At 73.0% G+C, this 55,715-nt stretch carries 55 protein-coding genes (2 of these 55 running past the window's edge); 25 read left to right on the top strand and 30 right to left on the bottom strand.

The genetic code is table 11. The features are described 5' to 3' along the window. A protein-coding gene (locus PYR91_RS11190; protein ID WP_279779498.1) for a DMT family transporter crosses the window boundary here: on the bottom strand, positions 1-527 show its 5' portion. Its footprint begins 442 nt before the window's first position; only the first 527 of its 969 coding nucleotides appear in the window; its start codon is at positions 525-527; its stop codon lies off the left edge, out of view. 265 nt (positions 528-792) lie between these two features. Between PYR91_RS11190 and PYR91_RS11185 the strand changes: the two genes are divergently transcribed. From PYR91_RS11185 to PYR91_RS11175, 3 genes are read left to right on the top strand one after another with little or no spacing between them, the layout of a single operon-like run. Further along, positions 793-1,665 (top strand): class I SAM-dependent methyltransferase, encoded by an 873-nt coding sequence (locus PYR91_RS11185; RefSeq protein WP_279779497.1) that lies wholly within the window; start codon positions 793-795, stop codon positions 1,663-1,665. Further along, a complete protein-coding gene (locus tag PYR91_RS11180; RefSeq protein WP_279779495.1) occupies positions 1,665-2,336 on the top strand; it encodes a helix-turn-helix domain containing protein in 672 nt (223 codons plus the stop codon). Before PYR91_RS11185 ends, PYR91_RS11180 begins: the two co-directional genes overlap by 1 nt. Next, positions 2,333-3,031, top strand: a complete 699-nt coding sequence (locus tag PYR91_RS11175) for a class I SAM-dependent methyltransferase (protein WP_279779493.1) — start codon at positions 2,333-2,335, stop codon at positions 3,029-3,031. Before PYR91_RS11180 ends, PYR91_RS11175 begins: the two co-directional genes overlap by 4 nt. Here the strand turns inward: PYR91_RS11175 and PYR91_RS11170 are convergent. The 3 genes from PYR91_RS11170 to PYR91_RS11160 are packed head-to-tail and all read right to left on the bottom strand — an operon-like array spanning position 3,003 to position 4,191. Then, on the bottom strand, positions 3,003-3,365 hold the full coding sequence (locus tag PYR91_RS11170; protein WP_279779492.1) for a CrcB family protein: 363 nt from the start codon (positions 3,363-3,365) through the stop codon (positions 3,003-3,005). The two genes, PYR91_RS11175 and PYR91_RS11170, sit on opposite strands and share 29 nt — an antisense overlap. Next, a complete protein-coding gene (locus tag PYR91_RS11165; protein ID WP_279779490.1) occupies positions 3,362-3,706 on the bottom strand; it encodes a DUF190 domain-containing protein in 345 nt (114 codons plus the stop codon). The genes PYR91_RS11170 and PYR91_RS11165 overlap by 4 nt, the downstream gene beginning before the upstream one ends. Further along, a complete protein-coding gene (locus tag PYR91_RS11160; protein WP_279779488.1) occupies positions 3,703-4,191 on the bottom strand; it encodes a CrcB family protein in 489 nt (162 codons plus the stop codon). Before PYR91_RS11160 ends, PYR91_RS11165 begins: the two co-directional genes overlap by 4 nt. 265 nt (positions 4,192-4,456) lie before the next feature. On the opposite strand from PYR91_RS11160, the gene PYR91_RS11155 reads away from it, so the two are divergent. Further along, entirely contained in the window at positions 4,457-5,671 is a 1,215-nt protein-coding gene (locus tag PYR91_RS11155; RefSeq protein ID WP_279779487.1) for an ice-binding family protein, read from the top strand. Positions 5,672-5,687: 16 nt separating this feature from the next. Here PYR91_RS11155 and PYR91_RS11150 read toward each other — a convergent pair whose 3' ends face one another. Both PYR91_RS11150 and PYR91_RS11145 read right to left on the bottom strand, forming a co-directional pair. Further along, on the bottom strand, positions 5,688-6,344 hold the full coding sequence (locus tag PYR91_RS11150; protein WP_279779486.1) for a response regulator transcription factor: 657 nt from the start codon (positions 6,342-6,344) through the stop codon (positions 5,688-5,690). Beyond that, a complete protein-coding gene (locus tag PYR91_RS11145) occupies positions 6,341-7,480 on the bottom strand; it encodes a histidine kinase (RefSeq protein WP_279779485.1) in 1,140 nt (379 codons plus the stop codon). Before PYR91_RS11145 ends, PYR91_RS11150 begins: the two co-directional genes overlap by 4 nt. Positions 7,481-7,599: 119 nt before the next feature. Here PYR91_RS11145 and PYR91_RS11140 point away from each other — a divergent pair, with 119 nt between their 5' ends. Then, positions 7,600-8,712, top strand: a complete 1,113-nt coding sequence (locus PYR91_RS11140; protein ID WP_279779483.1) for a DUF418 domain-containing protein — start codon at positions 7,600-7,602, stop codon at positions 8,710-8,712. Positions 8,713-8,806: 94 nt separating this feature from the next. Here the strand turns inward: PYR91_RS11140 and PYR91_RS11135 are convergent, their stop codons facing one another. Further along, entirely contained in the window at positions 8,807-10,069 is a 1,263-nt protein-coding gene (locus PYR91_RS11135) for a SpoIIE family protein phosphatase (protein WP_279779481.1), read from the bottom strand. A 5-nt stretch (positions 10,070-10,074) separates the two neighbouring features. Next, positions 10,075-10,845: an alpha/beta hydrolase gene (locus PYR91_RS11130; protein WP_279779480.1), complete on the bottom strand. Its 771-nt coding sequence runs from the start codon at positions 10,843-10,845 to the stop codon at positions 10,075-10,077. Between the two features lie 220 nt (positions 10,846-11,065). Here PYR91_RS11130 and PYR91_RS11125 point away from each other — a divergent pair, with 220 nt between their 5' ends. From PYR91_RS11125 to PYR91_RS11110, 4 genes are read left to right on the top strand one after another with little or no spacing between them, the layout of a single operon-like run. Further along, a complete protein-coding gene (locus tag PYR91_RS11125; protein ID WP_279779479.1) occupies positions 11,066-12,637 on the top strand; it encodes a carboxylesterase family protein in 1,572 nt (523 codons plus the stop codon). A gap of 14 nt (positions 12,638-12,651) precedes the next feature. Continuing rightward, a complete protein-coding gene (locus PYR91_RS11120; protein WP_279779478.1) occupies positions 12,652-13,353 on the top strand; it encodes a hypothetical protein in 702 nt (233 codons plus the stop codon). Continuing rightward, positions 13,344-13,886, top strand: a complete 543-nt coding sequence (locus tag PYR91_RS11115) for an SRPBCC family protein (protein ID WP_279779477.1) — start codon at positions 13,344-13,346, stop codon at positions 13,884-13,886. Before PYR91_RS11120 ends, PYR91_RS11115 begins: the two co-directional genes overlap by 10 nt. Then, the gene (locus tag PYR91_RS11110) at positions 13,883-15,058 is read left to right on the top strand and encodes a glutathione-dependent formaldehyde dehydrogenase (protein ID WP_279779476.1); all 1,176 of its coding nucleotides are present in this window, start codon (positions 13,883-13,885) and stop codon (positions 15,056-15,058) included. The genes PYR91_RS11115 and PYR91_RS11110 overlap by 4 nt, the downstream gene beginning before the upstream one ends. 117 nt (positions 15,059-15,175) lie before the next feature. Here PYR91_RS11110 and PYR91_RS11105 read toward each other — a convergent pair whose 3' ends face one another. From PYR91_RS11105 to PYR91_RS11095, 3 genes are all read right to left on the bottom strand, one after another. Further along, the gene (locus tag PYR91_RS11105) at positions 15,176-16,285 is read right to left on the bottom strand and encodes a hypothetical protein (protein WP_279779475.1); all 1,110 of its coding nucleotides are present in this window, start codon (positions 16,283-16,285) and stop codon (positions 15,176-15,178) included. A 105-nt stretch (positions 16,286-16,390) separates the two neighbouring features. Further along, positions 16,391-17,362, bottom strand: a complete 972-nt coding sequence (bla, locus tag PYR91_RS11100) for a class A beta-lactamase (protein ID WP_279779474.1) — start codon at positions 17,360-17,362, stop codon at positions 16,391-16,393. A 184-nt stretch (positions 17,363-17,546) separates the two neighbouring features. Then, a complete protein-coding gene (locus tag PYR91_RS11095; RefSeq protein WP_279779473.1) occupies positions 17,547-18,590 on the bottom strand; it encodes a LacI family DNA-binding transcriptional regulator in 1,044 nt (347 codons plus the stop codon). Positions 18,591-18,758: 168 nt separating this feature from the next. On the opposite strand from PYR91_RS11095, the gene PYR91_RS11090 reads away from it, so the two are divergent. The 3 genes from PYR91_RS11090 (at position 18,759) to PYR91_RS11080 (ending at position 22,952) form a co-directional block, all read left to right on the top strand. Further along, positions 18,759-21,002, top strand: a complete 2,244-nt coding sequence (locus PYR91_RS11090) for a glycoside hydrolase family 9 protein (RefSeq protein WP_279779472.1) — start codon at positions 18,759-18,761, stop codon at positions 21,000-21,002. A 157-nt stretch (positions 21,003-21,159) separates the two neighbouring features. After that, positions 21,160-22,068, top strand: a complete 909-nt coding sequence (locus tag PYR91_RS11085; RefSeq protein ID WP_279779470.1) for a LysR family transcriptional regulator — start codon at positions 21,160-21,162, stop codon at positions 22,066-22,068. After that, positions 22,050-22,952 carry a class A beta-lactamase-related serine hydrolase gene (locus PYR91_RS11080; RefSeq protein WP_279779919.1) on the top strand — a complete coding sequence of 301 codons (903 nt, stop codon included), beginning with the start codon at positions 22,050-22,052 and terminating at the stop codon, positions 22,950-22,952. Before PYR91_RS11085 ends, PYR91_RS11080 begins: the two co-directional genes overlap by 19 nt. Positions 22,953-22,964: 12 nt before the next feature. On the opposite strand, the gene PYR91_RS11075 is transcribed toward PYR91_RS11080, so the two are convergent. The 3 genes from PYR91_RS11075 to PYR91_RS11065 all read right to left on the bottom strand — a co-directional run bounded on the left by PYR91_RS11075 (position 22,965) and on the right by PYR91_RS11065 (position 25,755). After that, positions 22,965-23,819 (bottom strand): helix-turn-helix domain-containing protein, encoded by an 855-nt coding sequence (locus tag PYR91_RS11075; protein ID WP_279779469.1) that lies wholly within the window; start codon positions 23,817-23,819, stop codon positions 22,965-22,967. A gap of 113 nt (positions 23,820-23,932) precedes the next feature. After that, on the bottom strand, positions 23,933-24,616 hold the full coding sequence (locus tag PYR91_RS11070; protein ID WP_279779467.1) for a response regulator transcription factor: 684 nt from the start codon (positions 24,614-24,616) through the stop codon (positions 23,933-23,935). After that, on the bottom strand, positions 24,613-25,755 hold the full coding sequence (locus PYR91_RS11065) for a histidine kinase (protein WP_279779465.1): 1,143 nt from the start codon (positions 25,753-25,755) through the stop codon (positions 24,613-24,615). Before PYR91_RS11065 ends, PYR91_RS11070 begins: the two co-directional genes overlap by 4 nt. Before the next feature lie 176 nt (positions 25,756-25,931). Here PYR91_RS11065 and PYR91_RS11060 point away from each other — a divergent pair, with 176 nt between their 5' ends. Next, the gene (locus PYR91_RS11060) at positions 25,932-26,165 is read left to right on the top strand and encodes a hypothetical protein (protein WP_279779464.1); all 234 of its coding nucleotides are present in this window, start codon (positions 25,932-25,934) and stop codon (positions 26,163-26,165) included. A gap of 51 nt (positions 26,166-26,216) precedes the next feature. On the opposite strand, the gene PYR91_RS11055 is transcribed toward PYR91_RS11060, so the two are convergent. From PYR91_RS11055 to PYR91_RS11035, 5 genes are all read right to left on the bottom strand, one after another. Then, the gene (locus tag PYR91_RS11055; RefSeq protein ID WP_279779918.1) at positions 26,217-26,576 is read right to left on the bottom strand and encodes a YciI family protein; all 360 of its coding nucleotides are present in this window, start codon (positions 26,574-26,576) and stop codon (positions 26,217-26,219) included. A 122-nt stretch (positions 26,577-26,698) separates the two neighbouring features. Next, a complete protein-coding gene (locus tag PYR91_RS11050; protein WP_279779462.1) occupies positions 26,699-27,448 on the bottom strand; it encodes an ABC transporter permease in 750 nt (249 codons plus the stop codon). Positions 27,449-27,463: 15 nt separating this feature from the next. Next, the gene (locus PYR91_RS11045) at positions 27,464-28,429 is read right to left on the bottom strand and encodes an ATP-binding cassette domain-containing protein (RefSeq protein ID WP_279779461.1); all 966 of its coding nucleotides are present in this window, start codon (positions 28,427-28,429) and stop codon (positions 27,464-27,466) included. Beyond that, positions 28,429-29,316, bottom strand: coding sequence for a siderophore-interacting protein (locus PYR91_RS11040; RefSeq protein WP_279779459.1), 888 nt, complete (start codon positions 29,314-29,316; stop codon positions 28,429-28,431). Before PYR91_RS11040 ends, PYR91_RS11045 begins: the two co-directional genes overlap by 1 nt. A 42-nt stretch (positions 29,317-29,358) precedes the next feature. Next, a complete protein-coding gene (locus tag PYR91_RS11035) occupies positions 29,359-31,659 on the bottom strand; it encodes an excinuclease ABC subunit UvrA (protein ID WP_279779457.1) in 2,301 nt (766 codons plus the stop codon). A 73-nt stretch (positions 31,660-31,732) separates the two neighbouring features. Here PYR91_RS11035 and PYR91_RS11030 point away from each other — a divergent pair, with 73 nt between their 5' ends. From PYR91_RS11030 to PYR91_RS11010, 5 genes are all read left to right on the top strand, one after another. Then, positions 31,733-32,572 (top strand): TetR/AcrR family transcriptional regulator, encoded by an 840-nt coding sequence (locus tag PYR91_RS11030; RefSeq protein ID WP_279779456.1) that lies wholly within the window; start codon positions 31,733-31,735, stop codon positions 32,570-32,572. A gap of 58 nt (positions 32,573-32,630) precedes the next feature. Beyond that, on the top strand, positions 32,631-33,359 hold the full coding sequence (locus PYR91_RS11025) for a class I SAM-dependent methyltransferase (RefSeq protein ID WP_279779454.1): 729 nt from the start codon (positions 32,631-32,633) through the stop codon (positions 33,357-33,359). Positions 33,360-33,403: 44 nt separating this feature from the next. Beyond that, the gene (locus PYR91_RS11020; RefSeq protein ID WP_279779453.1) at positions 33,404-33,892 is read left to right on the top strand and encodes a pyridoxamine 5'-phosphate oxidase family protein; all 489 of its coding nucleotides are present in this window, start codon (positions 33,404-33,406) and stop codon (positions 33,890-33,892) included. Positions 33,893-33,977: 85 nt separating this feature from the next. Beyond that, on the top strand, positions 33,978-34,352 hold the full coding sequence (locus PYR91_RS11015; protein WP_279779452.1) for a DUF4180 domain-containing protein: 375 nt from the start codon (positions 33,978-33,980) through the stop codon (positions 34,350-34,352). A 154-nt stretch (positions 34,353-34,506) separates the two neighbouring features. Continuing rightward, on the top strand, positions 34,507-35,115 hold the full coding sequence (locus tag PYR91_RS11010) for a cadmium resistance transporter (protein ID WP_279779451.1): 609 nt from the start codon (positions 34,507-34,509) through the stop codon (positions 35,113-35,115). Between the two features lie 5 nt (positions 35,116-35,120). Here the strand turns inward: PYR91_RS11010 and PYR91_RS11005 are convergent, their stop codons facing one another. Continuing rightward, the gene (locus PYR91_RS11005; RefSeq protein WP_279779450.1) at positions 35,121-37,358 is read right to left on the bottom strand and encodes a BTAD domain-containing putative transcriptional regulator; all 2,238 of its coding nucleotides are present in this window, start codon (positions 37,356-37,358) and stop codon (positions 35,121-35,123) included. 528 nt (positions 37,359-37,886) lie between these two features. Between PYR91_RS11005 and PYR91_RS11000 the strand changes: the two genes are divergently transcribed. The 4 genes from PYR91_RS11000 (at position 37,887) to PYR91_RS10985 (ending at position 41,103) form a co-directional block, all read left to right on the top strand. After that, entirely contained in the window at positions 37,887-38,672 is a 786-nt protein-coding gene (locus PYR91_RS11000; protein WP_279779449.1) for a MerR family DNA-binding transcriptional regulator, read from the top strand. Between the two features lie 135 nt (positions 38,673-38,807). Then, entirely contained in the window at positions 38,808-39,101 is a 294-nt protein-coding gene (locus tag PYR91_RS10995; RefSeq protein WP_279779448.1) for a hypothetical protein, read from the top strand. Further along, positions 39,098-39,895 (top strand): alpha/beta hydrolase, encoded by a 798-nt coding sequence (locus PYR91_RS10990; RefSeq protein ID WP_279779447.1) that lies wholly within the window; start codon positions 39,098-39,100, stop codon positions 39,893-39,895. Before PYR91_RS10995 ends, PYR91_RS10990 begins: the two co-directional genes overlap by 4 nt. 329 nt (positions 39,896-40,224) lie before the next feature. Further along, on the top strand, positions 40,225-41,103 hold the full coding sequence (locus tag PYR91_RS10985; protein ID WP_279779446.1) for an alpha/beta hydrolase: 879 nt from the start codon (positions 40,225-40,227) through the stop codon (positions 41,101-41,103). Positions 41,104-41,549: 446 nt separating this feature from the next. On the opposite strand, the gene PYR91_RS10980 is transcribed toward PYR91_RS10985, so the two are convergent. The 4 genes from PYR91_RS10980 to PYR91_RS10965 all read right to left on the bottom strand — a co-directional run bounded on the left by PYR91_RS10980 (position 41,550) and on the right by PYR91_RS10965 (position 46,949). Continuing rightward, complete coding sequence (locus PYR91_RS10980) at positions 41,550-43,055, bottom strand: helix-turn-helix domain-containing protein (RefSeq protein ID WP_279779445.1); 1,506 nt, start codon at positions 43,053-43,055, stop codon at positions 41,550-41,552. Between the two features lie 73 nt (positions 43,056-43,128). Next, positions 43,129-44,481, bottom strand: coding sequence for a serine hydrolase (locus PYR91_RS10975; RefSeq protein ID WP_279779444.1), 1,353 nt, complete (start codon positions 44,479-44,481; stop codon positions 43,129-43,131). A gap of 341 nt (positions 44,482-44,822) precedes the next feature. Beyond that, positions 44,823-45,923, bottom strand: coding sequence for a M20 family metallopeptidase (locus PYR91_RS10970; protein ID WP_279779443.1), 1,101 nt, complete (start codon positions 45,921-45,923; stop codon positions 44,823-44,825). A gap of 411 nt (positions 45,924-46,334) precedes the next feature. After that, complete coding sequence (locus PYR91_RS10965) at positions 46,335-46,949, bottom strand: DUF5335 family protein (RefSeq protein ID WP_279779441.1); 615 nt, start codon at positions 46,947-46,949, stop codon at positions 46,335-46,337. Positions 46,950-47,191: 242 nt separating this feature from the next. Here PYR91_RS10965 and PYR91_RS10960 point away from each other — a divergent pair, with 242 nt between their 5' ends. Both PYR91_RS10960 and PYR91_RS10955 read left to right on the top strand, forming a co-directional pair. Further along, positions 47,192-49,405, top strand: a complete 2,214-nt coding sequence (locus tag PYR91_RS10960) for an ATP-dependent RecD-like DNA helicase (protein WP_279779440.1) — start codon at positions 47,192-47,194, stop codon at positions 49,403-49,405. 234 nt (positions 49,406-49,639) lie between these two features. Next, positions 49,640-50,848 (top strand): Ig-like domain-containing protein, encoded by a 1,209-nt coding sequence (locus PYR91_RS10955; protein WP_279779439.1) that lies wholly within the window; start codon positions 49,640-49,642, stop codon positions 50,846-50,848. Between the two features lie 142 nt (positions 50,849-50,990). On the opposite strand, the gene PYR91_RS10950 is transcribed toward PYR91_RS10955, so the two are convergent. The 4 genes from PYR91_RS10950 to PYR91_RS10935 form a co-directional block, all read right to left on the bottom strand. Then, the gene (locus PYR91_RS10950) at positions 50,991-51,935 is read right to left on the bottom strand and encodes a hypothetical protein (protein ID WP_279779437.1); all 945 of its coding nucleotides are present in this window, start codon (positions 51,933-51,935) and stop codon (positions 50,991-50,993) included. Next, positions 51,932-52,285, bottom strand: a complete 354-nt coding sequence (locus tag PYR91_RS10945) for a hypothetical protein (RefSeq protein ID WP_279779435.1) — start codon at positions 52,283-52,285, stop codon at positions 51,932-51,934. Before PYR91_RS10945 ends, PYR91_RS10950 begins: the two co-directional genes overlap by 4 nt. A 152-nt stretch (positions 52,286-52,437) precedes the next feature. Continuing rightward, entirely contained in the window at positions 52,438-52,818 is a 381-nt protein-coding gene (locus PYR91_RS10940; RefSeq protein ID WP_279779434.1) for a DUF427 domain-containing protein, read from the bottom strand. A 145-nt stretch (positions 52,819-52,963) separates the two neighbouring features. Further along, a complete protein-coding gene (locus tag PYR91_RS10935; RefSeq protein ID WP_279779433.1) occupies positions 52,964-53,590 on the bottom strand; it encodes a helix-turn-helix domain containing protein in 627 nt (208 codons plus the stop codon). Between the two features lie 38 nt (positions 53,591-53,628). On the opposite strand from PYR91_RS10935, the gene PYR91_RS10930 reads away from it, so the two are divergent. After that, positions 53,629-54,333, top strand: coding sequence for a hypothetical protein (locus PYR91_RS10930; RefSeq protein WP_279779432.1), 705 nt, complete (start codon positions 53,629-53,631; stop codon positions 54,331-54,333). A gap of 53 nt (positions 54,334-54,386) precedes the next feature. Here the strand turns inward: PYR91_RS10930 and PYR91_RS10925 are convergent, their stop codons facing one another. Together PYR91_RS10925 and PYR91_RS10920 are read right to left on the bottom strand one after the other, a co-directional pair. Next, a complete protein-coding gene (locus PYR91_RS10925; protein WP_279779431.1) occupies positions 54,387-54,989 on the bottom strand; it encodes a response regulator transcription factor in 603 nt (200 codons plus the stop codon). A 55-nt stretch (positions 54,990-55,044) separates the two neighbouring features. Beyond that, positions 55,045-55,715 carry the 3' portion of a histidine kinase gene (locus tag PYR91_RS10920; protein WP_279779430.1) on the bottom strand. The gene runs 472 nt beyond the window's last position, so 671 of the gene's 1,143 nt are visible here — the last part of the coding sequence; the start codon falls outside the window, past its right edge; the stop codon is at positions 55,045-55,047.

The raw sequence follows: 55,715 nt of genomic DNA, 5'->3' as shown, positions 1-55,715 counted from the left end.
GCGTGCCGCAGCGCGGGCTTCTGGGCGACGACGCCGATCGAGTAGGACACCGCGGCCAGCAGGCACAGCAGCACGCCCAGTACGGAGGCGCCACCGGAGTCCGACATGGAGAGGCCCACGACGACCGCGCCGGCGAAGGACACGGCCATGCCCGCCACCAGCGGGCGCGGCAGGCCCTCTCCCAGCAGCCTGGCGCTCAGCAGCGCGATGATGATCGGCCCGACGTTGACGACCATCGCCGCCGTGCCCGCGTCGACCTGCTGCTCGCCCCAGTTGAGCGCCACCATGTACAGGCCGAACCACAGGACGCCGGAGCACACGATGCCGGGCCAGGCGGCGCGGGGCGGCCATCCCTCGCGGCGGACCAGCGTGATCGCCCCCAGGACGACGCTGGCGGCGAGCAGCCGCCCCAGGGCCAGGGCGCCCGGCGAGTAGGCCGTCCCGGCGCTGCGGATGGCGACGAAGGCCGAGGTCCACAGCACGACGGTCACGCCCACCGCCGCGAGGGCGGGCCAGTCTCTCTTCAAGCCAGTATCCGGCGGGATTTGCACAAAAGCGACAATAGGCCCAGGTGTCCGGCGACTCCATCCGGTTTTCGGACAGGGAACAACCGCTTCCAGCCGCCGGAGGCGCCTCACCACCCGGCTCCGATCGGCTTCCCGATCCCTTGGGGGCGGGGACGTCGACGTGTGGGGCGAGCACGCGGGCTTGCGGAGCCGGTCCATTGACGCCGGCGCCGGCGGGCATCATCATGAACGTATGCTCATGAATGACCGTTCATAAGGAGCTTCGATGGTGCTTGTCAGGAACAGCGAGCAGTTCAACGCCTGGAACGGGGCCGAAGGCAGCGTCTGGGCCGGTCGCCCGTCGGCCGAGCACGACGTCGACGTCCTGCTCGCCGGCCGCCTGCTGGAGGCCGCCGGCATCGGTGCGCGCGATCGCGTGCTCGACATCGGGTGCGGCACCGGGCAGACCACCCGCATGGCCGCTCGGCTCACCTCGGAGGGCCACGTGGCCGGGGTCGACCTGTCGGAGCCGATGCTCGAACAGGCGCGCCTGGACGCGCTGGCCGCGGGCCTCGGCGACATCGTCTTCGAGCAGGCCGACGCCCAGGTCCACCGGTTCGCGGAAGGAAGCTTCGACGTGGCCGTCAGCAGGTACGGCGTGATGTTCTTCGCGGAGCCGGTGGCCGCGTTCGCCAACATCGGGCGCGCCCTGCGGCCGGGCGGGCGGCTGGCCTTCGTCTGCCCCCAGCCGCCCGAGGACTGCGCGTGGTACGTCGTCCCCGTCGCCGCGCTCCTGGGCCTGCCGCCGCGGGACGCGGTGAGCGCCTACCCCGGGCCGGCTCCCGCGATGTTCTCCCTGTCGGACCCCGCTCACGCCGATGAGGTGCTCACACGGGCCGGTTTCACGGACGTGTCCGTGGAACCGGCGCACCTGGCGCACCACTTCGGGTGGACCGCGGCCGAGGCGGCCGACACCTTCCTCGCCAGCGGGCCCTCCCGGTACATCGTCGAGCAGGACGGCGAGCTGTCGTGGGAAGAGGCACGTACCCGGCTCACGACCGCGCTGGAGCCGTACGCGGGGCCCGCCGGAGTGCTGCTGCCCGGTGCTCAATGGCTGGTCAGCGCGGTGTGGCCGGCCGGCGCCGCCCGGGAGGGGTGATGTCGCCAAGGAAGGCCGCCGCCCTGCGGCACGCCGGGGAGCTGAGCCTGCGCGACCATCTCATCGCCGCGGCCGAGCGCCTCATCGCCGAGCGGGGCGTCGCCGGCCTCACCGTCCGGCACATCGCCCGGGAGGCCCGAGTCGCCGACGGCGTGCTCTACAACCACTTCACCGACAAGGAGGAGCTCCTGGCGCACGCCCTGCGAGCCCACGTCCGGACCGTCGAACGCACGCTCCCGGACCTGCCCCGGGCCGGAAGCGGGACCGTCGAGGCCAACCTGCGCGCCTACGTCCTGCACGGGCTCACCCTGCACGCCGCGATCCTGCCCGCTTTCGCCGGACTGCTCTCGCAGCCCGACGTGTTCACCCGGTTCAACGCCCTGACCCGCCCTGACGGTCGTCCCGGACTGACCCGGGCACTGGCCGACCACCTGCGAGCCGAGCAGGGCCTGGGCCGCGTCGCGCGGCACGTCAACGCCGACGCCGCCGCCACGATGATCGTCGGCTCCTGCCACGAGCTGGTGCTGCCGCACATGTTCCACCAGTCCCCGGCCGGTCCCCTCCAGGTCCCCGCCGGTTTCGTCGACGACCTCGTCGGCACGCTGCTGAACGGCATCCGCCCGCCCGGGCACGGTCACCCGGACGGCGACACACCCGAGGAGGCCCGATGACGAGCACGGAACGCTGGCTGACCGCGCTGTGGCCGTTCGTCCACGCGCACCTGCCGCCGTCACCCGGCCGTGTCCTTGAGATCGGCTGCGGCCCGGCGGGCGGTTTCGTGCCGGCCCTGCGATCGGCGGGGTACGACGCCACGGGCGTCGACCCCGACGCGCCCGACGAACCGGGCTACCGGCGAACCACCTTCGAGGACCGTCCGGCGGACACCCCGTTCGACGCCATCGTGGCCTGCACATCGCTGCACCACGTCGCCGATCTGGACACCGTCCTCGACCGGATGGCCGAGGCCCTGGCCCCCGGCGGGACCGCGGTCGTCGTGGAGTGGTCGCACGAGAGGTTCGACGAGCGGACGGCCGCCTGGTGTTTCGACCGCCTGGGCGGCACCGGCGAGCCGGGGTGGCTGCACCGGCACCGAGACCGGTGGAGAGCGTCCGGCGAGCCCTGGGACGCCTATCGCGCGAGCTGGGCGGGCGAGGAGAGCCTGCACCGCGGCGAGGAGATCGTTCACGCACTCCGCGGTCGCTTCCTCACCCGGTCGTCGGACGAGGGGCCGTACTTCTTCTCCGATCTCGACGGTGTCACCGCGGCCGACGAGCAGGCGGCCATCGACAGCGGGCGCATCCAGGCCACCGGCATCCGCTACGTGGGGGTTCGGGGCGTTACGCCGAAAGGGCCTGGGCCAGGCTGAGGCCTGCCAGGCAGGCGGCGAGGCCGGCCACGATTCCGGTGGCGACGTTGGCCAGGGCGAGGAGGCGGGCTCCGTCGCGGGCCAGCGCCAGCGTCTCGTAGCCGAAGGTGGAGTAGGTGGTCAGCGCGCCGCAGAACCCGGTGCCGGCCACGGCCATCAGCGTGTGGCCGGCGGGCAGGCCGAGCAGGAAGCCCAGGACGGCCGAGCCGGTCACGTTGACGGCGAGGGTGCCCCAGGGGAAGACGGTGTCGTGGCGCGACTGGACGAACCGGTCGGTCAGGTAGCGCAGCGGCGCTCCGACGGCCGCGCCGAGCGCGACGAGCAGCAGCGTCACGGCCGCCTCCGGGCGCCGCCGTAGTGGACCACCTGGACCTCGTCGAGCACGGCCAGCCCTTCGCCGACCAGCTCGTCGAGCTGCGGCAGGAAGGCGTGGATCCTGGCGGCGTCGTCCACGATCACGATCGCCACCGGCAGGTCGTCCGACAGGGACAGGATGCGGCTGGTGTGGACGCGGCTGGAGGCGCCGTAGCCCTCCACGCCGCGGAACACGCCGGCCCCGGCCAGGCCGGCGGCGTGGGCGCGGTGGACGATCTCGTGGAAGAGCGGCCGGTGATGCCACTGGTCGGTCTCGCCGACGAAGAGGGTCAGGCGAAGGGCCGGTTGGGTCCGCGTCATGGACGTCGCCTCCCGTGGTGTGCGCGGGCCGCCGCCCGCGTGATCGCGTCGCCCGCCCACACCGCGGCCAGGGCGGTGACCAGGGTGGCGGCCAGGTAGGCCAGCGCGGTGCCCGGCCGCCCGGCGGACAGCGCCCGCTGGACGTCGGCGACGTAGGCCGAGAAGGTGGTGTACCCGCCCAGCACCCCGACGCCCAGGAAGGGCCGGGCCAGTGGCGGCGCCCGCCACACGTCGGTGACCGCGGCCATGAGCGCGCCGATGAGCAGGCAGCCGGAGACGTTGACCGCGAACGTCGCCCACGCGAACGCGCCCGGCGGCGCGGGGAAGGCGGCGGTGATCCCGTGGCGGGCCAGCGCTCCCAGCGCGCCGCCGGCCGAGACGGCGGCGAGCGTCGCCCACGGGACGCGGCGTGGTCGCGCGCTCCGCGTGCGGTCTCGGGCGACGGTGTCGGCCGGGCGGCCGGAGCCGGAAGCGGCTGTGGGCACGGCGTCCTCCTACCAGGATGCGGGATCGACCTCTGGTAGGGACCGTTGGCGGCCTCACGCCGCGGTCTCTCCACGATGGGAGGCGGCGGGCCCCACCGCCGCACCCCTCGCCGAGGAGGGGCTCACTACGAAATATACCAATCCGGGGTGGCCGCTCGCCGAGCGGTGGCAACAGGTCGCACCGTCACCGGCACGTCGCCGTCACACCGGCCCCGCCGGGTGCTAGAACAAGATCACTAATCGGGGTGCACGGGGTAAGGGGTTCATGAGACGTCTTGCGCGAGCCGTGCCGCGACGCGCCGAGGTGCCGGGGCCGGTGAAGACGCGGGCGGCGGGAGGATCGTCCACCGGGGCCGCCCGGCCGCGGTCCGCGCTGTTCCGGCTGGCGGTCCTGGCGCTGGCGCCCGTCGCGTCGATGCTCATCGCCACGCAGTCCAGCGCCGTCGCCCCGCAACCGCCGGTGGACCTCGGAACCGCCGGGGACTTCGCCGTGCTGGCCGGGAGCACCGTCACCAACACCGGCGCCACCGTCGTCACCGGGGACCTCGGGCTGAGCCCCGGGACGGCGGTGACGGGCTTCCCGCCCGGCACCGTCACCGGGACGATCCACGCCGCCGACGCCGCCGCCGCGCAGGCCAAGGCCGACCTCGTGGCCGCCTACGACGACGCCGCCGCGCGGACCCCCGCCACCACCGTGCCGACCCAGCTCGGCGGCACCACCCTGACGCCGGGCCTCTACGACTCCGCCGCCGGCACCTTCCAGATCACCGGGAACCTGACCCTGGACGCGCAGGGCGACCCGGGGGCCGTCTGGATCTTCCAGACCGCCTCCACCCTCGTCACGGCGTCCGCCGGCACGGTGACCCTCGTGGGCGGCGCCCAGTCCGCCAACGTCTTCTGGCAGGTCGGCAGCTCGGCCACGCTGGGAACCGGCAGCAGCCTCGCCGGGAACGTCCTGGCGCTGACCTCGATCACCGTCACCACCGGCGCGAGCGTGGACGGCCGCGTCCTTGCCCGCGACGGCGCCGTCACGCTGGACGCCAACACCGTGACCCGGCCCGCCGGCGCCCTGTTCATCAGCGTGCCCGAGACCGCGAACCTGGGCTCCGCGACGGCCGGCGCCGCCCGGGTGTCGGGACGGCTCGGCGGGGTGACCGTGACCGACACCCGCGGCGGGGCGGACACCGCCTGGACCGCGACCGTCAGCTCCACCGACCTCACCACCGGTGGCGGCACAGCGGCCGAGACCATCGCCAAGGCACTCATCGGCTACGCGCCGGGACCGGCCACCGCCACCACCGGTGACGCCACGTTCACCCCCGGAACCGCGGGCGACCTCGGCTCGGCCCGCACCGCCTTCTCGGTCTCCGGGGCCGCGGGGGACAACTCCGCCACCTGGGACCCCCTGATCACGGTCACCCTGCCGGCCGGCGTCGTCGCCGGGACCTACACCGCGGTCATCACGCACTCGGTCGTCTGAGGCGGCCGCCGGGCCGCTAGGTGTCGCCCATCATGCGGTTCTCCCAGGCCCAGGCGGCGATCTGGGTGCGGTTGCGCACGCCGAGCTTGGTCTGGATGCCGGACAGGTGGCTCTTGACGGTGCTCAGCGAGATGAACAGCTCGGCGGCGATCTCCTGGTTCGTGCGCCCCCTGGCGATGGCGCGGACGACCTCGGACTCGCGCTCCGACAGCGGCCGCGGGGGGCCGTCCGCGGCCGGGGCGGCGGCCGCGGTGAAGCGGCGCAGCAGCCGCAGCGTGACGGACGGCGAGATCAGGGCGTCCCCGGCGCTCGCGGCCCGGACGGCCTCGACGAGCAGGGACGGGCCGGCGTCCTTCAGCACGAAGCCCACCGCGCCGCCGCGCAGCGCCCCGTAGACGTACTCGTCCAGGTCGAAGGTGGTGACCACGACCACCCGGAGCGGGTCGTGGACGCCGGGGCCTGCCAGGGCGCGGGTGACCGCGACGCCGTCGAGGCACGGCATCCGGATGTCGACGAGGCACACGTCGGGGCGCAGCCTCCGCGCGAGGGCGACGGCCTCGGCGCCGTCCGCGGCCTCGGCGACCACGCTGATGTCGGGCTGGTCCTCCAGGATCAGCCTCAGGCCGCGGCGGATCATCGCCTGGTCGTCGGCGAGCAGCACCCTGATGGTCATCGGCGCCCCGGCCCCGGGACCGGCAGCGTGGCGAACACGGACCAGCCGGCCCCGGGACGCGGGCCCGCGCGCAGGGTGCCGCCGAGGGCCTCCAGGCGCTCGCGCATCCCCATCAGGCCGTACCCGCCGCGATGGTGGTACCTGGCCGGGACCTGCGGCGCGTCGTCGACGACCTCCACGGTGACGGCCTGCCCGTCCTGGGCGACGCTGACCGTCACCGAGCGGGCGTGCCGGGCGTGGCGGGAGATGTTGGTCAGCGACTCCTGCACGACCCGGTAGACGGTGCTGGTGACCTCCGGCGGCCACGCCGACTCGTCGGCGGTCGACCGCAGGCGCACCGCGGGGCCGTGCCCGTCGAAGCGGCCCACCAGGTCGCCGAGCCGCTCGGGCGCGGCGGGGACGGCGTCGTCGGCCTCCCGCAGCAGGCCGATGACGCGGCGCATCGCGGTCAGCGCGCCCGAGCCGGCGGCCTCGATGTCCGCGAGGGACTCCTCCAGCAGCTCGGGGTGCTTGCGGGCGACGATCCGGGCGCCCTGGGCCTGGAGCACCATGCCGGTGATGTGGTGGGCGACGACGTCGTGCAACTCCCTTGCCAGGTCCAGGCGCTCGTCACGGCGCACCCGGTCGGCGACGGCCCGGCGGCGGGCCTCCAGCAGCCGCAGGCACAGGCCGGTCGCCAGTGCGGCGAGCCACGCCGTGCCGTTCAGCACCGTCGCGGCCGGGACGGGGAAGGACGGGGAGGCGGCCCAGGTGCCGGCGACCACCGCGAGCCCTCCGGCCGCGACGGCGCCGGCGGGCGCGGGCGGCAGGGCCCTGACCGCCGAGCCGACGAGCACCGACAGGGCGAGGGCCATCGCGGGGCCGGGCTCGCTGGGCAGCCCGGCGAGCCGGGCGGTGAGGACGGCGGCCGCCGCGACCGCGAGCCCCGCGACCGCCGCCCCGGCCCTGGCGCGCCGGCGCGCCAGGGCGATGACGCACACCACCGCCCCGGCGCCGCAGTGGAACCACCAGTAGCCGCCGCCCCAGCTCTGCGCGATCAGCACCGCCGACAAGGCCAGCGTCGCCGCGAACACGGCGCACAACCCGATGTCGGCCACGATCTCGGCCCGCCCGGACGACGGGCCCCGAACACTCACGACGCCCAGGCTAGGAGGTCGGCGCCGCGCGCTGAACCGGCCGAAAGTACGGTCCCGGACGGCGCGAACCCCGCTTTGGCCCCATGCCGGCGGCGCGCCCGGCTCCGAAGGATGGGCCCATGCCAGATGAAGAGTTCCCTCTCGCGGCCGAGCCCGAGGGCCCCGCCGGCCGTCACGGCAACCGCCCGGCCCTGCTCCGAGACGTCCCCTCCGGGCCCGCCGGCCGCCCGGACGACGGGCCCGGAGACCGCGCGGCGAGCCCCGCCGGCCGGCCGCGCATCACCGCGCTGGACGTGCTGCGTGGGTTCGCGCTGTGCGGCATCCTGCTGGCCAACGTCCAGCCGATCGCCAACGCCGGCGCCCCTCTGATCGTGACCGGCGCACCCACGGGGGAGGGGGCGTGGCTCGGGCTGCTCATCCACCAGCGCTTCTTCCCGATCTTCTCCCTGCTGTTCGGCGTCGGGTTCTCGCTGCTGCTGGACTCCGCCGCGGACCGCGCGCCCCGGCCCCGGCTGCTCCTGCTACGCCGGCTCCTGGTGCTGCTCGCGGTCGGCGCGCTGCACCACGTGCTGCTGTGGCAGGGCGACATCCTGGCGGTCTACGCCGTCGTCGGCCTGGTGGTGCTGCTGCCCTCGACGTGGCTGCCGCGATGGGCCGTGGCCGCCCTGGCCGTCGCGCTCGTCGCCGCGTCGCTGATCACGGCCGGCGGCCAGTTGACGATGGTCCCGGGGCTGTTCCTGCTCGGCTCGGCCCTGACCCGGTACGGGGTGATCGGCCGGATCGAGCGGTCCACGCGGGTACCCGCCGCGCTGGGGCTGCTCTTCGCGGCGGCGGCGGTGCCCATGGTGGCGGCGCAGGTCGGCGACCCGGGCAACGTGCCCGTGTTCCACCTGGCCGGGCTGCTGATCGCGGGGGTGTACGTGTGCGCCCTGCTGGTCCTGCTCAGGACGCCGCTGCGGCGCGCGCTCCTGGCCGTGTTCGCACCGCTGGGCCGGATGGCGCTGACCAACTACCTGACCGCCAGCGTCATCGTCCTGGCCGTCTCGCGGTTCGTCAGCGGCCCGCCGCACCTGTGGCCGACGGCGACGGTGTTCCTGATCGCCGCCGCCGTGCTCACCGCCCAGTGGCTGTTCTCCACCCTCTGGCTGCGCCGTCACCGCCAGGGCCCGCTGGAGTGGCTCTGGCGCTGGGCCACCTGGGCCCGCCGCCCGCCCCTGCGCCGCACGGGATGACCGGCGCCCCCGCCCGCGCCGTGGTGTGCTCCGGGGCGTCGCCGGCCGCGGCCGGTGATCGCCCGCCGGGCTCACGCGGGCTTCACGTCGGCCGTCAGCCCGTCAAGGCGCCTCGCGCGCGGGGGGAGGGGACGCCGAGGGCCAGGGCCGCCGCGTCGTCGCCCAGGCCGTCGCCGAAGCCGTCGAGCAGGACCGCCAGCGCGGCGATGATCCCGGCGGCGCCGGCGGGCGCGAGCCTCGCGGCGAAGGCGCGCAGGGCCGGCTCTCCGTAGCGGCCGTCGGGGGTGCTTCCGGCGGCGGTCCTGGCCTCGGTCAGCCCGTCGGTGTACAGCAGCAGGGTGTCGCCGGGCGCCAGACGGATCCGCCGGGCGGTGAACGTGGCGCCGGGGAAGACGCCGACGAGCAGGCCGTCCGGGGTCGTCTGGTACTCGGCGGCGCCGTCGGCGCGCAGCAGCAGGCACGGCGGGTGGCCGCCGGAGGCGAGCGTGACCGAGAAACCGTCGCCGTCGGGGGTGAGGATGCCGAAGATGACGGTGCAGAAGCGGGGATCGTCCCCGTGGGACTCCCGGTGCAGGGCCGTGTTGAGGGTGTCCAGCACGGTGACCGGGTCGAAGTCGTAGACCGCCGCCGCGCGCAGCGTGTAGCGGATCAGGGACGTCACCGCGGCGGCGGCGGCCCCCTTGCCGCACACGTCGCCGAGGAAGAAGCCCCACCGGTCGGCGGTGAGCTGGAACACGTCGTAGAAGTCGCCGCTGACCCGGTCGCGGGAGGCGATGTGGTAGTAGGCGGCCGCCTCCAGCCCGGGCACCGCCGGCAGCGAGGGCGGCAGCAGGCTGCGCTGCAGGGTGGCGAACAGGCGCTGGAGCCGTTCGCGTTCGACCTCGGCCTCCCGGCGCGCGCGCAGCAGCTCGCGTTCGTAGGCGCGGCGGTCGGAGGCGTCGAAGACGGTGGTGCGGATGAGCTGCGGCCGCCCGTCGGCGCCGCACTTGACCGTGGAGGTGACCAGGACGGGCAGCCGGGTGCCGTCGGCCGCCCGCAGCTCCAGCGCCACGCCGCCGATCGCGCCCTGCATGGTCAGCAGGGGCGCGAAATGGGTCTCGTGGTACAGCCTGCCGCCGGCGGTGAGCAGGTCGGAGAAGGTGCGCAGGCCGACCAGCTCCTCGCGGGCGTAGCCGAGCCACTTCAGCAGGGTCGTGTTGATCTTGGCGATCTGGCCGTTCAGGAGTGTGGACAGGTAGCCGCAGGGCGCGTTCTCGTACAGGTCCTCGGCGCTGTCCTCGAGTAAGGACGGTAACAGCGCCGGCGCTCCGCCGCCGCGGTCCTCGGGGCGGGGTGGGTCGGTCCGATGCCCGGTCATGTGCTTCACCGATGGGCCGCGAAGGAGGCGATCGCCTCGATGGTGGCCTCCGGCGCGCTCAGCTGCGGGCAGTGCCCGGTCGCGGGCAAGGTGACCAGCCGGCTTCCCGGGATCTGATCCCTGACGAAGGCGCCGACCTCCGGGGGCGCGATCACGTCCTGGAGGCAGTCGACGACGAGCGTCGGCACGCCGACCTTGGCCAGGTCGGCGCGGTGGTCGGTCAGGAACGTGACGCGGGCGAACGCCCTGGCGATCTCCGGGTCGGTCCGGCAGAAGCTGTTGGTCAGCTCCTCGCCCAGCTCGGGGCGGTCGGGATTTCCCATGATCACCGGTGCCATCGCGGCGGACCAGCCCAGGTAGTTGCTGTCCAGCGACTCCAGCAGCTCCTCGATGTCGGCCCGGCTGAACCCGCCCCGGTACCCCTCGTCGTCGATGTAGCAGGGCGAGGGGACGAGCAGCACCAGCTTGGCGAACCGGTCGGGCTCCCTGATCGCCGCGAGCACCCCGATCATCGCGCTGACCGAGTGCCCGACGAAGACGACCTCCGGCAGGTCCAGCTCCCGGCAGATCCGCAGCACGTCGTCGGCGTAGCCGTCCAGGGCGGCGTACCGCTCGGCCTCCCAGGCCGACAGGTCCGACCGCCCCGACCCCACGTGGTCGAACGTCACGACGCGGAAGTCCCGGGCCAGCGCGGGCGCGACCAGGCGCCACATGTTCTGATCACAGCCGAAGCCGTGGGCCAGCATGACCGTCGGCCCGTCTTCGCGGCCGGTCACTTTCACATGGTTCCTGGTGCTCACTCCGCTTCTGCCCATAACCGGCCATCCTTCCACTGTCCCGCCCCGGACAGGGGGCATGACACTCACCGTGATCCTTCTCGGCCGGGGGCGCCGCCCGCGTCAAGAGGGCCTTCGCGCCGGGGGTGGAGGTAGATGCACCTCGGCCGGGTATTCAGGTGGGTTCCGCGACACGGCGACCGGCTCCATCATCATGACCATGAACATTTCCAAGACGAGCCGCGCGGTCCTGAGCCTGATCTCGGCGGCGACGGCCTTGCTGGCGATGGGCGTGCCCGCGCAGGCGGACACCGCGGCGACCACCGAAGGCGCCGTCGTCAGGACCGACGCGGGCGCGGTGCGCGGCACCGTCGCCGCCGACCACCGCCTCTTCCAGGGCATCCCCTTCGCCGCGCCGCCGGTCGGCGCGTTACGGTGGGCGCCGCCGCGCCCGGCCGAGCCGTGGCGTGGGGTGCGCGACGCCGCCCGGCCGGGGAACCGCTGCGCCCAGAACGCCGACGCGATCTCCGGGCTTCCCGGCAGCGCCTCGGAGGACTGCCTCTACCTCAACGTGACCACGCCGCGAAGCTCGCGCGGCCTGCGGCCGGTCATGGTCTGGGTACACGGGGGCGGGTTCACCGGTGGCTTCGGCGGCGACTACGACGAGCGGCGCCTGGCCGTCCAGGGTGACGTCGTGGTCGTCACGATCAACTACCGGCTGGGCGCCTTCGGGTTCTTCGGGTACCCGGGCCTGGACGGCTCGGGCACCTTCGGGCTGATGGACCAGCAGGCGGCGCTGCGCTGGGTGCGCCGCAACGCGGTGGCGTTCGGCGGGGACCCCGGCCGGGTGACGCTGTTCGGCGAGTCCGCGGGGGGCGACAGCATGTGCGCCCAGCTCGCCTCGCCGGCGGCGCGCGGGCTCTTCCACCGGGTGGTGATCCAGAGCGGGTCCTGCACCGAGCTGAACGTGCCAGACGCGATGTTCCCGGGCGTGGGCGCCGAGTACGACACCTGGAAGCCGCGCGCGCTCACGGAGGGGATCGGCTCCCGGGTGGCGGCCACTCTCGGCTGCGCCGATCCGGGCACGGCCCTGGACTGCCTGCGCCGCGTCCCGGTGGCCGACCTGCTGGCGCCGCAGACGCCGCCGGTGTTCTGGAGCCCGACGTACGGCACGCCCACCCTTCCCGTCCACCCCGCGCGGGCGCTGCGCGACGGCGAGTTCAACCGCGTGCCGGTTCTGGCGGGCACGACCCGCGACGAGGGCTCCTTCTTCGCCGCCACGTTCCCGCCCCTGGACGAGACCGCCTACCGCGGCCTGCTCGCGGTCGCCTTCGGCGGCGACGCCGACCGGGTGGCCGAGCTCTACCCGGCGGGGACCTCACCCCGTCAGGCCTGGGGCTCGGTGATCACCGATCGCGCGTACGCCTGCCCGAACCGGCGCAACGACCAGGTGCTCGCCCGCTGGGTGCCGGTCTACGGGTACGAGTTCGCCGACCGCGACGCCCCGCCGGCGTTCGAGTTCCCGCAGCCCCCGGACTTCCCGCTCGGGGCCTACCACGCCTCCGAGCTGCCCTACCTGCACGACATCCACGGCATCGACGTCACGCTGCGGCCTGACCAGCGACGGCTGTCGGACACGATGATCGGCTACTGGACCCGCTTCGCCGCCGAGGGCAGGCCGAGCGCCGTCTGGCCGCGGGTGCCGCTCGTGCGGTCGCTGGAGCCGGGCGGCGTACGCACCGCCGACCTGAACACCCGGCACAACTGCGACTTCTGGGACTCCCTGCTCTGAGCCGGCTGCCGGTCGTGTCGAAAGGGCGGGCGCTCGGCCCCGACGGCGAGCCGATCCTGTTCCAAGACCAGGACCGCTCGCGCCGGGACCGCACCCCCGCCGAGGTCCGCGCCGAACTGGCGGGCCACCAGGACCGCTCGCGCTGGGACCGCACCCTGGTGGGACACGGGCCGGCCGCCCTGGGGCGCGCCAAGAGCCTGCGCGGGCCGCTCGGCCCCGTGCAGGCGGCCATCGCGGCCTGCCACGCCCGCGCGCCCCGGTTCCAGGACACCGACTGGCAAGCCGTCCTCTCCCTGTACGACGCTCTCTGCCAGCTCGCGCCGTCGCCGGTGGTGGAACTCAACCGGCGCGAGCGCACCCTGCTCCTGCGACGAGCCGCCGCCGCGGCGGCGGCTCGTCGCAGGAGACGCCGTGATGCGGCGGCCCGGGACGGTGCGCAACCCAGGCGGCGGTCGGTTGGCGGGTGGGGTGGCATCCCGAGGGGTATCCACAGCTTGAATCAGCCGCACCGGGGGGGACGCGGTGAACGTGACCGCGCTCGGATGGCCATCGCCCATCGTGGCGAGCGCATTCTGCGGCGGCCTGTCGGTGTCACCGGCGTTGTCGTCGGCATCACGGTGGTGGACCTGCTGACCGACGTGCCGGCTACGCGGGCGAAGGAGATCGACTCCGTGCCGGCGGTGCGGGGCGAACACGGGGAGGATCCATGGAGCTGACGGCCACGACGACCATTCGCAAACCCGTACCGGAGGTCTACGCGTTCTGGCGCCATCTCGAGAACCTGCCGACGTTCATGGCGCATCTCGAGGAGGTCCGCACCACCGGTGACCGTACGAGCCATTGGGTCGCCGGCGGCCCGTTCGGCCAGAACGTCGAGTGGGACGCGGAGATCGTCGTCGAGACGCCCGACGAGAAGATCGTGTGGCGGTCGATCGCCGACGCCGACGTGCCGAACACCGGCACGATCCGGTTCATGCCCGCCCCGGACGGTGTGAGCACCGAGGTACACGTCGTTCTGGTGTACGACATTCCGGGCGGCGTGGTCGGCAAGGCGATCGCCAAGTACTTCGGCGAGGAACCGCACCAGCAGCTCGACGACGACCTGCGCCGGCTCAAGCAGGTGGTGGAGACCGGCGAGGTGGTCCGGTCCGACGGCGCTCCGTGGGGCAAGCGGGCCCGCAAGGAGTTCCCGCAGCGTCCGGCGCAACCGCTGTCGGACTCCGAGCTCGTGAAGGGAGCGGACGAGTGAGGGCGAACACCTGGGCGGGCCGCAACAAGGTCGAGGTCCGTGACGTGCCGGACCCGAAGATCCTGAACAAGCGCGATGCCATCGTGCGGATCACCTCCACCGCGATCTGCGGCTCGGACCTGCACCTGGTCGACGGGTATGTGCCCACGATGCAGGAAGGCGACGTCCTGGGTCACGAGTTCATGGGTGAGGTGGTCGAGGTCGGCCCGGGCGTCGACCCGGATCGGCTGCGCATCGGGGACCGGGTTGTCGTGCCGTTCCCGATCGCGTGCGGCGCGTGCGGCGCCTGCGCCGCCGAGCTGTACTCCTGCTGCGAGAACTCCAACCCCAACGCCGGAATCGCGGAGAGGATGTTCGGTCACCCGGTCGCGGGGCTCTTCGGCTACTCGCATCTGACCGGCGGCTTCGCGGGCGGTCAGGCACAGTACGCGCGGGTGCCGTTCGCCGACGTCGGTCCACTGAAGATCGAGTCCGATCTGACCGACGAGCAGGTGCTGTTCCTCTCCGACATCCTGCCCACCGGCTACATGGGTGCCGAGATGTGCGACATCCAGTCCAGCGACGTGGTGGCGGTGTGGGGGGCCGGCCCGGTCGGCCAGTTCGCCATGGACAGCGCCCGGGTGCTCGGCGCCGCGAAGGTCATCGCCATCGACAAGGAGCCGTACCGGCTGCAGATGGCCGAACAGGCGGGCCACACGCCGGTGAACTTCGAGGAGGTCGACGTACGGTCCCGGCTGCTGGAACTGACCGGTGGCCGGGGACCGGACAAATGCATCGACGCGGTCGGCCTTGAGGCCACCCACGGCAGCGCGCACATCGCCGCGTACGACCGGCTCAAGCAGGCCGTGAGGTTGGAGACCGACCGCCCGCACGCGCTGCGCCAAGCGATCCTGTCGTGCCGCAGCGGCGGCGTGGTCTCGGTGATCGGCGTCTACGGAGGTCTGCTGGACAAGTTCCCCGCCGGCGCGTGGATGAACCGGTCGCTGACCCTGCGCACCGGGCAGTGTCACGTGCAGCGCTACATGAAGCCGCTGCTGGGGCGCATCGAGCGCGGGGAGCTCGATCCCACCCGGATCATCACCCACAGGCTGCCGCTCGACGAGGCGGCACGCGGCTTCGAGCTCTTCAAGAACAAGCAGGACAACTGCGAGAAGGTCGTCCTCAAACCTTGACGGCCACCCGCATCCGACCGCCGCGGCGAGTGTGTCGGCCGGATGCGGGTCCATCCGGCGGCGCTGTTCTGTGATTCCCGCCCGGCAGTGCGGACGAGCCCTGTTCCGAGGCGGGAACTACGCGTCCTTCTCGTCCCGCCAGCCGCCGGGTTCGGGGTGGTAGCCGTAAGCGGCGGCCCGCACCGTCTCCTCGTCCTCCAGCCCGGAGCCGATCGTGCCGCCGACGGTGGCCAGCGAGCTGATGATCCAGGCCAGGATCAGGTAGTCGGTGACACCGACCCGCCGCTGCAGGGTCTGTTCCAGCACGGATGTGTCGATCAGCAGCGCCGCGGCGAGTATCGTTCCGGCGAACAGCACCAGATAGGACACCGTGGTGGCCAGGGTGAGGGTGAGGACCGTGCCCAGGTTGAACAGCCGGGCCAGCTCAGCCGGTGTCTCCCGGTCCGGTTTCTTCCACAGGTCGTGCGCGACGATCAGCCAGGCCACCAGCCCGGTCAGCCCGAGAAGCATGACCACGGTGAGGCGGAGTCCGCCGAGCGCATCGCCCATCTGCCAGATGGTGTCGGTGGTGAGCGCGAACGCGGCCGTGCCGAAGGCGCCGACCAGCAGTTTGGACAGGCCCAGCAGGGCGCGTCCCGGGCGGTTGGCCCGGACCATTCCGGTCACCAGCCGCACCCGGCCGATCAGCCGCGAGGCGACGTAGCCCAGTTCCCCGGCGTCAGCCCCGCCGACCACCCGGTGAATGGCGGCAACCTGGCCGGACAGCTCGGCCAGTGCCCAACCGGCCGGCGGCACCCGCTCGTCGGAGGCGTCGGTGAGTACCCGGCCCACGAGACCCGGAATGGCTGCGCGGACCGCTCGCAGCTGGCCCAGCCCGAGCGCGGGCAAGGACACCATCGCGACCCGGCGCCGGGCGGACGCCTGCGCGACCAGCGGCACCCGCTTGGTGTGCAGCGGCAGGTCGGTCAGGCAGATCGCGACGTCCCACCGGGCGTCGGCGCGCCGGCGGGCGAGATCGTCGAGTAGCGCCTCGACGCCGCCGTCGCGGCGCGGCGCCACTTCACCCCAGCCTTCCCGGACGATCCACCGCACGTCCGCGTCCACCCGCTCGGCGAGCCGGTCGGCCAACTCGGCGGTGAGCCGCGCGACCACCTGGGCCGGGTAGTCCGGTGGGGTCGCCACGAGTCCGACGACGATCTCCGGCCGACGCTGATCACTGGTGGCCATTGGCGCTCCTCGCCGGTAGCCGGGGAATCCCGGGACTGACCACCCGCAGTCACGTGATACATGCGTAGTGTACCCGGCCGCCTGGTCAGGCGGCCGGGGGAGGGCTCAGAGCCTGCCGAGGCCCCGGGCGAGGATGGTGGCGGTGTCGGCGATCACCCTGTCGGCCACGGGGGCGGTCGCGGACCGGCGGTTGGTGTAGATCGCCATGATGATCGGGGCGGTCGCCCTGCCGGGCCAGACGACCGCGATGTCGTTGCCCGAGCCGTACCGCGAGCTCGTGCCGGTCTTGTCGCCGATCTTCCAGGTCTTGGGCAGGCCCGCGCGGATCCTGGCGTCACCGGTCTGGTTGGCGATCAGCCAGGCGTTCAGGCGGTGCCGGTCCTTGGCGGTGAGCGCGTGTCCCACCGTCACCGCGCGCAGGTCGCCGCCCATGGCCGCGGGCGTGGTGGTGTCGCGCTTCTCCTTGGGGCTCCAGTCGTTCAGCTCGGTCTCCCACCGGTCCAGCCGGGAGCGGGTGTCCTTGAGCGTGCGGAGGTAGGCGGTCATGCCTGCCGGGCCGCCGAGCTGCTTGAGCAGCATGTTGGCCGCGGTGTTGTCGCTCTGGGTGATGGCCGCCTCGCACAGCGCCGAGACGGTCATCCCGTCCTCGACGTGCTTCTCGGTGACCGGGGAGTGCTCCTGCAGCTCGGCGGCGGTCCAGCGCACGACCTTGTCCATCAGGCCGGGTTCGGAGGTGCGCGCCCTGTGCAGCACGGCCGCGGCGGCCATCGCCTTGAAGGTCGACAGCATCGGGAACCGCTCGCCCGACCGGTACGCGACCGTCTTCCCGGTTCCGGTGTCCACGGCGTAGGCGCCGATGCGGCCGGCGAAGGACGCCTCCAGCGCGCGCAGCTCCTTGACGGCCCGATGGGCTCGCGAGGGCGCCGTCGTCACCGGCGCCGCCGCCGGCGGCGTCAGGGTCGTGCCCGGCGGGGCGGTGAGCGCGTGGCCGCTCGCGGCGACGCCCGTCAGCGGGACGAACGCCAGGGTGGTCAACGCCGCCGAGAGCGCGGCGCGGTGGAGAATCCGGGTGGGCATGGTGAGGCCTTCCCCTAGAGGACCTGTACGACGGGCAGTCTTGCGTCGGCGATCAATACCGTCAAAGACGCAAACGGCGGGGTTCATGCTGAAATGGCATAGTCGCTGCCGCCTCGGGTCAGGCCCGGGTCGAGCGGGAGCGGTGGGCGGCACCGGGCGGGCCGGCTCTTGAGAAGGCCCCGTCTCAGTGGTGGCCAGGCTGATGCGGCCGGGCCGGGGCGGCGGTGCTGGAGCGCACCTCCAGGCGGGTGGCCAGCTCCACCCGGTCCTCGGCCAGCACCCCGCCGGAGGCCAGGGTCATCACCATCTCGGCGGCGGCGGTGCCCATCTTCCGCAGGGGCTGGCACACGGTGGTCATCGGCGGGTCGGCCCACAGGGCCAGCGGCAGGTCGTCGAACCCGACGACGCTCAGGTCCTCCGGGACGCGCAGCCCGGCCCGGTGCGCCGCCTGGTAGACCCCCAGCGCCTGCAGGTCGTTGGCGGCGAAGACGGCCGTCGGCGGCTCGGGCAGCTCCAGCAGCGCCCTTCCCTGCGTCCGGCCGCCGTCCACGTACAGCGGGCCGGTGCGCACCAGGGCGGGATCGACGGGGACGCCGGCGGCGTCCATCGCGGCGCGGTAGCCGTCCAGACGGGCCCGGCAGCACATCAGCGTGCCGGGGCCGTTGACCATGGCGATCCGGCGGTGCCCCAGCTCCAGCAGGTGGCGGGTCGCGCAGAGGCCGCCGTTCCAGTTCGTCGCTCCCACCGAGGGGACGCCATGGTCGGGCTCGCCGCGCGGATCCAGGGCGATCAGGGAGATGGAGCGGCTGGCCAGCCGGGCGCGCTGCCGCTCGCCGATGTCGGCCGAGACCGCGATCACCCCGACCGGGCGCAGAGCGAGCACCCGGTCGATCCAGCCCGGGTGGGGGGAGCGCCGCCCGCGCATGTCGGTCAGCCCCACGACGATGCCATAAGCCTGGGCGACCTCGTCCATGCCCCGGATCAGCTCCAGCGCCCACAGGCTGTCCAGGGACTCGAAGACGACCTCCACGACCGCGCTGGACTCGGTGGTATCCGGCCGGCGCCGCCAGCCGTGCTCCTTGACCAGATCCTCGATCCGGCGACGGGTGCCGCTGGCCACCCCGGGATGGCCGTTGATGACCTTGGAGACGGTCGGGGCGGACACGCCGGCCAGCTTGGCGATGTGCGCGAGCGTGACCTCCTGGCGGGGACGGGGGGAAGCGGTCACGCCGAGATTCTACGGATCACCGGAAACCCCCTTGAAAATTACAGAATCATTCAGCGGAAACACCGCTCTGAGCTGCACGAAATCCTTTCTTCGACGGCGGCGGCTGTCTCTTTCGGTCTGCGGGTTCCAAGATGCGAAGCCCATGCAGCACGGTCGGGAGGACTCCACGTGAACACGTCAGGCCGGATGCGGCTATCGGCGGCGGCGCTGGCCGCAGCCCTGGCCGCGGCATCGATCACCGCGCTCGCCACCACACGAAGCGCCCACGCCGTCGCCCGACCGGCGCTCGGCCAGAACATCAAGGTCAACCAGGCCGCCTACGCGCCCGGTGCGGCCAAGCAGGCGACCGTGATCAGCAGCTCGGGATCACCGCTGGCCTGGAGCCTGCTGGACGGCTCCGACCAGGTGGTGGCCGGCGGCACCACGACCGTCTTCGGCGCCGACTCCCCCTCCGGCGACTCCGTCCACAAGATCGACTTCTCGTCCTACACCGGGACCGGCACCAACTACGTGCTCACCGTGAACAACGAGTCCAGCCACCCCTTCGACATCGGCACCGCCGCCTGGAAGAAGCTGCCCCACGACGCGCTGGCGTTCTTCTACCACCAGCGCAGCGGCATCGCGATCACCTCCCAGTACGCCGGTGGCGCCCAGTACGCCCGCGCCGCGGGCCACCTCAACGTCTCCCCCAACCAGGGCGACAACAACGTGCCCTGCCGCAGCGACTGCGGCTACCGGCTGGACGTGCGCGGCGGCTGGTACGACGCCGGCGACCACGGCAAGTACGTGATCAACGGCGGCATGTCCGCCTGGCAGCTGGTCAACGCCTACGAGCGGGCCGCCAACATCCCCGGCGCCGACCGTGGCGCCTTCGCCGACGGCACCCTGTCCATCCCCGAGCGCGGCAACGGCGTGCCCGACATCCTGGACGAGGCCCGCTGGGAGATCGACTTCATGCTGAAGATGCAGGTCCCCGACGGCCGCCCGCTGGCCGGCATGGCCCACCACAAGATCCACGACGCCAACTGGACCGGGCTGCCGCTGCTGCCCGCCCAGGACCCCCAGGCCCGGGTGCTGTCGGCGCCCTCCACCACCGCCACCTTGAACCTGGCCGCCGCGGCCGCCCAGTGCGCCCGGGTGTGGGCGTCCGTCGACTCCGCGTTCTCCGCCCGATGCCTGACCGCGGCGGAGAAGGCGTACACGGCGGCCAAGGCCAACCCCTCGCGGCTCGCCCCGGCCTCCGACGACACCGGCGGCGGCTCCTACGCCGACACGAAGGTGACCGACGAGTTCTACTGGGCCGCCGCCGAGCTGTACGCCACCACCGGCAAGCAGGCCTACCGCACCGACCTGACGTCCTCCTCGCTGTACTACGGGCGCAGCTTCACGAACGAGGGCGCCCAGTGGTCGGAGGTCGGCAGTCTGGGCGACATCACCCTGGCGCTGGTGCCCAACGGCCTGACCTCCTCCATCGGCCAGCAGTTGCGCGCCTCCTTCGTCTCAGCCGCCGACGGCCTGCTGAACGTGATGCGCGGCCAGGGCTACCCGGTGCCCTTCCAGCCGCCCGGCGGCGGCTACATCTGGGGGTCCAACAACCTGATCCTCAACAACGCCGTCCTGCTGGCCCTGGCCCACGACTTCACCGGCGCCGAGCGGTTCCGCACCGGGGTGTTCGAGACGATGGCGTATGAGCTCGGCCGCAACCCGATGGGCTACTCCTACATCACCGGTTACGGCGACAAGCCCTCCCGCAACGTCCACCACCGGTTCTGGGCCAACCAGATCGACTCCTCCCTGCCGATCGCACCGGCCGGCGCCCTGGCCGGCGGCCCCAACAGCGGCCTGCAGGACCCGGTCGCCCAGCAGCGCCTCAGCGGCTGCCGCCCGCAGAAGTGCTACCTGGACGACATCGACGCGTGGTCGGTGAACGAGGTCGCCGTCAACTGGAACGCGGTCCTGGCCTGGGTCGGCGCCTGGACCGCGGAGAAGGCCGGCGGCACCGACCCCAGCCCGTCTCCTTCCCCGTCCCCGTCCCCGTCGCCCAGCCCGTCGCCGTCCCCGTCGCCCAGTCCTTCGCCGTCGCCGTCCCCGTCTGGCGGCAACGGTAAGGCCTGCACCGCGACCTACACCGTCACCAACCAGTGGACGGGCGGCTTCGGCGCCGGCGTGGAGGTGAAGAACACCGGCGCCTCCGCGCTCACCGGATGGACCGTCGCGTGGACCTTCCCCAGCGGCCAGACCATCACCCAGCTGTGGGGCGGCTCGCACACCGCGAGCGGCGCGGCCGTCACCGTGGCCAACCTGTCCTGGAACGGAGCGCTGTCGTCGGGCGGCACCACCACCTTCGGCTTCAACGGTTCCTGGTCGGGAGCCAACACCGCCCCCGCCGCGGTGACCTGCACCGCCCGGTAGGCGGCGCGGCGGGAGACCCGCCGGTGCGCACCGGAGCCGTGTCCGGTACGCACCGGCGGCCCCCACCCCGAAGGCCTCGGGCGGACGTGCGCCGACGGTCGATGCCGTCAAAGGTGCAAATAGCGGAGTTAATGCTGAAATGGCATAGTGTTGCGTCGTGGACGTCCTCGGCGCCTGGAGAGCGTTCGTCAACGTGAGCGAGCGCGGCAGCTTCACCGAGGGCGCGGCGGCCACGCGCGTGCCGCAGTCGGTCGCGAGCCGCCGGATCGCCGCCCTGGAGAAGCACCTGGGGGAGCGGCTGTTCGACCGGTCGTCGCGCGGGGCGCTGCTCACGCACTTCGGCCGCGACATGCTGCCGTCGGCCAAGCGCCTCGTCCGCCTGGCCGACGACATGGAGCACGAGGCGGAGCGCGCCAAGCTCAGCCCGCTGCGCCTGGCCGTCCCCGATGTGTGCACCGTCCGCGACCTCGCGCTCCTGGACGCCGAGGCCCGGCGCAACGGCGTCTACCTCGACTTCCACGCCGCCGCGCCCGCCGAACGGGCGCAGCTCGCGAGGTCTCGCGAGGTCCGCGCCGCCCTCACGGCGGTGCCGCCCGGCGACGCGGCCTGGTCAGTGCCGCTCGGGCTCGCCGGCACGGCGGATCTCCCGGTGCCCGCGGTCTACATCGAGACCCTGCGCGCCGGCCGGACCGCGCGGTCGTCGCGCAGGGGCCGCGTCTGGATCCAGCCCGAGGACGACGTGCCGCACGTACGCGACCGCCTGTTCCGGCTCCGGGACTCCGTCGGCCTGCAACCCGCCCAGGTCGCCGTCGCGGCCACGCTCACCGCCGCCGCCGCGGAGGTGCTCGGCTCGGCCGATCTGCTGCTGTGCTCGGCCAGGCAGGCCGAGGACCTGCGGCTACACTGGCGGCCGGTCGGCGAGGTCCATCTCGTGCGCGGCTTCGAGGTCGCGGCCGCCGTGGGGGAGGACGCCGAGCGCATACGGACGGGGCTGTGGCGGGCGATCGCCCGCTGCCTGGGCGCAGAGGAGCGGGACGGAGGGGCGCCATCAAGGTCGAGAGCCTGATCCGCGAGCTCCGGGGGGAGCTCGACGACGCCGGGCTGAGCGGGTCGTTCCTGGTCCGCGACCTGCACTCCGGCGAGGAGGTCGGCATCGAGCCGGAACTGGAGCTCCCGAGCGCCTCGCTGGTGAAGATCCCGCTCGCCGTCGCGACGCTCGACCGCGTCCGCAGGGGCGAGCTCGACGGCGCCACGGCCATCGTGGTGCAGCCCGGGAGGGTCACCACCCCGGGGCCCACCGGCCTGAGCAGGTTCCGGCACCCGGCCCGGATCGCCGTCGAGGACCTGCTCTACCTCAGCACCGCCGTCAGCGACAGCACCGCGGCCGACGCGTTGTTCGCGCTCACCCCGCCCGCAGAGGTCTCCGCCCTGATGCACACGCTCGGGCTGGGCGGCATCACCGTGCGCCACACCATCGGCGAGCTCGCCGAGACCCCGGCCGAGCGCCTGGACCCCGCCGAGGCCCACCTCGCCCACTTCCTCGCCATCGAAGCGGGCACGGCCGGACGGGGGCATCACATCCCGCAGCTCGACATGACCCGGGCCAACTCCGGTTCCGCGCGGGCGTTCGCCGACCTCCTGCAGGCACTGTGGACCCCGTCCGCGATCGACCCCGGCGTCGCCGAGGGGGTGCGCACGCTCATGGCCGCCAACGTCCTGCGGCAGCGGCTGGCGCCCGATTTCAGCTCCGACGCCTCCAGGTGGTCCTCCAAGACCGGGACGCTGCTCAACCTGCGCCACGAGATCGGCGTCGTGGAACACGCCGACGGCCAGGCCTTCGCGATCGCCGTGCTCACCGAGTCGCGGGTGCCGGCCATCAGCCAGCCCGGAGCCGAGGCCCTCATGGCGCACGTCGCGCGCAAGCTGCGCGACAGCCTCCGGCACGGGTGAGTGCCGGGGCGCTCAGCCGAGCAGGACGTCGTGGGGGTCGGGCACGGTCCCGTCGACGATGTCGCCCAGGGTCGCCAGGGCCCGCTCCGAGGTGCCGTCCGGGACGGCGGACATGACGTGGAGCTGCTGGCCCGGGGCGCCGCTGACGGTGAAGACCTCCCAGGTCAGGCTCATCCTGCCGACCTGCTGGTGATGGAAGGCCTTGACCTCGTTGACCCTGGACCGCACGTCGTGGCGCTCCCACAGGCGGCGGAACTCCTCGCTCTTCTCGGAGAGCTCCGCCACGAGGCCGGCCAGCACCCTGTCGTGGGGGTGGGCGCCCACCGCCTGGCGCAGGGCGGCGGTCTTGGCGGACGCCGCCTTCTCCCAGTCGCCGTAGAAGTCGTGCGACACCGGGCTGAGGAAGATCATTCGCAGGCAGTTGTCGGTGTGCGACAGCCCTCCGTACAGGGCGTCGGCCAGCGGGTTGCTCGCCAGGACGTCCATCCATCGGCCCACCACGAAGGCGGGGCTGTTCTGCCAGCTCCTCATCAGCCGGACGAGGCTGGGGCTGACCTGCTCCGGCAGGTCGCCGGTGTCCGGTCGCCGCACGCCGGGATGGGCGAGCCGGTACAGGTGCTCGACGCCGTCGAAGTCGAGGTTGAGGGCCTGGGCGAGAGCGCTCAGCACCTGGTCGGAGGGGTTGCGCTCACGCCCCTGCTCCAGCCGGATGTAGTAGTCGTTGCTGACCCCCGCCAGCAGCGCGACCTCTTCCCGGCGCAGGCCGGGGGTCCGGCGGGGCCTGGAGGAGACCATCCCCGCCTCTTGTGGAGTGGTGACATTGCGCCGGGCTCGAAGGAACTGGCCCAGCAGGTTGTCGCTGTCCATTTGACAACGGTAAGTGGTATTTGTCGTGGTGAGGAGGGTGTGCCACTCCCAGTCAGCCGCGTCCCCCCATCAGGGCCGGCCGGATCGCCGGGGACCGGCCGCTCGCGGCGCCCTCACTCCGGCTCGCCCAGCAGACCCGCGTCATGGGCGAGAAGGGCGATCTGGACGCGGTTGTTGAGGTCCAGCTTGGCCAGGATGCTGGACACGTGCGTCTTCACCGTCGGGACGCTGAGGTGCAGCACGGCTCCGATCTGGGCGTTGGACCGCCCCTCGCCGACGCCCACCGCCACCTCGCGTTCACGGGCGTTCAACACGGCGAGGCGGTCGCTGGCGTGGGCGCGGCGCCGGTCGTCGTCGGTGCCGGCCACCCGGGCGATCAGCCGGCGGGTCACGGCGGGGGACAGCACCGGATGGCCGAGGGCGACCTGGCGCACGGCGGCCACGATCTCCCCGGGCGGGGTGTCCTTCAGCAGGAACCCGGCGGCGCCGGCGCGCAGCGCCCGGAGCACGTGCTCGTCGGCGTCGAACGTGGTCAGCATGATGACCTCGGGGGCGTCGCGGCGGGCGCGCAGGGCCTCGGTGGCGGCCAGGCCGTCGACCACCGGCATCTTGACGTCCATCAGCACCACGTCGGGGGCGAACCGGTCGACCAGGGGCGGCACCTGGGCGCCGTCGCCCGCCTCGGCGACCACGCGGATCTCGGGGTCGCCGCCGAGCATCATCGCCAGCCCGGCGCGTACCAGCGGGTCGTCGTCGACGATCAGCACGGTGACCGCGCGAGGCTCCGGGGTGGTCATGCCGTCCACGGTAGCCAGGCCGCCAGCCGCCACCCGCCCGCGGCGGTGGGCCCGTGCTCCAGCCGCCCCTCGGCCAGCGCGACCCGCTCGGCCAGGCCTGCCAGGCCCTGGCCGGCGCCCGTCCCGGCGGCCCCGGCCCCGGCGGGGGCGGTGTTGCCGATCTCCACGCTCAGCCCGCGGCCCGGGGCGCCCGCCACGCGGACGCTCACCTCGGCGCCGGGGGCGTGTTTGCGGGCGTTGGTCAGGGCCTCCTGCACGATGCGGTAGGTCGTGCGGCCGACGCCGTCGGGGACGGCGCCGCCGGTCTCCTCGCGCAGGCCGACCCGCATGCCGGCCCGGGCGGACTCGGCGACGAGCTGGTGGACGTCGGCGAAGGTCGGCTGCGGCAGTTCGCCGACCGGAGCCCGCAGCACGCCGATGACCTCGCGCAGATCCTGCAGCGCCTGGTGGGCGCTCTCGCGGATCACCTTGGCGGCGCGGACGACGTCCTCGGGCGGGGCGCCGGGACGGTACTCCAGCGCGCCGGCGTGCACGCTGAGCAGCGACAGCCGGTGGCCCAGCACGTCGTGCATCTCACGGGCGATCTGCTCGCGGGCGCGGTGCTGGGCCTGCTCGGCGCGCAGGCGCGCCTCGGTCTCGGCGCGCGCCGCGCGGTCGCGCAGCGACACCACCAGCCGGCGCCGGTGCTGCACGAACAGCCCCCAGCCGACCATCGCGCCCTGGACCGCGACGCCGAACAGCACCAGCAGGACGCCCGGGACATCGGGCTCGGGGCGCACCACCGCGTAGACCAGCGCCGACAGCACGCTCAGCGCGTAGACGACGAAGCCGGTGCGCGGCGACCGGTGCACCCCGACCGTGAACAGCGCCACCAGCATCGCCCCGGCCACCAGCTCGGAGAAGGTCGACAGCGCCAGCAGCACCACGGCCAGCCCGACCGGCCACCGGCGGCGCAGCCACAGCGCGGCGCAGCCCAGCACGCCGGCGACCTGGTCGAGGTTGAAGAGCCACTGCGGCGGCAGCTGCCCCTCCTCGACGCGGATGACGGTCATCACCAGCCCGTAGAAGGCGGCGAGCAGGAACAGGGCGACGTCCACGGCCCAGTCGCGCGGGCCGCGCCGCGAGGCGGAGGCGTTCACGCCCCGAGCCTACGGACCCCGCGAGCCTCCGGCACCCGTCCCGAGCACCGCCGATACCGAAGTCGCGGCGCCCGCTACCTCGGTATCGGCGCACGTCCCCGAGCGGCCACCATGGTCGCCGCCGTCCATCCCGGCGGCCGATCCGCCGCCGCGGCCCCGGCTTCTAGCGTTCGGGCATGCGAAAGACCGTCGAGGTCATCGGGTTCGTCATGATGCTGCAGGGCGTCAGCGGCGCGATCGACCACCTCGCCGCCCAGCCCTTCTTCGGGATCTTCCTGAACTTCTTCCACCGCCAGATCGTCAGCCGGGTGGACGCCCTGGCCGGGTACGAGCTGTACGCGAACCTGACGCTCGCGGTGCTCGGCCTGGCCGTCGCCTCCGCGGGCGAGCTGTTCCGGCCGCGGTCATGACGGCCTCGGCCGGCCCGCGGCGCCCCTGCCGGACCGCGGGCCGTCCGGTGCTCACACGGCCGATCCGGTCGAGAAGATCACCGGTCGCACCTCGACGGCCATGCCGTCGACACCGGTGTCGGGGATCAGCGACGCCAGCTCCACCGCGCGTTCCTTGCTCGCGCACTCCACCAGGTAGTAGCCGCCCATGTACTCCTTGGCCTCGGCGTAGGGGCCGTCGGTGACGGCCGGGCCCCCCTCGCGCCCGCGGACGGTGACGCTGTCGGCGGGCGCGCCGAGCGCGTTGCTGCCGACCATCTCGCCGGAGTCCTGGATGAGCTTGATGAACCCCTCGTGGGCGCTCATCACCTCCTCGCGCCGCTCCTGCGGAAGGGCGTCCCAGACGACGGGGTTCATCTGCATGATGAGCATGTACTTCACGTGACTGGTCCTCACGGTTCCGGCACCACGGATCCGGGTGCCTCTCGCGGATGGGTCGGAGCGGCCGGCGCGTTCTCGACACCGGCCGGACGACCGGCCCGGTCGTTCCGTCCTCAGCCTGCCAGCTTGCGCATCGAGGCGACCGACCAGGTCATCGTCAGCGCGCCCAGCGCCAGCGTGAGGCCGAAGGCCAGCGGGATCGACGGGTCGGCGAAGTCGCCGTCGAACAGCGACCGGCCGGCCTCGACTGCGTGGTAGAGCGGGTTGAAGTTGGCGACGGCCTGCATCCAGGCGGGCGCCAGCGACATGGGCAGCATGATGCCGGTGAGCAGGATCACCGGCAGCGCGAAGAACTGCATGATCTGCCCCATCCCGTTCTCGTCACGCAGCGCCAGGGCCATGCCGTACGAGAGCCCCGAGGCCAGCAGGCCGGTGGCGGCCATCAACAGCAGCATCACCGCCAGGCCCGGGACGCTGGCCCGCATGCCCATCAGCCACGCCAGCGCCACCACCACCAGCGCCTGGACGACGAGCACGACCATGTCGCGCAGGGTGCGGCCGAGCACGATGGCCGGGCGCCAGGCCGGGCTGACCGCCAGCCGTTCCAGGTAGCCGTTGCGAATCTCGCTGATCATGCCGAAGCCGACGAACAGCGAGCCGAACAGCGCGATCATCATCATGACGCCCGGCGTGAACAGCTTCAGGGTGTCGGCCATGGTGCCGCCGACGGTCGTCTTCGCCACCAGCGGGGCGAACAGCAGCAGGTACATCACCGGCTGCAGCAGGCCGAACAGCGGCCACACGGGGTTGCGCAGCGTCTGCCTGAGCTCGTAGTCCAGGAACAGCGCGGTGTGTCGGAGCACGGGGGTTCCTGTCGGTCAGTCCGCGTCGCGGAGGGATCGTCCGGTGTGGCGCAGGAAGACGTCGTCCAGGGTGGCCCGGTCGAGGGAGATGGACTGGATCGGCAGGCCGCCGTCCTCCAGGGCGCGCAGCAGGGGCGGGAGGCCGTGCTCGCCGTCGTCGAGGTAGACGCGCAGCGTCTCCTCCTCGGCGCGGACCTCCCGGACGTACGGCTGGGCCGACAGCAGGGCTCGGGCGGGCCCGGCGTCGCCGTGGCGGAGTCTGAGGGTGACGACGTCCCCTGCGACCTGCTTCTTCAGCTCCTCGGGCGCGCCCTCGGCGACGACCAGGCCGTGGTCGATGATGACCAGCCGGTCGCACAGGGCGTCGGCCTCCTCCAGGTAGTGGGTGGTGAGCAGCACGCTGGTGCCCTGCCCGCGCAACGAGCGCACCTCCTCCCACAGGTTGGCCCGGTTCTGCGGGTCCAGGCCGGAGGTCGGTTCGTCCAGGAACAGCAGCGGCGGCCGGTTCACCAGGCCGATGGCCAGCGCGAAGCGGCGCTTCTGGCCGCCCGACAGCGTCCTGATCGGCCGCTCGGCGAGCTCGGTCAGGTTGAAGGCGGCCAGCAGCTCCTCGCCGCGTTCCTCGGCGCGGCGGCGCGTCATGCCGCCGAGCCGCCCGGCCAGGACGAGCCCGGCGCGTCCTGGCGCGTTCTCGTCCACCCCTCCGCCCTGGCCGACGTAGCCGATGCTGCGGCGGACCTCGGCGGGTTCCGCGGCCACGTCGTGGCCGGCGACCCGGGCGGTGCCGGCGGTGGGCGGGATGAGGGTGGCGAGCATGCGAATCGTGGTCGTCTTGCCCGCGCCGTTCGGGCCGAGCACGGCGAAGACGTGTCCGGCCTCGACGGACAGGTCGACGCCCCTGACCGCCTCCACCTGCTCGGGCTTGCCGCGGCCCCGCCTGGTGGTGAAGGTCTTGCGCAGGCCGTGCGCTTCGATGATCATCAGGCGTTCCCTCCGGGGGCGGCCGCGTCCGCCAGGCGTTCCCGGGCCTCGGCGAGGTCGTCCTCGGTCGGGGCGTCGTCCTGGGTCATGCGCGGGCGCCAGTACCCGGTGAAGTCGATCGCCCGTTTGGCGACGCCGCGGTCGCCGACGAGGTGGCGGCGCAGCGCGCGTACCGCGCCGGCCTCGCCGCCGAGCCAGGCGAACATCGAGCCGGAGGGGAACCGCGCCTCGCGCACGGCGTCGACGAGCGCGTCGCCGTGCCCGGCGGGGACGTGGCCGCGGTGCAGCCAGTGGACGGTGACGTCGCCCCGGGTGTCGAACCGCTGCTCCTCGGCCGCGTCGGCGACCTCGACGTAGGCGACCGCGCGGGCGCCCTCGGGCAGCGCCTCGATCAGCGTGCCGATGGCGGGCAGCGCCGCCGCGTCCCCGGCCAGCAGCACCCAGTCGGCCGCGGCGATGGAGCCGCTCAGGGGCTCGGGCCTGGCGAAGTAGGCCGACGGGCCGAACACCCCCAGCGTGTCGCCGGGCGTGGCCGACCCCGCCCACCGCGAGGCCGGGCCGGCGTCGCCGTGCAGCACGAAGTCGATGTCGACGGTCCGCTCCCCGGGGTGGTGGGCGCGGACGGTGAAGCTGCGCATCCACGGCCGCTCGTCCGCGGGGATGGCGTTGTAGGCCGCGTACCAGCGCATCAGGTCGCCGTCGGGGCCCGGCTCGGGCAGCACGGGGACGGTCTGGCCCGGCCGGGGGAAGTACAGCTTCACCTGCTGGTCGGGTTCGCCGCCGATGGTGGCGGCGAAGGCGTCGCCGCCGAAGGTGACCCTCGCCATGCGCGGCGTGAGGCGCCTGACGGCGGTGACGGTGATCAGTGAGACGGGCAGGTCACCCATGGAGTCCTCCAGGTCGTGGGCCGGTCCTGCGGCGGCCGGCGCTCAGGGGCGGCCGAGGTAGGCGCTCAGGTGACGGGCGGTGAGGGAATCGCCGCCGGAGACCAGGTCGGCGGGGGTGCCGGTGAACACCACCCGGCCGCCGTCGTGGCCGGCGCCGGGGCCGAGGTCGATGATCCAGTCGGCGTGGGCCATCACGGCCTGGTGGTGCTCGATGACGATGACGGTGTTGCCGTCGTCGACGAGCCGGTCGAGCAGGGCCAGGAGCTGGTCCACGTCCGCCAGGTGCAGGCCGGTGGTCGGCTCGTCCAGCACGTAGACGGAGGCCTTCTCGGCCATGTTGATGGCCAGCTTGAGCCGTTGCCGCTCGCCGCCGGACAGGGTGGTGAGCGGCTGGCCCAGGCTGAGGTAGCCCAGGCCGACGTCGGACAGGCGGTTCAGCACGGCCCGTGCCTGGCCCGCGGTGAAGAAGTCGCGCGCCTCGGCCACCGACATGGCCAGGACCTCGCTGATGTCCTTGCCGCGCAGCTTGTAGGTGAGCACCTCGGGGGTGAACCGCTTGCCCTCGCACTGCTCGCACACCGACGCGACCCCGGCCATCATCACCAGGTCGGTGTAGACCAGGCCGATGCCCTTGCAGTTGGGGCAGGCGCCTTCGGAGTTCGCGCTGAACAGAGCGGCCTTGACGCCGTTGGCCTTGGCGAAGGCGGTGCGGACGGCGTCCAGCAGCCCGGTGTAGGTGGCGGGGTTGCTGCGCCGCGAGCCGCGGATCGCCGACTGGTCGACCACCGTGACGCCCTCGCGGCCGGGCAGCGAGCCGTGGATCAGCGAGCTCTTGCCCGACCCGGCGACGCCGGTGACGACGGTGAGCACGCCGAGCGGGATGTCGACGCTGACGTCCTTGAGGTTGTGCAGGCTGGCCCCGGTGATCGGCAGGTGGCCGGCGGGCCGCCGCACCCGCTCGCGCAGCCGGGCCCGGTGGTCCAGGTGCCGGCCGGTCAGGGTGCCGGAGGCGCGCAGCCCCGCCACCTCCCCGGCGTAACACACCCGCCCGCCGGCGGTGCCGGCGCCGGGGCCGAGGTCGACCACGTGGTCGGCGATCTCGATGACCTCGGGCTTGTGCTCGACGACCAGCACGGTGTTGCCCTTGTCGCGCAGGCGCAGCAGCAGGTCGTTCATGCGCTGGATGTCGTGCGGGTGCAGGCCGACCGTGGGCTCGTCGAAGACGTAGGTGACGTCGGTCAGGCTGGAGCCGAGGTGGCGCACCATCTTGACCCGCTGGGCCTCGCCGCCGGACAGCGTGCCGGACTCGCGGTCGAGGCTGAGGTAGCCCAGGCCGATCTCCACCAGCGAGTCGAGGGTCTCGCGCAGCGCGCCGAGCATGGGCCCCACCGACGGGTCGCCGATGCCGCCGATGAACTTCGCCAGGTCGCTGATCTGCATGGCCGAGCACTCGGCGATGTTGTAGCCGTCGATCGTGCTCGAGAGCGCCGCCGGGTTGAGCCGGGCGCCGCCGCAGGCGCGGCAGGTGGTGAACGTGACGGCGCGGTCCATGAACGCCCGGATGTGCGGCTGGGCCGACTCGCGGTCCTTGGACAGGTACACCCGCTGGACCTTGACCACCAGGCCCTCGTAGGTGGTGTTCATGGTGCCGAGCTTGATCTTGGTGGCGGGCCTGTGCAGGAAGTCCTCCCACTGGGCCGGGGTGAAGTCCTTCAGCTTGACGTCGGGGTCCACGTAACCGGAGGAGGCCAGGTTCTGCCAGTACCACGAGCCCACGGCGAAGCCGGGGACGGTGATGGCGCCCTCGTTGAGCGACAGCTTGGTGTCGACGAGCTGGGCGACGTCGATGTCGGACACCCTGCCGATGCCCTCGCACTTCTGGCACATTCCCTCGGCGCTGTTGAAGCTGAAGGCGCTGGAGGTGCCGACGTGCGGGGTGCCGAGGCGGCTGAAGATGATGCGCAGCATCGTGTGGGCGTCGGTCGCCGTGCCCAGGGTGGAGCGGGAGTTCACGCCCATGCGCTCCTGGTCGACGACGATTGCGGCGCTCAGGTTGCGCAGGGCGTCGACGTCGGGACGGCCCGTGTTCGGCATGAACGACTGCAGGAACGCCGTGTAGGTCTCGTTGATCAGGCGCTGCGACTCGGCGGCGATCGTGCCGAAGACCAGCGAGGACTTCCCCGAGCCCGAAACGCCGGTGAAGACGGTCAGCCGGCGCTTGGGGATGTCCAGGGACACGTCGGCCAGGTTGTTCTCACGGGCGCCGCGCACCTCGATCATGTCGTGGCTGTCGGCGGCCTGGCGGGCGGCGGTCGGGTGGTCGTTCGTCGAAGGAGATCCCATACCGTCTTCCTGATAACCTTATGGCGTAAAGAGTTAGCTCGGCAAAGTTACTTTATGCCGTAAGGAGTTGCAAGTGGTCGTCTTCGCCGGACGGGGCGACGCGCGCCGGTCGATGGCCCTGCTCTGGCGCAGGGAGAAGAGCGCGGAGGCGCGGACCGGCCCGGGGCCCAAGCCCGGCCTCAGCGTGGACATGATCGTCGACGCGGCGATCGCGGTGGCCGACACCGAGGGAATGCCGGCGCTGTCCATGCGGGCGGTGGGGGAGCGGCTGGGGCGCACCGCCATGGCGCTCTACACCTACGTGCCCAACAAGGGCGAGCTGCTCGACCTCATGTACGACCGGGCGCTGTCTGAGGTGCCGACCGAGTTCGAGGGCAAGCCGAGCTGGCGCGACGCCGTCACCTCCTGGGCCGAGGAGTTCTCGGCGTTCTACCTGCGCCACCCCTGGGTGCTGCTGGTGTCGCAGGCGCGCCCGGTGCTCGGGCCCAACGAGTTCGCCGTCCGCGAGACGGTGGTGCGCATCCTGCGCGAGACCGGCCTGGAGAGCAGGGTGCTGCGCGGCGTCGTCGCCTCGCTGTTCCACTACGTGCGCGGCTCCGCGCAGATGATCGCCGAGTCCCGGCAGGCCGCGAGCGCCACCGGCGTGTCCGACGACGACTGGTGGTACTCCCGCTCCGGCGTGCTGGAGGAGGTCGCGCCAGACTTCGCCGAGCGGTTCCCCGCCTCGATCTGGCTGGAGCAGTCCGCCGGCCCTCCGCCCGCCGAGGGGGAGGCGCCCTACCTGGAGCGCGAGGCCAAGGACGTCTTCACCATCGGCCTCACCGTGCTGCTGGACGGCATCGAGACCACCATGGTCAGGTCCGGCGACCCGGCCGCCCGAGCGGCGGACGGGGCGGTCACGTCGCCGCGATGAGCCCCCGGGTGGGCGTCGCCGTACGAAAAGCCGTTGCGGGCGTTGGGAACATAGCGCCATGGACCGACAGACGCTCAGCGCCATCGCACACCAGGACCACCCCGTCGCCGGCCCGGTCGACGACGCCAACCTCGACCGGCTGCTGCGCCGGGCCGCCCTGGCTCCCGGCGCCCGCATCCTGGACCTCGGGTGCGGCGAGGCCGAATGGTCGCTTCGCGCCCTCGGCCTGGTGCCCGCGTCGACGGCCGACGGGGTGGACATCTCGCCGGAGGCCGTGGCGTCCGCCGCGCGCGCCGCCGCCGAACGAGGGCTGTCCGACCGGCTGACGCTGCACCAGACGCCCGCCGACCGGTTCCCGGCCGGCGAGCCGTACGACCTGGTGATGTGCGTCGGCTCGACGCACGCCTTCGGCGGGCTGACGGAGACCCTCGACGCGGTCGCCGGCCGGGTGCGGCCCGGCGGGCTGGCCCTGGTGGGCGAGGCGTTCTACGAGCGGCCGCCGGCGCCTGAGCTCGCCGAGACGCTGGGGGAGTACGCCGACCTGGCCGGAACGGTCGCGACCGCCGAGGCCCGCGGCTGGCTGACCGTCTACGGCCACGTCAGCGAGCCGGCCGAATGGGACGAGTACGAGTGGTCGTGGACGGGCACGCTGGCCCGCTGGGCCGCCGACAACCCCGGCCCCGACGGCGACCAGGCCCTCACCATGGCCATGGAGCACCGCGACCTGTGGCTCAACGGCTACCGGGGCGTCCTGGGCTTCGTCACCCTGCTCCTGCGGCGCGGGTGAACCGGACACGCCTACACCCGCGGCCCGGGGGAAGATCGGGAACCATGGACCCCGACACCATCACGGCCGAGCTCGCCGACCTCGCCCGCGGCCTGATCACCGGCAACCACTACCTGACGCTGGGCACCGCCGACGTCTCGGGGACGCCCTGGGTCAGCCCCGTCTTCTTCACGCCCGACCGTTTCACCGACTTCTACTGGGTGTCCTCGCCCCAGACCCGTCACTCGCGCAACCTGGCCGCGCGGCCCCAGGTCAGCATGGTGATCTACGACTCCCACTCCCCGGTGGGCGGCGCCGAGGCGGTCTACATGTCGGCCACCGCCGTCCAGGTGCCCGACGAGGAGCTGGAGCGGGCGGCGGACGTCTACAACAGCCGGCTGCCGGACGCCAAGCGCTTCGCCGGCGAGGAACTGCTGCCCCCGGCGCTGTTCCGGCTCTACCGGGCGACCGTCGGGGAGCACTCCGTCCTGATCAGGGGCGGCGACCCACGCTTCGGGCGCGGCGCCGACTCCCGCATGACCGTCGCCCTGTGACGACCTACCTTCCCTCACACTCCCTATCGCTCCCTATGTGTGAGTATCATAGGGAGTGTTCAGGTAGTAGAGGTAGGAGCCCACCATGCATGACCTTCTGGAGCACATCGGCGGCGTGCCGGTGCTGATGTGCCCGGCGGACGGCGAGAAGCTGCGCCGCGACCGCGACGCCGTGGACCTGATCGGCGAGGCCGGTGCGCTCGGCGCCGCCTGGGTGGCCGTCCCAGCCGATCGCCTGCACCCCGACTTCTACCGTCTCCGCACCGGCGTCGCGGGCGAGATCCTGCAGAAGTTCGTGCAGTACAGCTGTGGCCTGGCCGTCGTCGGCGACGTCTCCCGGCACACGGCGGCCAGCTCCGCCCTGCGCGACCTGGTCCGCGAGTGCAACCGAGACAGGCACGTCTGGTTCGTCACCGACCACGCGGAGCTGGCCGACCGGCTGCGCGGTTCGGCGGCCTGAGCCTTGGGCCCCACCATGGTCCGATGAGCCGCCACCATCAGGCCCGAGCCCGCGCCCCGCGCGAGCCGGCCGCCCTCCCCCCGCCGCGACGGCCCTTGATCGCCGGTGAGCCGTTCGCCGGTGGGCCGTTCGCCGATGAACCGGGCGGTGGCCGGTGAACCTGGGCATCGTGGGCCAGGCGGCCGGTCTGTTCGCGGTCACCAACATCGACGACATCGTGATCCTCGCCCTGTTCTTCGCCCGGGGCGCCGGGCGGCGCGGCGCCGCCGCCGCGATCGTGCTCGGGCAGTACCTCGGCTTCGCCGCCATCCTGGCGCTGGCCGCCGCGGCGGCGTTCGGCGCCACCTTCCTGCCCGAGCCGGCCCTCGCCTACCTGGGACTGCTGCCGCTGCTCCTCGGGGTCAAAGCCGCCTGGCAGGCCTGGCGCGACCGGGGGAGCCCGGACGGCGAGCACGGGCCGGACGAGCCCGCGGCCGGCGGGGCCCCGGGCGCGTTCCAGGTGGCCGCGGTCACCTTCGCCAACGGCGGCGACAACATCGGCGTCTACGTGCCCGTCTTCGCCACCGCCACGGCGGGCGGCATGAGCGTGTACGCGGCCGTCTTCCTTGCCATGGTCGCCCTGTGGTGCGCCGCCGGCCGCTTCATCGCCACCCGCCCGGCGATCGGCGGAGCCCTCTCCCGGTGGGGCCACGTCCTGCTCCCCGTGGTCCTGATCGGCCTCGGCCTGCTCATCCTCACCGAGGGCGGCGCGTTCGGCCTGTGACCGCGTCACCGCCGGGAACGCCCCAGGGCGGTGGTCAGGGCGTCGAGGTGGGTGGAGACCGGGCCCAGGGTGAGCAGGCCGCTGCCCGCGCCGGCCAGCTCCGCCGCCGCGGGCGCCAGCTCGTCGTAGGCGCGCCCCATGGTCTCCCGATCGCCGACGGCGACGGCCGCCCGCGCGGTCAGGCACCACAGCGCCTCGAACAGCAGGTCGCGGGGCGGCTCGGGCGTCCTCCGCAGCGCCGCCGCCGCCTCGGCGCGGCGCCCGCGCGCCAGCGACGCCAGAGGGCGGACCCACGGCTCATACGGCCCCCAGTCGGTGCCCTCGTCGCACTCAACCCGCGCCCCGGGCGCCGGACGCGGGCGCTCGTCCCCCCGAGAGGGGGGTTCGTGGCTCAGGCGCAGGCACAGGAGGGCGAGCGGGAGCAGGCCGCGTTCCAGGCCGGGCATGCCGGCTCCGTCCAGGAGTGCGGCGGCGTCCCGGTAGGCGGCCTCGGCCTCGGCGGCCGGCGGCGGGGTCGTCGCGGCGAGCCGTAGCGCCCGGTACCACCGGGTGAAGACGCCCACCAGCGGCAGCTCGTGGCGCGCGGACAGGCGGCCGGCCTCGGCCGCGTGCCGGTCGGCCGCCGGGAAGTCGCCGAGGGCGCTGCGGGCCTGCAGCCGGATGAGGCGCCCGAGCACCTCGAAGGTCACCAGGCCGTGGCGTTCGGACAGGGCGACCAGTTCGGCGCCGATGTCGTCCCGGCGCGGCGCCAGGCCCGCCCGGTGGAACGTCTGCATGAACACGCCGTTGAGGGCGAACGCCAGCAGGCCGGGGTCGTCCAGCCCGCGGGCGATCCGCTCGGCCCGCCGGGCGGCCTCGGGGCCGCGCGCCGCTCGGGTGCCCCGTGACTCCAGGGCGATCGTGGCCAGCAGGCGGGCCCGCGCGGCCTCCGGCGCGCCGGGAGGGAGGGCGGTCAGGGTGCGTTCTGCCGCCGCCACGACCCGTGCCGCCTGCTCGGGGTCGTCCGAGCGGGTCCAGATGGCCGGGACGTCGTAGGCGCCGATCACGCGGGCCGTCAACAGCGGGTCGCCCATCTCCTGCGCCGCCGCGATGGCCGCGACGCGGTGCCCGCGGGCAGCCTCCAGCCCGCCGCCCCCGGTCACCGCGAGGTTGCGCAGCAGGCTCACCGTCGACTCCAGCCGCGCCCGGGCCCCGGACGGCACGGCCCGGTCGTACGCCGCGGCCGCTCGCGCCCACACCCGCCCCGCCGCCTCCGCCGGATCGGGCGGCCCCGGCCGGTCGCCCCGGGCGCCCGGATCCACTGGGACCTCCGGCGAGGAGGAGGCGCCGGCCGGGGTGACCGGGTTGGCGGGGTCCGACGGGCCTTCCGGGGAGGGGGAGACTCCGGCCGGGGTGCCCGGGGCCACCGGGCGCTCCAGAGAAGGGGAGGCGCCGGCCGGGGTGGTCGGGGTGGTCGGGATGGCCTGGTCCGGCGGGGTGGGGGTGAGGAGGTGCGGGGCGTGGTGGAGGATGTCACGCTCCAGGCGCCGCAGGGACGGGCCCGGGTCCACGCCGAGCTGGTCCACCAGGAGGGTCCGGGCGCGGCGCAGCACCGCGAGGGCGTCGCCCTGACGGCCGGCGCGGTAGAGGGCGAGGGCCAGCAGGCGCCAGGCGTCCTCCCGCCAGGGGTGCTCGGCCACGTGCGCGTCCAGATCGGGCACGGCCCGTGCCGCCAGGCCCAGCGCCAGGTGGGCCTCCGCGCGGCGCTCGGCGGCCTGCAGTCGCAGCTCCGCCAGGCGTGATCGCTCCGCGTGGGCCCAGGGCTCGTCGGCGAAGTCGGCGTAGGCGGGGCCGCGCCACCACCCCAGCGCCTCCTCCAGCCGGGCCAGCGCGTCCGCGGGCGGCAGCGTCGCGGCGGCGGCCACCTCCCGCTCGAAGCGCCAGGCGTCCACCGTGCCCGGCTCGGGGCGCAGCGCGTAGCCCGGACCCTCGGTGACCAGAAGCGTGGGCGCGGAGCGGGGCGCGCGCTCGGGCTCCAGCGCGCGGCGCAGCGCGGCCACGAAGGTGCGGACCGCGCCCACCGCGCCGGGGGGCGGATCCTCCTCCCACAGGTCCTCCACCAGGCGGCCGACCGGGACGACGCGGCGACGGGCGACGATGAGCCGGGCCAGCACCGCGCGGTGCCGCGGCCCCTTCAGCGCGATCGCGCCCCCGGCGGCGTCCCAGGCGGCCACCGGCCCCAGCACCCCGAACGCGACTGGCATCCCCTCGACCGCCCTTCCCGGGAGCACCGCACGCTGCCGCACCCCCTCAACACGAGCGCGCTCCCGGCGACCACCGGCCCCCGGCACCCGAACGCGACCCCACCCCTTCTACCGTGCCCGCCGGGACGCCGGGCGGTGCCGCGGGCCCCCCGAGGTTGAGGAACCTCCTTACAGCCGTTGGCGGCACCCGCGAGTAACTTAGCTGGACGCTTCGGCAGGGGTCGTTGGCGGCGAGGTCGTGGAAGCCCCTCGGCGACGCCTTCGGTCCGCACCAGCAGTCCGGCCTCGGTGAGGATGTGCCGCTGCCGCAGCGGGGATCGGGTGGCGGTGGAGGAGCGCGAGTAGACGATCCGCGACACGCGAATCTGCCGGCGGACTTGACCCTGACGCTGCGTCAACCCTGCATGCTTGTCACGGGCATCCCGCCGACAACCGATCAGGTCCAGGGGCCCGCAATCCACGTGCAGGGCCCGGAGAAGTCGTACAAGGCGTTGCATGTCTAGGCGAAGTTGAGAGCAGGATCGGAGCATGTTGACCATCAGTCAATTGGCGGCGTATGCCGGCGTCACGGTGCGGGCGGTGCGGCACTATCACCAGATCGGACTCCTGCCCGAAGCGGACCGGGATGCCTCGGGCTACCGGCGCTACGGTGCGAAGGCGGTCGTGTCGCTCATCAAGATCCGAATCCTCGCCAACGCCGGCGTGCCGCTGGCTCAGATCGGTCAGATGCTCCAAGCCGACGCAGCGACCTTCGCCGAAGCGGTCCAACGGATCGACAGTCGCCTGCACGACGAGATCGAACGGCATGAGACCAGCCGCAAGCAGATCGCGCAGCTCGCCGCCGGGGACAGTCTGGCGCTCCCGCCGGAGGTGATCTCCTACCTCGATCTGCTTCGGGAGATCGGGGTGGGAGAGCGGATGGTGGAAGCCGAGCGGGACGGGTGGATCCTGGTTGTCGCCGCCTGGCCCGAAGACATCCCCGCGGTCATGGCCGCGAAATCCGCGCAGCTCGATGACCCGCAACTCGTTCGGCTCTACCGGATCCTGTCGGAGATCATCGAAAACGACGACACGGGCGACGACGACCCGCGTCTGGCACAAGCCGCCGACATCATGGCCGGCCTGGCCGAGCAGGCGTACACCTCCGGCGAGATCAACCCCGACGAGGTCTCGCACGACGAGCTACCGATCGACCTTCTGGACGCACTTGCCGTCGAGTCCGACCCGCGGGCGGAGCGGCTGCTGGACCTGATGCGCGAGCGCGGCTGGGCCGGGTGGCACCGGATGGAGCGGCTGGCGGAGCCCCCCGACTGATCCGCGGGCGCCGTTTCACACCTGGACGTCGACTACTCATGTCGGCGGGCGACGGGGTGCGGGACCAGGCTGGTGGAGCGCGGCGCAAGGCCGGCGTCGCCCCGGGACAGCAGGGTGGCAGCCGGCCACCGTCCGGTGCGCCTGCTGCGAGCCGGTGTACAGCTCGTCGCCCTTATCCCGCCGCGGGCGCTGGATCGGGCCAGCGCCGAGTCGGTCAAGGCGGGAGTTCCGATCGGCCTGACCCAGCTCAAGGCCGCACGGCGCGTCATCGCCGACCTCGGCGGCGACCACCGGCACATCGCCTACGACGAGCGCGCCCGCGGCAAGTCGAAGCGCTCGGCGGACTGTTCGTTCGAGGGCGCCGTCCGGGACCTGGCCACCGGCACCAGCCAGCGTTCGCGATTCACTTATGAGAAAGGGAGACCATGACCATCAAGCGATCCCCCTGGACCGGCATGGTCCCGGTAGACGATACGGCCTTGGCCGTCACCGACACCGACACCGACGGTGTCCCCGTGATCTACCTCAACGGCCACGCCGCCGTTCAGCGGCAATGGCGGCGGGTCCTTGCCGAGTTGGGGACGCAGTGGCGGCATATCACCTACGACATGCGGGGGCGTGGTAGGTCGAAGCGTTCGGCGGATTATTCGTTCGAGACGAACATCCGAGATGTCGATGCCGTCCTCGCAGCCCGGGGTGTGGCCCGGGCGGTGGTGGTGGGCTGGTCCTATGGAGCGTTTGTCGCGGCGCACTGGGCCAGTCGGAATCCGGCCCGTGCCGTGGGCGCGGTCTTGGTGGAGGGCGCGCAGCCCTACGACTGGTTCGACGAGTCCATGGAACCGGGGATGCGCAAGATATGGAAGCGGATCTGGTGGCCCATGCAGCTGCTGCGCCCGTTCGGTATGGCTCCACGGATGACCGGCGACCAGCTGGCAGACAGCAACATCGAGGTCGGCAGGATCGCCCGCGAGCGTGACCTGGGCCCCGTGCTGGACAGCATCACCGTCCCGGCGCGCTATGTGGTCGCTTCTGGGGAGTCCTTCGGAAGCCAGGGCGGGCACGAACGGATACGCGCCAGCCTCCCTGCGGTGACCGCCCGCAATCCGAACATCCGAATAAGCGCGAAAGTCGCCGGCAACCACGGTTCGATCCTGCGTAAGGACTATCGCGCCGTCGCCGAGGCCGTACGTGAGGTCGCCACCCTCGACCACGAGGGGAACTGAAGACGCCGCCGTCACGGTGAATCCCGCACGGGAGAATCCTGATGGCCGTCGGCGCCAAGCCAGAGGTCTACCCGCCCTCTCCCTCCACCGTCTCCACCGTGTCCCGCCGTCGGGCAGGTCGGGGATCTCGCCGAGCCGGCGCAGGCCTTCGGCCGGTGCGGAGAGGAGAAGGCATAGCGGCCCGGGACGTCGGGGTGGGCGTGGCCGAGTGGGCTGAGCCGGGGGCGGCATCCTCATCCTTGACCGGCCCTGCGCCCGCAGCGCGCTCATCGGCTGCTCATCCACGCGCGGCAGGCTGAGGCCCAGCTCACCCACGAAAGGGCAAGACCATGACGCCTTCCATCGCCGGCTTCGACTACCGGCGTGTTCCCGTCGCCGACGGGGTGTCCCTGAACGTCGCCGTCGGCGGCTCGGGGACGCCGATCGTGCTGCTGCACGGCTTCCCGCAGACCCACCTGATGTGGCGGCACGTCGCCGCCGACCTCGCGGACGGCCACACCGTGATCTGCCCCGACCTGCGCGGCTACGGCGCCAGCGACAAACCCGCCGAGAACGGAACCGCCACCTACTCCAAGCGCACCATGGCCGCCGACGTCGTCGCCCTGGCCCGCGCGCTGGGGCACGACCGCTTCGCGCTGGCCGGGCACGACCGAGGGGCCCTGGTGGGCTTCCGCGCCGGGCTCGACCACCCGGACGCGGTCACCCACCTGGCCAGCCTCGACGTGCTGCCGACGCTGGAGATGTGGGACGTGATGCACGGCACCCGCGCCGTCGTCGGCTTCCACCTCTTCCTGATGGCCCAGCCCCCTGGCCTGGCCGAACAGATGATCGCCGCCAGCTCGGACGCCTTCTTCGGCCACTTCCTGGACATCTGGGCCAACGACCCCGGGGCGATCCCCGCCGACGTCCGCGCCGCCTACCTGGACGCCTGCCGCGGCGCGGTGCCCTCGATCGTGGCCGACTACCGCGCCTCCGCGGGCATCGACGTCGAGCACGACCAGGCCGACCGGGACGCCGGCAACCGGCTGCGCATGCCGGTCACCGTGCTCCAGCAGGACTGGGGCGCCGCCCTCGGCTTCGACGCCGAGGCGCTGTGGAAGGAGTGGGCCCCCGACCTGCGGCACGGCACCGTCCCCTATGGCCACTTCATGGCCGAGGAGGCTCCCGCCGAGATCGCCGGCGCCCTTCGCGACCTGCTCACCCGCTGAACCGCCGGGCACGTACCGGACGAGGCGGGCACCGTGCACAACGCCGCCCGGTGAAGCAGGGCATGGCGAGACATGGCACCGTGCGCAGCACCACCCGGTGAAGCGGGGCATGACGGGGCGGTGCACCGTGCGCAACGCCGCACGGTGAAGCAGGGCATCGTGCACATTGATCCCGCTTCGCGGCCTCGGTTACCGTCGGCCTCCAGGCGGCGGGGCCCCACGACCCTGGCCTCGCCGCGTCAGCCTCAACGCGGCCACGCCCTCTCCCCGGCGGCCTCGCGGGCCGGCGGGCACGCGGAACAGGCGTCTTGCGGGGGCGCCACCTGCGCGCGTGCGCGAGGCGCCCGCACTTCCCGGCGAAGCGCGGGCGCCGGCCGAGGCGGCTGCCGGGTCAGCGCGGCGGAGCGGGGGCCGCCGGGTGAGCGCGGCGGCGTGGGGGCGCCGGGTCAGCGCAGTGGAGCGGGGGGCGCGATGCGTCCGGTGAGGTGCAGGGCGTGCACCAGCTCGTGGACTCCGGGGCCTGAGGGCAGCAGGTCGCGCTGGAGGAGGCGCTGGGCGGTGAGAAGGTGGGCCCTGACGGTGTTGCGGCTGATGCCGAGGCTGTGGGCGGCCCGCTGGGCGTCGGTGCCGGCTTCGATCCACGCGCGCAGCGTCGCGTGCAGGTCGTGACGGTGAGCGTGCTCTTCCAGGGGCCGCAGGAACTCCTCGGCCCACCGCCGGGCGGCGTCGCCGAGCATCTCCCCGGCCGCGACCGGCGGGGCCGGGGGGTCCTCCGGCTCGCCGGTGCCCGGGGCCGCCAGGCCGAGCGCGAGGGCGAGCGCGGCGCGGGAGCCGACGTCCTCCAGGTCGAGCCCGAGGGCCTGCTCGGCCCGCCTGAGGTGGGCGGTCACGGTGTTGCGGCCGATGCCCAGCAGCCGGGCCACACCCGAGCGGGGGAACTGCATGGCCAGCCGCAGGACGTCGACGGTGATCGGGGGCAGGCCGTCCAACGGCCGCAGCAGGCGCCGCGCCCAGCGGCGGGCGGCCTCGCCGGGCAGGACCCGCTCCAGCGACGCCTCGCCCTGGAAGACGGCCACCCGGCCGGCGGCGTGCCGGGCGGCGCCCAGGGCGTGCCGGGCCTGCTCGTAGGCCTGCGCCGTCGCGGCGAGCGGGTGCGGCCTGCTGATGCCCAGCAGGTAGCCGGGGTCGTCGGCCAGGTCGCGCAGCACCGCGGTGAGGCCGGGACCGCCGGCGTTCGGCGCGTCGTCCTGATCCTCCGCGACCAGGCAGATGAGGTGCTCGTCGTAGACCGGGCAGCGCACCATCAGGCCCCGCCCGTGGTAGCCCGAGGGATCCTGGTGGGCCTGCGCGATGCGGTCGCGTTCCCCCGGCGGGCAGCGCAGCAGGCACACCCGCAGGCGGCGGGCCTCCAGCAGCGCGGGGACGGCGCTGGCGGTCATCCGCCGCGCCAGCGTGGTGTCGCCCGCCATCAGCGCCATGAACAGGGCCAGCCGCATCTGGTGGGCCTTGCGCTGGTACGCGGCCGACACCCGGACCGTCTCGCGGGCGCGGTAGAGCGCCGCGACGACGCTGGCCGCGTGCGAGGCGAGCGCCATCGTGCGGGGCGCCGGCTCCTCTGCGCCGGCGACCAGCAGCACCGGCCGCGGCGGCCGGACGGCGACGGCTTCCATCAGGATGCGGAACGCGCCGGTGTCCATCGCGGCCGAGGCGAGCTGCCCGCCTGCCAGGCGCGCCAGCGTCGGCTCGACCAGGGGCAGGACGTGGCCGGGGAAGCCGGGGGTCGACAGCAGGGTCGCGCCGGTGTGGTCACGCAGGGCCATCTCGACGCCCAACCGCCGGCGCAGCCAGCCGGCGACGGCCTCCAGCCCGCCGTCGGCGCCGGGCCTGCGGGACGCCTGCCCGATCAGGCAGAGGAACTCCTCCAGGCCGGAGGAGTCCTGCGCGCTCTCCACGGCACCATCCTCCCTCCGCGCGGAGCACGGCGGCCGGCCCCTCTCGCGGCCGGGCCCCCAGGGGGCCGGCGGGTCAGTGCCAGCCGGACTCGTCCACGCCGCCGGGTACCGGCGCCTGCGGGTCGTAGGGCTCGCGGGTGAAGACGAACGTGTTGAGGTCGAGGTGGCTGACGGAGCCGTCGGGCCGGCGCACCAGCCGCAGGGTCTCGCCGGCGTAGTAGCCGTCGAGGCCGATCCAGGTGCCGTCGGCCCGCGCGGCGAAGCGCGAGGTGCGGCCGCTGCCGTTGACCGGGCTGAGCGCGATGTCGCTGCCGGGCAGCAGGCGCAGGGTGTAGGCCATCGGCCCCCAGTACCACGGGCCGGTCAGCTCCAGCATGCTCGTGTCCACGGCCGCGGGCTTCCACTCGCGAGGGATCGGCGGCTCGTGGGCGTCCAGGATGTCCAGCAGATCGAGCGCGACGGACGCGCGCAGGCCTGAGGTGGTGTTGGCCACGCACAGCACGCCGCTGCCGTCGGCCGGGTCGGCCCAGACCACCGCGAGGAAGCCGGGCATCGACCCGCCGTGGCCCACCAGGCGCCGGCCGCGGTGACGGTAGAGCTGCACCCCCAGGCCGTGGCCGCCGGTCCAGGCGTCGCCGTCCTCGACCGCGGCGGGCTCGCGCATCTCGGCCAGGGTGGTCGGGCGCAGCACCTGCTCGTCGCCGCAGGCCAGGAACGCCGCCCACTTGGCGAGGTCGGAGGGGGTCGACCAGAGCTGCCCGGCCGGCCCCATCGCCGCCGCGTCGTGCTCGGGCTCGGGCAGCAGGACGTCGGCCCACGGGTGGACGGCGAACCCCTGGGCGTGCGGGACGCGGGGCCGGGTGGTGGTGTCGTCCATGCCGAGCGGCGCGAGGATCTCCGTGCGCGCGACCTCGGCCCAGCCGGCCTTGCGGTGGTGGGCGACCAGCTCGCCGAGCAGGGCGAAGCCGACGTTGGAGTAGTGGAAGCGGCGCCCGGGGCGGTGGCGCGTGGACTCGACGTCCAGCGCGGCGGCGAGAGCGTCGATGTCCACGCCGGGGGTGCGCTCCCACCAGGCCCCGGGCGGTTCCGCGGTGAGGCCGGAGGTGTGTGACAGCAGCTGGGCGATGGTGACGTCGCCGACCGCGCTGACCGCGACGTGCTTGCCGAGCGGGTCGTTCAGGTCGAGCAGCCCCTCGTCGCGCAGGCGCATCACCAGCACGGCGACCAGGGTCTTGGTGATCGAGCCGATGCGGTACTGGGTCTGCTCGGTGGGTGGGCCGTCGCCGACGGTGCCGCGCGCGCCCCACCACACCGGGCGGCCGTCGCGCAGCACCATGGCGGCCAGCGAGGGGGTACGAGCCTGGGCCTGCTCGACGGCGATGCGTCGCAGCAACGCCCGGGACGTGGTCTCCAGAAGCGCCGCCATCAGATCAATCCTCCTGAAAGGCCAGGCCTGCTGAACGCGGGAACGCCGGCCGGCCGCCGCCGGCGTTCCGTCAGGCTATCGGTGATCTCCATGACCGCTCTCCCGACATGGCCGATTCCGTCCGATCCGCCCGTCTCTCTTCCCCGTCCCCGACGGACGAACGTCCACCGGGGGGAGATGTACGGCCGTCAAGGGAGGATCAGGGGTCCGACCCCGTCCCTCGGGGTGGTGCGGCCCGGACGGGCCGCGGACGCCGGTAACCGGGAGTCCGGACGGGAAGACCTCCCTCTCTGCGACGCCGGCGGCCGGTGACCCGATCGCCTCTCTTCGGGACCGGCGGGTCAGCGGTCGCGGAGGAATGCCGTGAGCGCTCGGCGGTACGGCATCACCGTCGCCAGGTCGGCGTACTCTTCCGGGCCGTGCTGGCCGTCGCCGCCGACGCCGAAGATCACCGCGTCCACACCCCGCTCGTAGTAGAACCGCCCGTCGGCGGCGCCGTGCTTGCGCAGAAAGGGGGCGTCGTAGCCCTCTTCCCTCGCCGCCGCACGTAGCGCGCGCACCTCGGGACGGTCGCGGTCGGCATGGTGCGGGGGGTCGACGTGGTCGACGACAGGGATGACGCCCGGTTCGCAGAAGCTCCGCAGATGCTCGGTGACCTCCTGCGTGGTGCGGCCGTTCAGGTCGCCGTCCTCGGGCGGGAAGCGGATGTCCAGCCACGCCTCGGCCATGGCGGGGACCTGGTTGCGGGCGGCGCGCGGTGTCTCGACCCGTGCGAGGTTCACGGTCGTGCGCCAGACCTCCTCGGTGGCGGCCGGATAGCGGGCCAGCACGTTGTCTACGCTGCGCATCAGCTTGAGCAGGGCGTTGTCGCCGAGCCAGGGGTAGGCACCGTGCGCGCCGCGCCCGGTGGCCCGCAGGTTCGCCACGACCATGCCCTTGGAGTCGGTCACCACGCGGAGCCTGCTCTGCTCGCCGATCACGACGAAGTCGCCGGCGACGCCCTGCCGGAGCTGGTGCAGCGTGCCGTCGCGCCCCCCGACCTCCTCGTCGGTGACGAGTTGCAGGGCGACCGGGTAGGGCAGACCGGCGGCCGCCTCGCGGAACACCCACGCCATCACGAGCGCCGACACCTTCATGTCCTGGGCGCCTCTGGCGTACAGGCGGTCGCCCTCGCGGCGGGGCACGAACTGGCCGGGCGGCGCGGGAACCACGTCCAGGTGCGCGTTGAAGATCACCGGAAACCGCGGGCGTGCCGCTGAGGCGGGGTAGACCAGCGCACTCGGCTTACCGCCCGACTCGAACCGCTCGACCGTGAAGCCGGGCCCGGCGAAGTCGAGCACGAGATCCAGCGCCCGGCGCAGTTCGGCGGGGCGATTGGCCACCGAGGGCACGGCGAGCAACTCTCCGGCCAGGGTCACGAACCACTGTGGAACGGTCTCCATGGCACCATGCTCGCCCGCCGCCGCCCCCGGCGCCATAGCCCGGCGACGGAAGCACGCGCGCTCACCCGTCCCGGGCCCGGCGTGGTCGCCCGCGAGCCGAGATCCCTCCCCGCGGCCGGCACCGGCTCGCCGCCCGGCTGCTCTTCCCTTGGCGAAAGCGCTGGGGAGACAGGGGGTTCGGTGACGACTGGGTCGGGTGGTCCCCCGCCGCGAGTCTCGACGCGGTCCTGGAGCGGATGACCTGAGAACGTACAACGAGGAGACCATGTCTCGGCTGACGCTCCGGCCACATGGGGACCATCCCCAGCCTCGATGAAGATCCCGCAGGATCGGCTGGAGGAACGGCTGGAGGAACGCGCCCGCGAGCTTGGTGTGGACCGGCGCCTGGGGAACGAGTCCACCCCGGGTGACTCAGGCGGAGGCCTCCTCAGGGACCTTGACCAGGTAGATGGTCACGATCGTCTGGTTTCCCTCGGCGTCGAAGACGTCGATCGCCCGTATCGCGCCGTGCTGCACGGTGTCGGCCAGGATCCGCTGCGGATGGTCGATGGCGTGGCGCATCACCACGGGATACCGCGCGTTACGACCGCCCACGCCGACCGAGAACTGGTCGTCCTTGGGGTCGTACTCCACATAGGCCAGCGGTATCCGCTCCGCCGGGACCAGATCGCCGAAGTCCTTGTCCAGCACTTCGATCGTCAGGTCGGCGCCCTCGTAATTTTGCGTGACCGTGTCGAAGTACTGCCGCCATTCTTCCCGCGGTAGCTCCGGCCGCTGCTGGTTCATGGTCATGGACTCCTTCGCGCCGCCACGCCCGCAGGCCGCGTCGTCACCATGCTCGGCGAAGCCGTGACCCTGCCACATCACCCGATCGAGTAGAAATCCCATCCGGAAAGGGTGTCGCCGCCGCTTCCCGGGGGTGGAGTTCAACGCCTGCCTGTTCGACGTCGTCCGGTACGGCGTGCGGGTCGCCGACGTGGTCGCGCTCAGGCCATCGGCATCGACGAGAGGCAGGGCGTTCGCCAAGTGAGGGCCCTCCTAGAACGTGGGCGGCCCGCGAACCCGCAGTGGCGGAGAGGGCGTCGGGCCGAGGGCGTTGCCTGCGCGAGGACGCGCCCAGCATGTGTCAAAGCTTCAGCGCGGGTTACCACCTCTGAATCATGTACTGGGCGCGTCGGGCACGTCGGGCGCGTCGACGGCGACGATCTCTTGACCGGTCTCCCGCTGCTCTACCCTTGGCGAAAAAGCTCTGCGCACAAGGGGGTCCCGTGACGACTGGGTCGGACGGTCCCCCCGGTGTACGTTTTGACGCGGTCCTTGAGCGCATCACGTTCGCCAGCGAGGAGACCGGCTACACCATCGCGCGGGTCGCCGTGGGGCGGGGCGAGGGCGATCTGGTGACGGCGGTGGGGCCGCTGCTGGGGGCGCAGGTGGGGGAGAGCCTGCGGCTGACGGGGCGGTGGACTTCTCATCCGAAGTACGGCAGGCAGTTCGAGGTGTGGTCGTACACGACCGTGCTGCCGGCCACGCTGCAGGGGATCCAGCGGTATCTCGGCTCGGGGCTGATCAAGGGCATCGGGCCGAAGATGGCCGAGCGCATCGTCGACCACTTCGGGCTGGAGACCCTGGAGGTCATCGAGACCTCGCCCGGGCGACTGGTGGAGGTGCCGGGGCTGGGGCCCAAGCGCACCAAGATGATCGGGGCCGCCTGGGAGGAGCAGAAGATCATCAAAGAGGTGATGATCTTCCTGCAGGGCGTCGGCGTGTCCACGTCGATCGCGGTCCGCATCTTCAAGCAGTACGGCGACACCTCCATCACGGTGGTCAAGGCCGAGCCCTACCGGCTGGCCGACGACGTGTGGGGCATCGGGTTCAAGACCGCCGACACCATCGCGCAGGCGGTCGGCATCCCGCACGACAGCCCCGAGCGCGTCAAGGCGGGCCTGCGCTACACGCTGTCGCAGGCGGCCGACGGCGGGCACTGCTACCTGCCGGCGCCCAACCTGGTCGGCGACGCCGTGAAGATCCTGGAGGTGGAGCCGGAGCTGGTGGCGCGGTGCCTGGACGAGCTGGCCGCCGCCGAGGGAGTCATCCGCGAGGACGTGCCCGCCGGCGACGGCGTGGTCCCCGCCGTGTACCTGGTGCCCTTCCACCGGGCCGAGCTGTCGCTGGCCGGCGGGGTGCGGCGGCTGCTCGACTCCGGCCACGACCGGCTGGGCGCGTTCACCGGCGTCGACTGGGAGGCCGCGCTGAGCTGGCTGCGCGGGCGTACCGGCGCCGACCTCGCGCCCGAGCAGGCCGACGCGGTGAAGCTGGCGCTCACCTCCAAGGTCGCCGTGCTGACGGGCGGCCCCGGCTGCGGCAAGAGCTTCACGGTGCGCTCGATCGTCACGCTGGCCCGCGCCAAGAAGGCCAAGGTCATCCTGGCCGCGCCGACCGGCCGGGCGGCCAAGCGGCTGGCCGAGCTGACCGGCCACGAAGCCACCACGGTGCACCGCCTGCTCCAGCTCCGTCCCGGCGGCGACGCCACCTTCAACCGCGACAACCCCCTGGACGCCGACCTGCTGGTCGTCGACGAAGCATCCATGCTCGACCTGCTGCTGGCCAACAAGCTGGTCAAGGCCGTCGCGACCGGCGCCCACCTGCTGTTCGTGGGCGACGTCGACCAGCTTCCCTCCGTCGGCGCCGGCGAGGTGCTGCGCGACCTGCTGGCCGCCGATCCGGTGCCCCGGGTGCGGCTGACGCAGATCTTCCGCCAGGCACAGCAGTCGGGGGTGGTGGTCAACGCGCACCGCATCAACACCGGCCTGCACCCGGCGCTGGAGGGCATGACCGACTTCTTCCTGTTCCCCTGCGAGGAGCCCGAGGAGATCGCCGCGCTGACCGTCGACGTCGTGGCCAGGCGCATCCCGCGCAGGTTCGGCCTGAACCCGCGCCGCGACGTGCAGGTGCTCGCCCCGATGCACCGCGGCGCGGCGGGCGCGGGCAACCTGAACCTCGCCCTGCAGGAGGCGCTGACGCCGCCGCGCGAGGGCATGCCCGAGCGGCGTTACGGCGGCCGGGTCTTCAGAATCGGTGACAAAGTCACCCAGCTTCGCAACAACTATGACAAAGGCGTCGCGGGGGTGTTCAACGGCACCGTCGGCGTGGTCACCGATCTTCGCCCCGAGGAGAGCAAGCTGACCGTCCTCACCGACGAGGACGAGAGCGTCGAGTACGCCTTCGACGAGCTGGACGAGCTGGCCCACGCCTACGCCGTCTCGATCCACCGCTCGCAGGGCAGCGAGTACCCCGCCGTGGTGATCCCGCTGGCCACCAGCGCGTGGATGATGCTGCAGCGCAACCTGCTCTACACGGCGGTCACCCGGGCCCGCAAGCTGGTGGTGCTGGTGGGCTCCCGGCGCGCCCTGGGCCAGGCCGTGCGCACCCGGGGAGCCGGCCGCAGGCACACCAGCCTGACCCACCGCCTGCTCCAGGGCTGAACCCGCCGCGGCGGGGCCCTGACCGGTTTCCCACCTCGGGCTCTCGGCGTCCGCGTGTGTCCGTGACCGCGGGACTTTCAGATCTTCCACGGCGTCGGCCGCTAACCGATCACATCCGCATATGCCCTGCAAGTTGACCGAAATGTGACGCAAGTCGGCTAAAAAACGCTCAATTGGGTAGCCAGCCCTATTAGGGTTTTTCACAGTACTTTGCCGACGTGGGGGTTGGGGTCTGTGCGCCGTAGCATCCGTGATCGCCTGAGGACTCCCATCGCCGGGCTGGCCCTGGTGATGGCGGGTCTGCTCACGGCGTCGTGTTCCTCGGGCGCGCCGCCGTCCACCCCCGGCGCGGACGGCGGCACGCCGAGCGCGCCCGCCGTGCCCGTCCCGGAGATCACCATCAGCCCGGCCAAGGGTGCGAGCAAGGTGCGGCCCGACAAGCGTGTGGTGGTGACCGCCAGCAACGGGGAGCTGCAGCAGGTCACCGTCGAGGCCGGCGGCTCGTCCGTGGAGGGCGAGTTCGACGAGGCCCGCACCAAGTGGACCTCCAAGGAGGCGCTGAAGCCCTCCAGCGACTACACCGTCTCGGCGACGGCCGGCGGCGACGGCGGCCCGGTCACGGCGACCAGCACCTTCAAGACGCTCAAGCCGGCGCGGGAGCTGCGGATCGCCGACATCACGCCCAACGTCAAGGGCGAGACCGTGGGCATCGGCATGCCGATCATGGTGACCTTCAACCAGCCCGTCACCGACAAGAAGTCCGTCGAGGCGGCTCTGGTGGTCACGCCGGAGAAGCCCGTCGACGGCGCCTGGCGCTGGATCAACGACACCCGGGTCATCTACCGCCCCGCCAAGTACTGGCCCGCGCACCAGGACGTCAAGTTCACCGCCGGCCTGGTCGGCGTGCGCGGCGGCAAGGAGATGTACGGCGTCAAGAACTACTCCTCCACCCTGAAGGTGGGCGCGGCCTGGATCAGCACGGTCAACACGCGCACGCACATGATGGTCGTCAAGAAGGACGGCAAGACCGTCAAGAAGATGCCCATCAGCGCCGGCAAGGCCACCACCCGCGAGTACACCACCACCAGCGGCGTCCACCTGACGATGGAGCGCGGCAACCCGGTCACCATGATCTCCCCGGGGAAGAAGGAGGGCGACCCCGGTTACTACAAGGAGATCGTGAACCACGCCGTGCGCATCTCCAACAGCGGCGAGTACGTGCACGGCGCGCCGTGGTCGGTCGGCTCCCAGGGCCGCGCCAACGTCAGCCACGGATGCATCAACGCCCGCCCCGACCAGGCCCGCTGGTACTACGACAACTTCCACCGCGGCGACATCGTGAAGATCGTCGGAACCAACCGGGCCCTGGAATGGGACAACGGCTGGGGATTCTGGCAGATGCCCTTCAAGAAGTGGCGCAAGGGCAGCGCCCTCGACGCCTGAGCCCACGCCGGGGCGCGGGCCAGGACTGGCCGAGGGGGACGACGCGTGTCGTCCGCCGCCCGGCCCTGCGCGTTCTCGGCGTTCGCGACCCCCATGGCGGGCCGAGCCCCCGGTGAGAGGGGGTCGGGAAGGCCGCGTGCGCCTACGGCTGGGAGGCGGGTTTGGCCGGGTAGCCGGGGTCGCGGCCGCGCTGGGAGATGCCGATGAAGAGCTTGGAGATGAGCTGGCTCGGGGTCGGCAGGACCTCCGTGCCGGACTTGCCGTTCTCCAGGTTGTGCGTGACGGTGTAGGCGTTGGAGCCGACGTAGAACGAGGCGAAGTCGCCGGCGTCGTTGTCGCGGAAGACCTTGCGCATGGGGCCGACCTTGGTGAGGTCCCAGACCCCGAAGAACACCAGGCAGGCGGCGAAGTCCTTCAGCGTCGCGGTGACGTTGCCGGAGACCGAGCCGAGGTCCTCGCCGAACGCCGCCCTGGCGCCGAGCGCTATCGTCTCGTCACCGAGCGCGAAGACCGCGCTGCCGACCGTGTAGCCGGCGAGCTTCTCGGTGACGATCTTCATGACGGTGGTCTGCAGCAGCTTCAGCAGGATCTGGGCCTGGAGCTTCTTGTGCAGGCGGTCGATCAGCCACTTGGTCAGCGCCGTGCTCCGGGCGCCGACCCACGGCCAGGACGCCGCGAACATCAGCTGCAGGTAGCTGGTCGCGGCCATCACCTTCAGGGCCCGCCGCGTGGTGTCCAGGGCCTCGGCGTACTCCTCGCAGGCCGCGGCCATACGCCGGCAGTGGTCGGACAGCAGGGGGGCCGCGGCCGACACCCCGCCGGGCGCGGCGGCGGACCCGCCGCCCCGCCACAGGGACCGGAAGGCCTCCGAGCCCTGGCTCGGGTGGTCCTTCCACACCTTCTCGGCCAGGGCGCCGGTCGTCACGCTGTTGGCGTCGATCTTCTGGGCCAGCGACCGCCACACGGCCGCGGCCTGGCGCGCGCCGTCCGGATCGCCCTCCGGCCACTGGACCAGCAGCATGGTGGAGATGAACCCGGCGATGCCCGCCCCGCCGGCGGGGTAGAGCATCCCGCGGCTGAGCCTCACCTGCCGTGCTCCAGCCACCTGGCGATGGACGCCCAGTCGGCGGCCTGGATGTTCCGGCCCATCACCACCAGGTTGTCGCCGATGCGCCCGTAGGCGGTGGCCAGGGCGCGCAGCTCGGCTTCGAGGTCGGCGGCCCTGCCGGCGTACCCGACCTTGCCGCCGGAGCCGTGGTAGAAGGCGTGGCCCGCGCCGTCGTCTCCCCAGAAGTCGCCGATGGACGCGAGCCGCTTCATCGCCTCGCCGACGGCTCCGGCGACGTCGTCGCCCTGGCCGTCGAACAGCGCGCCCAGGTTCGCGAGCCCCTGGGGGGACGCGTCGAGCACCTGATCGTCCGGAGAACGGTGTGCCATGGCTCCCCCTCGTCGCGAAGCGGCTGCCCCCGCGGGAGCACGGCCACGGCCGCGGGCCGCCTCATGTCGTCCGTCACGCCGGTGACAGGACCGGCATGATCGACGATAGTCGCTTTACCTACTGGAACGAAGGGGATTCCGGCCGATCAGCCTCAACCGGCGGGACGCTCTTCGATCACGACGCGGTCGGGGTAGAACGCGAGGTGCTCCTTGATGCCGGAGACGGCGTCGTGGGGGGTCTCGTAGGTCCAGACGGCGTTGGCCGCCCGCGCGTCGCCGCCGGGGAGGCTGTAGTAGGAGGCCTCACCCTTGTAGGGGCAGTGGGTGTGGTGCTCGGTCCGCTCCAGCGCGTCCATGTCGACGTCCTGGCGCGGAATGTACTGCACGGGCGGGTAGTCGGCCTCGCGCAGCGTCAGCGCCTGGCGGGTGTCGGCGAGCACCCGCCCGCCGACCGTGACCACGACCCGCGCGGGGTTGCTCTCGACGGTGATGGGGTGGTCGGGCCCCGGGATCGCCACCGGCTTGTCGGCCATCGTCGCTTACTCCGTTGACTGGTGAGCTTCCGAACGGCCCCCGCCCGCCTTGTGCGGCGAGCCGGCGACCGCGTGTCCGATCTCAGCCTACGCCGCGTCCGCAGGCCCGCCGCCCGACGCCGGCGCCCGAACCGGGGGAGGGAGGTCAGCTCAGGAGCTCGCGGGCGAGCGCCTCGCCCCACCACCGCTCGACCCGCTCGGGCGGCCAGCCGCGCTCGGTGGTGAGCGTGGTGTAGACGTCGATGTTGCACAGGGCCGCGTAGACGTCCACGGCCGACCGCACGTCCAGGCCGGGCCGCAGGACGCCGTGCGGCCAGGAGGAGAACACCAGCGCGCGGGTCTCGTCGCCGCGTCCGCGGCCGGCGAGGTAGGCCGCCGCCAGCTCGGGCTCGGCGCGGGCCGCCTCGCGGACCAGCGCGATGACGTCGCCCGCGCGTTCGAACAGCCGCCGGTCATAGCCGGCCATCGCCGCGAGCTGCCGCCGGGGGGCCGCGGACGAGGCCTCCAGCTCCCGCACCATCCGCGACGCGTCCGCCGACAGGTCGGCGGCGTCGGCCAGGGCGCGGGTCAGGCCCGCCTTGTTCCCGTACGCCGCGTAGACCGTCGGCACGGAGACTCCCGCCTCGCGCGCGACGTCGCGAACGGTCGTCGCCGCCCACCCCTGGGACACGAACAGCCGGCGGGCGGCGCGGGCGATGTCCGCGCGGGTCTCCCGCGCCTGCGCCGAGCGGCGCAGGGAGTCGTAGCGGCGCCGGTCCTGCTCCGGGCTCATGTTCCCCTCATCGGTTTTACGCTGCTTATAATGAATATATGTTACATCAAACACCGGGCGGCAGCGCCTTCGGCTTCTCCCGGGTCGGCGGCGCCGCCGCCCTCGGCTTCGCCCTGTCGATCGTCCTGGCGAACGTCCTCATGGTGCCAGCGGGTCTGCCGCCCACCGGCGCCGGCATCGACGCGGTCGACGCGTTCTTCGGCTCCCGCAGCGACGTCGTCGGCATCGCGTCCGCGCTCACCCCCGCCGCCTGGCTGCTGGCCACCCTGTTCGGGGCGGGGGCGGTCGCCGCGCTGCGGCGGTCCGAGCACGAGCGGGGCGAGGCGTGGTCACTGGTCGGCTTGGCCGGCCTGCTGCTGCAGAACGCCACCTTCGCGGCGGTCGTCGCGACCCGCCTCGCGCTCACCTGGACGGCCACGCACGACGGCGCCGCGACCGGAGGGCTCTGGGCGCTGCACGACGCGCTGTTCACCCTGAACGGCACCTTCCTGGCGCTCGCCCTCATCGGCCTCTCCGTCGCGGGCCGGCGCGCCGGCCTCATCCGGGCATGGCACGGCGGCGTGGGGCTGGTTGCGGCCACGCTGCTGTTCGTCTCGGCCACCCTCACGCCGCTGGTCATCGCCCACAGCGGCCCGCTGGGCCTCCTCGGGCTCGCCGGCTGGCTGCTGTGGGTCCTCTGGATCATCGCCTACGGCGTCACTCTGATCCGGGGGCGGCCCACGTCGACGCGGGCCACGCATTGAGCCGATCGTGAAGTGAGCCGGCGGCGGGCGTCTCCTCGCCGGGCCGTCGGCGCTCACAGCCAGTCGTGTTCACGCGCGTAGCGCGCCGCTTCGTGCCGGGTCCGGGTCTGGGTCTTCTGCATCGCGTTCGAGAGGTAGTTGCGCACCGTGCCTTCCGCCAGGTGGAGCCGGGTGGCGATGTCGGCGACCGAGTAGCCTTCGCGGGTCGCTCGCAGCACGTCGAGCTCGCGGTCGGTGAGCGGGCAGTCGTCGACGATGGCGAGGGCGGAGACATCCGGGTCGATCCATCGCTTGCCCTCGTGCAGGGTCGTGATGACCGAGACGATGTGCGCCGGTTCGGCCGACTTGCTGACGAAGCCCTGAACCCCGAGCCTCAGCGCCTTGCGCAGCACTCCGGGCCTGGCGTGGCGGGTCAGCATGAGGATCACCTGCTCCGGCCGCGCGCGGCGGATCTCCGCGACGGCTTCGAGCCCGTCCATGCCGGGCATCTCCAGGTCGATGACGAGCACGTCGGGCAGGTGTCGCAGCGTGGCCTGGACGGCCGCCGCACCCTCCTCCGCTTCGGCCAGCACGGTGATCTCGCCCTCGAGCGGGAGCAGCGCCGCCAGGGCCTTGCGGAGGAGTGCCTCGTCGTCGGCGAGCACCACGGTGGTCATCGATAGTCCTTCCCCGCTTCGAAGAGCGGTCCCGTCTCCAAGGGCGGCGTTCGCTTCAGAGGGCACCGCTCGCACGACCGTGCGGGAATGCCGCGGCCGTGCGGAACCGCCCGTCTTCCTGTTCCACCGTCAGCTCGCCTCCGTTGCTCACCACTCGTTCCTTGAGCGTGGCGAGCCCTCGCAGCTCGGGAGGCGGAGCCTCCCGAGCGCCGTCGTTGACGACGGTGATGCCCGACTCCGACAGGGTGATGCGCACCTGCCCGGCCTGCGCGTGCCGCAGGATGTTGGTCGTCGTCTCCCGCAGGACCTGGCCGAGCAGCTCGCCCGTGCGCGCGTCGACCTCGCCCTGACGGTCGACGCGCACGCGGATGCCCGCGGCCTCGAAGAGGTTCTTCGCGTTCTCCAGCTCCGCGGACAGGTTGAGCCGCCGCTGCGCGTAGGCGAGCTCCTTGGTCTGGGTGATGGTGTCGCTGACCAGCGCGTGCACCTCGCGTAGTTCCTGCTCCACCCGTTGGGCGTCGCTGTGCACCAGCTTCTGGGCCAGCGCGATCTTCAGCTTCACCACATGCAGCGTGTGGCCCTGAATATCGTGCAGATCACTGGCGAAACGCATGCGCTCCCGGACGACGGCCAGCTCGGCCTCGCGGTCTCGCGCCTCCTCCAGCTCCCTCACGATGCCGTAGAACCTCTGGTTGGGGAACATGAGGCCGATCAGCGCCGCGGTGA

The sequence above is a fragment of the Sphaerisporangium sp. TRM90804 genome, from assembly GCF_029846175.1.
Taxonomy (GTDB): domain Bacteria; phylum Actinomycetota; class Actinomycetes; order Streptosporangiales; family Streptosporangiaceae; genus Sphaerisporangium.
This window is presented reverse-complemented; position numbering and strand designations above follow the sequence as displayed.

Bases quoted from the DNA above. Each gene is read 5' to 3' on its own strand.
- PYR91_RS10985 (WP_279779446.1), top strand. From the start codon at position 40,225: ATGACGCCTTCCATCGCCGGCTTCGACTACCGGCGTGTTCCCGTCGCC.
- PYR91_RS11045 (WP_279779461.1), bottom strand. From the start codon at position 28,429: ATGATCATCGAAGCGCACGGCCTGCGCAAGACCTTCACCACCAGGCGG.
- PYR91_RS11185 (WP_279779497.1), top strand. From the start codon at position 793: ATGGTGCTTGTCAGGAACAGCGAGCAGTTCAACGCCTGGAACGGGGCC.
- PYR91_RS11125 (WP_279779479.1), top strand. From the start codon at position 11,066: ATGAACATTTCCAAGACGAGCCGCGCGGTCCTGAGCCTGATCTCGGCG.
- PYR91_RS11180 (WP_279779495.1), top strand. From the start codon at position 1,665: ATGTCGCCAAGGAAGGCCGCCGCCCTGCGGCACGCCGGGGAGCTGAGC.
- PYR91_RS11075 (WP_279779469.1), bottom strand. From the start codon at position 23,819: ATGGACAGCGACAACCTGCTGGGCCAGTTCCTTCGAGCCCGGCGCAAT.
- PYR91_RS11055 (WP_279779918.1), bottom strand. From the start codon at position 26,576: ATGCTCATCATGCAGATGAACCCCGTCGTCTGGGACGCCCTTCCGCAG.
- PYR91_RS10930 (WP_279779432.1), top strand. From the start codon at position 53,629: ATGTTACATCAAACACCGGGCGGCAGCGCCTTCGGCTTCTCCCGGGTC.
- PYR91_RS11060 (WP_279779464.1), top strand. From the start codon at position 25,932: ATGCGAAAGACCGTCGAGGTCATCGGGTTCGTCATGATGCTGCAGGGC.
- PYR91_RS11105 (WP_279779475.1), bottom strand. From the start codon at position 16,285: ATGGCCACCAGTGATCAGCGTCGGCCGGAGATCGTCGTCGGACTCGTG.
- PYR91_RS10940 (WP_279779434.1), bottom strand. From the start codon at position 52,818: ATGGCCGACAAGCCGGTGGCGATCCCGGGGCCCGACCACCCCATCACC.
- PYR91_RS11020 (WP_279779453.1), top strand. From the start codon at position 33,404: ATGGACCCCGACACCATCACGGCCGAGCTCGCCGACCTCGCCCGCGGC.
- bla (WP_279779474.1), bottom strand. From the start codon at position 17,362: ATGCCCACCCGGATTCTCCACCGCGCCGCGCTCTCGGCGGCGTTGACC.
- PYR91_RS11175 (WP_279779493.1), top strand. From the start codon at position 2,333: ATGACGAGCACGGAACGCTGGCTGACCGCGCTGTGGCCGTTCGTCCAC.
- PYR91_RS11165 (WP_279779490.1), bottom strand. From the start codon at position 3,706: ATGACGCGGACCCAACCGGCCCTTCGCCTGACCCTCTTCGTCGGCGAG.
- PYR91_RS10990 (WP_279779447.1), top strand. From the start codon at position 39,098: ATGACCATCAAGCGATCCCCCTGGACCGGCATGGTCCCGGTAGACGAT.
- PYR91_RS11040 (WP_279779459.1), bottom strand. From the start codon at position 29,316: ATGGGTGACCTGCCCGTCTCACTGATCACCGTCACCGCCGTCAGGCGC.
- PYR91_RS11135 (WP_279779481.1), bottom strand. From the start codon at position 10,069: ATGACCGGGCATCGGACCGACCCACCCCGCCCCGAGGACCGCGGCGGC.
- PYR91_RS11035 (WP_279779457.1), bottom strand. From the start codon at position 31,659: ATGGGATCTCCTTCGACGAACGACCACCCGACCGCCGCCCGCCAGGCC.
- PYR91_RS11015 (WP_279779452.1), top strand. From the start codon at position 33,978: ATGCATGACCTTCTGGAGCACATCGGCGGCGTGCCGGTGCTGATGTGC.
- PYR91_RS11000 (WP_279779449.1), top strand. From the start codon at position 37,887: ATGTTGACCATCAGTCAATTGGCGGCGTATGCCGGCGTCACGGTGCGG.
- PYR91_RS10945 (WP_279779435.1), bottom strand. From the start codon at position 52,285: ATGGCACACCGTTCTCCGGACGATCAGGTGCTCGACGCGTCCCCCCAG.
- PYR91_RS11155 (WP_279779487.1), top strand. From the start codon at position 4,457: ATGAGACGTCTTGCGCGAGCCGTGCCGCGACGCGCCGAGGTGCCGGGG.
- PYR91_RS11150 (WP_279779486.1), bottom strand. From the start codon at position 6,344: ATGACCATCAGGGTGCTGCTCGCCGACGACCAGGCGATGATCCGCCGC.
- PYR91_RS11070 (WP_279779467.1), bottom strand. From the start codon at position 24,616: ATGACCACCCCGGAGCCTCGCGCGGTCACCGTGCTGATCGTCGACGAC.
- PYR91_RS11140 (WP_279779483.1), top strand. From the start codon at position 7,600: ATGCCAGATGAAGAGTTCCCTCTCGCGGCCGAGCCCGAGGGCCCCGCC.
- PYR91_RS11025 (WP_279779454.1), top strand. From the start codon at position 32,631: ATGGACCGACAGACGCTCAGCGCCATCGCACACCAGGACCACCCCGTC.
- PYR91_RS10925 (WP_279779431.1), bottom strand. From the start codon at position 54,989: ATGACCACCGTGGTGCTCGCCGACGACGAGGCACTCCTCCGCAAGGCC.
- PYR91_RS10935 (WP_279779433.1), bottom strand. From the start codon at position 53,590: ATGAGCCCGGAGCAGGACCGGCGCCGCTACGACTCCCTGCGCCGCTCG.
- PYR91_RS10975 (WP_279779444.1), bottom strand. From the start codon at position 44,481: ATGGCGGCGCTTCTGGAGACCACGTCCCGGGCGTTGCTGCGACGCATC.
- PYR91_RS11005 (WP_279779450.1), bottom strand. From the start codon at position 37,358: ATGCCAGTCGCGTTCGGGGTGCTGGGGCCGGTGGCCGCCTGGGACGCC.
- PYR91_RS11115 (WP_279779477.1), top strand. From the start codon at position 13,344: ATGGAGCTGACGGCCACGACGACCATTCGCAAACCCGTACCGGAGGTC.
- PYR91_RS10970 (WP_279779443.1), bottom strand. From the start codon at position 45,923: ATGGAGACCGTTCCACAGTGGTTCGTGACCCTGGCCGGAGAGTTGCTC.